Source organism: Sphingobacterium sp. B16(2022) (genome assembly GCF_012030425.1).
Lineage (GTDB): Bacteria > Bacteroidota > Bacteroidia > Sphingobacteriales > Sphingobacteriaceae > Sphingobacterium > Sphingobacterium anhuiense.
In genome coordinates this window covers 1,903,162-1,960,832 of record NZ_JAAUVN010000001.1, presented here as the reverse complement: position 1 = coordinate 1,960,832, position 57,671 = coordinate 1,903,162, and the positions used below count along the sequence as shown (strand labels likewise).

Annotated in this window: 54 protein-coding genes and 1 pseudogene (2 of these 55 only partly in view); 27 read left to right on the top strand and 28 right to left on the bottom strand. The window is 33.6% G+C overall.

Annotated features, from left to right (window positions below):
* The 3 genes from HCX49_RS08625 to HCX49_RS08615 all read right to left on the bottom strand — a co-directional run.
* Nucleotides 1-175: the 5' end (the start) of a hypothetical protein gene (locus HCX49_RS08625; protein ID WP_132768869.1), read on the bottom strand. 512 nt of this gene lie to the left of the window's left edge; the window shows 175 of its 687 coding nt (coding positions 1-175); it begins with the start codon at nt 173-175; its stop codon lies off the left edge, out of view.
* Between the two features lie 77 nt (nt 176-252).
* Complete coding sequence (locus HCX49_RS08620) at nt 253-1,368, bottom strand: helix-turn-helix domain-containing protein (protein ID WP_132768867.1); 1,116 nt, start codon at nt 1,366-1,368, stop codon at nt 253-255.
* A 54-nt stretch (nt 1,369-1,422) separates the two neighbouring features.
* Nucleotides 1,423-3,315 (bottom strand): serine hydrolase domain-containing protein, encoded by a 1,893-nt coding sequence (locus HCX49_RS08615; RefSeq protein WP_168126825.1) that lies wholly within the window; start codon nt 3,313-3,315, stop codon nt 1,423-1,425.
* Nucleotides 3,316-3,902: 587 nt separating this feature from the next.
* Between HCX49_RS08615 and HCX49_RS08610 the strand changes: the two genes are divergently transcribed.
* A complete protein-coding gene (locus HCX49_RS08610; RefSeq protein WP_168126824.1) occupies nt 3,903-4,976 on the top strand; it encodes a serine hydrolase domain-containing protein in 1,074 nt (357 codons plus the stop codon).
* Nucleotides 4,977-5,064: 88 nt separating this feature from the next.
* Here the strand turns inward: HCX49_RS08610 and HCX49_RS08605 are convergent, their stop codons facing one another.
* The gene (locus HCX49_RS08605; RefSeq protein ID WP_168126823.1) at nt 5,065-5,748 is read right to left on the bottom strand and encodes a prolyl oligopeptidase family serine peptidase; all 684 of its coding nucleotides are present in this window, start codon (nt 5,746-5,748) and stop codon (nt 5,065-5,067) included.
* Nucleotides 5,749-5,821: 73 nt separating this feature from the next.
* Complete coding sequence (locus HCX49_RS08600; protein ID WP_132768859.1) at nt 5,822-7,135, bottom strand: hypothetical protein; 1,314 nt, start codon at nt 7,133-7,135, stop codon at nt 5,822-5,824.
* Nucleotides 7,136-7,699: 564 nt separating this feature from the next.
* Here HCX49_RS08600 and HCX49_RS08595 point away from each other — a divergent pair.
* Together HCX49_RS08595 and HCX49_RS08590 are read left to right on the top strand one after the other, a co-directional pair.
* Nucleotides 7,700-8,149 carry a nuclear transport factor 2 family protein gene (locus HCX49_RS08595; RefSeq protein WP_132768857.1) on the top strand — a complete coding sequence of 150 codons (450 nt, stop codon included), beginning with the start codon at nt 7,700-7,702 and terminating at the stop codon, nt 8,147-8,149.
* A gap of 222 nt (nt 8,150-8,371) precedes the next feature.
* A pseudogene (locus tag HCX49_RS08590) lies at nt 8,372-8,959 on the top strand (Rpn family recombination-promoting nuclease/putative transposase); the annotation flags it as partial.
* Between the two features lie 25 nt (nt 8,960-8,984).
* Here HCX49_RS08590 and HCX49_RS25545 read toward each other — a convergent pair.
* The 8 genes from HCX49_RS25545 to HCX49_RS08555 all read right to left on the bottom strand — a co-directional run bounded on the left by HCX49_RS25545 (nt 8,985) and on the right by HCX49_RS08555 (nt 13,222).
* On the bottom strand, nt 8,985-9,338 hold the full coding sequence (locus HCX49_RS25545; RefSeq protein ID WP_410528499.1) for a transposase: 354 nt from the start codon (nt 9,336-9,338) through the stop codon (nt 8,985-8,987).
* 64 nt (nt 9,339-9,402) lie between these two features.
* Nucleotides 9,403-9,573, bottom strand: coding sequence for a hypothetical protein (locus tag HCX49_RS08585; RefSeq protein ID WP_168126821.1), 171 nt, complete (start codon nt 9,571-9,573; stop codon nt 9,403-9,405).
* A 92-nt stretch (nt 9,574-9,665) separates the two neighbouring features.
* Nucleotides 9,666-10,418: a DJ-1/PfpI family protein gene (locus HCX49_RS08580; protein WP_168126820.1), complete on the bottom strand. Its 753-nt coding sequence runs from the start codon at nt 10,416-10,418 to the stop codon at nt 9,666-9,668.
* A 34-nt stretch (nt 10,419-10,452) separates the two neighbouring features.
* The gene (locus tag HCX49_RS08575; RefSeq protein WP_168126819.1) at nt 10,453-11,142 is read right to left on the bottom strand and encodes a hypothetical protein; all 690 of its coding nucleotides are present in this window, start codon (nt 11,140-11,142) and stop codon (nt 10,453-10,455) included.
* 47 nt (nt 11,143-11,189) lie between these two features.
* The gene (locus HCX49_RS08570) at nt 11,190-11,639 is read right to left on the bottom strand and encodes a GNAT family N-acetyltransferase (protein ID WP_168126818.1); all 450 of its coding nucleotides are present in this window, start codon (nt 11,637-11,639) and stop codon (nt 11,190-11,192) included.
* Nucleotides 11,640-11,655: 16 nt separating this feature from the next.
* On the bottom strand, nt 11,656-12,276 hold the full coding sequence (locus HCX49_RS08565; RefSeq protein ID WP_168126817.1) for an FMN-dependent NADH-azoreductase: 621 nt from the start codon (nt 12,274-12,276) through the stop codon (nt 11,656-11,658).
* A gap of 20 nt (nt 12,277-12,296) precedes the next feature.
* Nucleotides 12,297-12,740 carry a carboxymuconolactone decarboxylase family protein gene (locus HCX49_RS08560; protein ID WP_168126816.1) on the bottom strand — a complete coding sequence of 148 codons (444 nt, stop codon included), beginning with the start codon at nt 12,738-12,740 and terminating at the stop codon, nt 12,297-12,299.
* 26 nt (nt 12,741-12,766) lie between these two features.
* Nucleotides 12,767-13,222 (bottom strand): DoxX family protein, encoded by a 456-nt coding sequence (locus tag HCX49_RS08555; protein WP_168126815.1) that lies wholly within the window; start codon nt 13,220-13,222, stop codon nt 12,767-12,769.
* A 152-nt stretch (nt 13,223-13,374) separates the two neighbouring features.
* Between HCX49_RS08555 and HCX49_RS08550 the strand changes: the two genes are divergently transcribed.
* Nucleotides 13,375-14,844 carry a PLP-dependent aminotransferase family protein gene (locus HCX49_RS08550; protein ID WP_168126814.1) on the top strand — a complete coding sequence of 490 codons (1,470 nt, stop codon included), beginning with the start codon at nt 13,375-13,377 and terminating at the stop codon, nt 14,842-14,844.
* A 69-nt stretch (nt 14,845-14,913) separates the two neighbouring features.
* Here HCX49_RS08550 and HCX49_RS08545 read toward each other — a convergent pair whose 3' ends face one another.
* The 3 genes from HCX49_RS08545 to HCX49_RS08535 all read right to left on the bottom strand — a co-directional run bounded on the left by HCX49_RS08545 (nt 14,914) and on the right by HCX49_RS08535 (nt 19,635).
* Nucleotides 14,914-16,140 carry an NAD(P)/FAD-dependent oxidoreductase gene (locus HCX49_RS08545; RefSeq protein ID WP_168126813.1) on the bottom strand — a complete coding sequence of 409 codons (1,227 nt, stop codon included), beginning with the start codon at nt 16,138-16,140 and terminating at the stop codon, nt 14,914-14,916.
* Nucleotides 16,141-16,307: 167 nt separating this feature from the next.
* A complete protein-coding gene (mobC, locus tag HCX49_RS08540) occupies nt 16,308-18,308 on the bottom strand; it encodes a conjugal transfer protein MobC (RefSeq protein ID WP_317166827.1) in 2,001 nt (666 codons plus the stop codon).
* A 154-nt stretch (nt 18,309-18,462) separates the two neighbouring features.
* Nucleotides 18,463-19,635: a metallophosphoesterase gene (locus HCX49_RS08535; protein ID WP_168126811.1), complete on the bottom strand. Its 1,173-nt coding sequence runs from the start codon at nt 19,633-19,635 to the stop codon at nt 18,463-18,465.
* Nucleotides 19,636-19,838: 203 nt separating this feature from the next.
* Here HCX49_RS08535 and HCX49_RS08530 point away from each other — a divergent pair, with 203 nt between their 5' ends.
* The 4 genes from HCX49_RS08530 to HCX49_RS25385 all read left to right on the top strand — a co-directional run bounded on the left by HCX49_RS08530 (nt 19,839) and on the right by HCX49_RS25385 (nt 22,093).
* A complete protein-coding gene (locus tag HCX49_RS08530; RefSeq protein WP_206368319.1) occupies nt 19,839-20,645 on the top strand; it encodes a sensor histidine kinase in 807 nt (268 codons plus the stop codon).
* Nucleotides 20,642-21,337: a LytR/AlgR family response regulator transcription factor gene (locus tag HCX49_RS08525; RefSeq protein ID WP_168126810.1), complete on the top strand. Its 696-nt coding sequence runs from the start codon at nt 20,642-20,644 to the stop codon at nt 21,335-21,337. Before HCX49_RS08530 ends, HCX49_RS08525 begins: the two co-directional genes overlap by 4 nt.
* A 377-nt stretch (nt 21,338-21,714) precedes the next feature.
* Nucleotides 21,715-21,948 carry a DsbA family protein gene (locus tag HCX49_RS25390; RefSeq protein WP_206368317.1) on the top strand — a complete coding sequence of 78 codons (234 nt, stop codon included), beginning with the start codon at nt 21,715-21,717 and terminating at the stop codon, nt 21,946-21,948.
* Nucleotides 21,932-22,093: a DsbA family protein gene (locus tag HCX49_RS25385; RefSeq protein WP_206368315.1), complete on the top strand. Its 162-nt coding sequence runs from the start codon at nt 21,932-21,934 to the stop codon at nt 22,091-22,093. The genes HCX49_RS25390 and HCX49_RS25385 overlap by 17 nt, the downstream gene beginning before the upstream one ends.
* 210 nt (nt 22,094-22,303) lie before the next feature.
* On the opposite strand, the gene HCX49_RS08515 is transcribed toward HCX49_RS25385, so the two are convergent.
* Nucleotides 22,304-22,642: a winged helix-turn-helix transcriptional regulator gene (locus HCX49_RS08515; RefSeq protein WP_168126809.1), complete on the bottom strand. Its 339-nt coding sequence runs from the start codon at nt 22,640-22,642 to the stop codon at nt 22,304-22,306.
* Between the two features lie 100 nt (nt 22,643-22,742).
* Here HCX49_RS08515 and HCX49_RS08510 point away from each other — a divergent pair, with 100 nt between their 5' ends.
* Nucleotides 22,743-23,489, top strand: a complete 747-nt coding sequence (locus HCX49_RS08510; RefSeq protein WP_168126808.1) for an SDR family oxidoreductase — start codon at nt 22,743-22,745, stop codon at nt 23,487-23,489.
* 138 nt (nt 23,490-23,627) lie between these two features.
* Here HCX49_RS08510 and HCX49_RS08505 read toward each other — a convergent pair whose 3' ends face one another.
* From HCX49_RS08505 to HCX49_RS08490, 4 genes are all read right to left on the bottom strand, one after another.
* A complete protein-coding gene (locus tag HCX49_RS08505) occupies nt 23,628-23,831 on the bottom strand; it encodes a hypothetical protein (RefSeq protein WP_168126807.1) in 204 nt (67 codons plus the stop codon).
* 658 nt (nt 23,832-24,489) lie between these two features.
* Complete coding sequence (locus HCX49_RS08500; RefSeq protein WP_168126806.1) at nt 24,490-25,242, bottom strand: SDR family oxidoreductase; 753 nt, start codon at nt 25,240-25,242, stop codon at nt 24,490-24,492.
* Nucleotides 25,243-25,271: 29 nt separating this feature from the next.
* A complete protein-coding gene (locus tag HCX49_RS08495; RefSeq protein ID WP_168126805.1) occupies nt 25,272-25,697 on the bottom strand; it encodes a YybH family protein in 426 nt (141 codons plus the stop codon).
* 153 nt (nt 25,698-25,850) lie between these two features.
* Complete coding sequence (locus tag HCX49_RS08490) at nt 25,851-26,717, bottom strand: AraC family transcriptional regulator (protein ID WP_168126804.1); 867 nt, start codon at nt 26,715-26,717, stop codon at nt 25,851-25,853.
* 834 nt (nt 26,718-27,551) lie between these two features.
* On the opposite strand from HCX49_RS08490, the gene HCX49_RS25380 reads away from it, so the two are divergent.
* The 3 genes from HCX49_RS25380 (at nt 27,552) to HCX49_RS25680 (ending at nt 28,350) form a co-directional block, all read left to right on the top strand.
* Nucleotides 27,552-27,953, top strand: a complete 402-nt coding sequence (locus HCX49_RS25380; RefSeq protein WP_206368313.1) for an SHOCT domain-containing protein — start codon at nt 27,552-27,554, stop codon at nt 27,951-27,953.
* A 21-nt stretch (nt 27,954-27,974) separates the two neighbouring features.
* Entirely contained in the window at nt 27,975-28,148 is a 174-nt protein-coding gene (locus HCX49_RS08480) for a hypothetical protein (RefSeq protein ID WP_168126803.1), read from the top strand.
* Between the two features lie 67 nt (nt 28,149-28,215).
* Nucleotides 28,216-28,350: a hypothetical protein gene (locus tag HCX49_RS25680; RefSeq protein ID WP_262507104.1), complete on the top strand. Its 135-nt coding sequence runs from the start codon at nt 28,216-28,218 to the stop codon at nt 28,348-28,350.
* Between the two features lie 74 nt (nt 28,351-28,424).
* Here the strand turns inward: HCX49_RS25680 and HCX49_RS08475 are convergent, their stop codons facing one another.
* The 3 genes from HCX49_RS08475 to HCX49_RS08465 form a co-directional block, all read right to left on the bottom strand.
* On the bottom strand, nt 28,425-29,702 hold the full coding sequence (locus HCX49_RS08475) for a LicD family protein (protein WP_168126802.1): 1,278 nt from the start codon (nt 29,700-29,702) through the stop codon (nt 28,425-28,427).
* Entirely contained in the window at nt 29,659-30,351 is a 693-nt protein-coding gene (locus HCX49_RS08470) for an NDP-sugar synthase (protein ID WP_168126801.1), read from the bottom strand. The genes HCX49_RS08475 and HCX49_RS08470 overlap by 44 nt, the downstream gene beginning before the upstream one ends.
* 435 nt (nt 30,352-30,786) lie before the next feature.
* Nucleotides 30,787-31,014, bottom strand: a complete 228-nt coding sequence (locus tag HCX49_RS08465) for a hypothetical protein (protein ID WP_168126800.1) — start codon at nt 31,012-31,014, stop codon at nt 30,787-30,789.
* Nucleotides 31,015-31,213: 199 nt separating this feature from the next.
* Between HCX49_RS08465 and HCX49_RS08460 the strand changes: the two genes are divergently transcribed.
* The 9 genes from HCX49_RS08460 (at nt 31,214) to HCX49_RS08420 (ending at nt 43,050) form a co-directional block, all read left to right on the top strand.
* Nucleotides 31,214-31,504 (top strand): HTH domain-containing protein, encoded by a 291-nt coding sequence (locus HCX49_RS08460; protein ID WP_168126799.1) that lies wholly within the window; start codon nt 31,214-31,216, stop codon nt 31,502-31,504.
* 154 nt (nt 31,505-31,658) lie between these two features.
* Nucleotides 31,659-32,741, top strand: coding sequence for an erythromycin esterase family protein (locus tag HCX49_RS08455; RefSeq protein ID WP_168126798.1), 1,083 nt, complete (start codon nt 31,659-31,661; stop codon nt 32,739-32,741).
* Nucleotides 32,741-33,601 carry an ABC transporter ATP-binding protein gene (locus HCX49_RS08450; protein WP_168126797.1) on the top strand — a complete coding sequence of 287 codons (861 nt, stop codon included), beginning with the start codon at nt 32,741-32,743 and terminating at the stop codon, nt 33,599-33,601. The genes HCX49_RS08455 and HCX49_RS08450 overlap by 1 nt, the downstream gene beginning before the upstream one ends.
* Nucleotides 33,598-34,365 (top strand): ABC transporter permease, encoded by a 768-nt coding sequence (locus HCX49_RS25810; RefSeq protein ID WP_168126796.1) that lies wholly within the window; start codon nt 33,598-33,600, stop codon nt 34,363-34,365. Before HCX49_RS08450 ends, HCX49_RS25810 begins: the two co-directional genes overlap by 4 nt.
* Complete coding sequence (locus HCX49_RS08440; protein WP_168126795.1) at nt 34,353-35,534, top strand: lanthionine synthetase LanC family protein; 1,182 nt, start codon at nt 34,353-34,355, stop codon at nt 35,532-35,534. Before HCX49_RS25810 ends, HCX49_RS08440 begins: the two co-directional genes overlap by 13 nt.
* Nucleotides 35,507-38,482, top strand: a complete 2,976-nt coding sequence (locus tag HCX49_RS08435; protein ID WP_168126794.1) for a lantibiotic dehydratase — start codon at nt 35,507-35,509, stop codon at nt 38,480-38,482. Before HCX49_RS08440 ends, HCX49_RS08435 begins: the two co-directional genes overlap by 28 nt.
* 1 nt (nt 38,483) lies before the next feature.
* Nucleotides 38,484-39,629, top strand: a complete 1,146-nt coding sequence (locus HCX49_RS08430) for a glycosyltransferase family 4 protein (protein ID WP_168126793.1) — start codon at nt 38,484-38,486, stop codon at nt 39,627-39,629.
* Nucleotides 39,626-41,776: a peptidase domain-containing ABC transporter gene (locus HCX49_RS08425; RefSeq protein WP_168126792.1), complete on the top strand. Its 2,151-nt coding sequence runs from the start codon at nt 39,626-39,628 to the stop codon at nt 41,774-41,776. Before HCX49_RS08430 ends, HCX49_RS08425 begins: the two co-directional genes overlap by 4 nt.
* A gap of 2 nt (nt 41,777-41,778) precedes the next feature.
* Nucleotides 41,779-43,050, top strand: coding sequence for an HlyD family secretion protein (locus tag HCX49_RS08420; protein ID WP_168126791.1), 1,272 nt, complete (start codon nt 41,779-41,781; stop codon nt 43,048-43,050).
* Nucleotides 43,051-43,425: 375 nt separating this feature from the next.
* Here HCX49_RS08420 and HCX49_RS08415 read toward each other — a convergent pair whose 3' ends face one another.
* Nucleotides 43,426-44,172 carry a hypothetical protein gene (locus HCX49_RS08415; protein ID WP_132768753.1) on the bottom strand — a complete coding sequence of 249 codons (747 nt, stop codon included), beginning with the start codon at nt 44,170-44,172 and terminating at the stop codon, nt 43,426-43,428.
* Between the two features lie 197 nt (nt 44,173-44,369).
* Here HCX49_RS08415 and HCX49_RS08410 point away from each other — a divergent pair, with 197 nt between their 5' ends.
* Nucleotides 44,370-44,723, top strand: coding sequence for a hypothetical protein (locus HCX49_RS08410; RefSeq protein ID WP_132768751.1), 354 nt, complete (start codon nt 44,370-44,372; stop codon nt 44,721-44,723).
* 165 nt (nt 44,724-44,888) lie between these two features.
* Here HCX49_RS08410 and HCX49_RS08405 read toward each other — a convergent pair whose 3' ends face one another.
* The 3 genes from HCX49_RS08405 to HCX49_RS08395 all read right to left on the bottom strand — a co-directional run bounded on the left by HCX49_RS08405 (nt 44,889) and on the right by HCX49_RS08395 (nt 48,163).
* The gene (locus HCX49_RS08405; protein ID WP_132768749.1) at nt 44,889-45,296 is read right to left on the bottom strand and encodes a hypothetical protein; all 408 of its coding nucleotides are present in this window, start codon (nt 45,294-45,296) and stop codon (nt 44,889-44,891) included.
* Nucleotides 45,281-45,961: a DUF6843 domain-containing protein gene (locus HCX49_RS08400; RefSeq protein WP_168126790.1), complete on the bottom strand. Its 681-nt coding sequence runs from the start codon at nt 45,959-45,961 to the stop codon at nt 45,281-45,283. The genes HCX49_RS08405 and HCX49_RS08400 overlap by 16 nt, the downstream gene beginning before the upstream one ends.
* A 1,206-nt stretch (nt 45,962-47,167) precedes the next feature.
* Complete coding sequence (locus HCX49_RS08395) at nt 47,168-48,163, bottom strand: hypothetical protein (protein ID WP_168126789.1); 996 nt, start codon at nt 48,161-48,163, stop codon at nt 47,168-47,170.
* Nucleotides 48,164-49,158: 995 nt separating this feature from the next.
* Between HCX49_RS08395 and HCX49_RS08390 the strand changes: the two genes are divergently transcribed.
* The 5 genes from HCX49_RS08390 to HCX49_RS08370 all read left to right on the top strand — a co-directional run.
* Nucleotides 49,159-52,275, top strand: coding sequence for an AAA domain-containing protein (locus tag HCX49_RS08390; RefSeq protein ID WP_168126788.1), 3,117 nt, complete (start codon nt 49,159-49,161; stop codon nt 52,273-52,275).
* Between the two features lie 82 nt (nt 52,276-52,357).
* Complete coding sequence (locus tag HCX49_RS08385; protein WP_168126787.1) at nt 52,358-54,283, top strand: DUF4365 domain-containing protein; 1,926 nt, start codon at nt 52,358-52,360, stop codon at nt 54,281-54,283.
* A 120-nt stretch (nt 54,284-54,403) separates the two neighbouring features.
* Complete coding sequence (locus tag HCX49_RS08380) at nt 54,404-55,234, top strand: hypothetical protein (protein ID WP_168126786.1); 831 nt, start codon at nt 54,404-54,406, stop codon at nt 55,232-55,234.
* Nucleotides 55,235-55,323: 89 nt separating this feature from the next.
* A complete protein-coding gene (locus tag HCX49_RS08375) occupies nt 55,324-56,163 on the top strand; it encodes a hypothetical protein (protein WP_168126785.1) in 840 nt (279 codons plus the stop codon).
* 664 nt (nt 56,164-56,827) lie between these two features.
* Nucleotides 56,828-57,671 carry the 5' portion of a hypothetical protein gene (locus tag HCX49_RS08370; protein ID WP_168126784.1) on the top strand. 296 nt of this gene lie beyond the right edge of the window, so only the first 844 of its 1,140 coding nucleotides appear in the window; its start codon is at nt 56,828-56,830; the stop codon falls past the right edge of the window.

Below are 57,671 nucleotides of genomic sequence, written 5' to 3'. Positions count from 1 at the left end.
CTAACAGCTGATCCAAGGGTACCGTTTTAGATTGTCGACTCTCTTCCTGTACAATACCACCTGAATGCTGCGCAAAACAGTGAGTTGAAAGGGATGTGCTTCCAAATAAGAGATTCGCTACAATTACACAGATTTTTGAGGTAGTTGCAGATTTGAATAATTTCATTGTTTTCATAATTGTTTTTTTTATGAAGCAATGATAATCCTTTGTTGTTCAGAAGCAGTTCGGATGGATACAGGTGAACATAATTGCTATCTGGAAGCGTCTGAATTTGCTTTAATGTACTCCTTTGGAGTGAGGCCAGTAGCTTTTTTAAAGGTGGTATAAAATGTCGTTTTGGAGTTAAATCCAGCTCTGATAGCAACACCGAACATATCCAAATGCTTGGTGTCTTCCGATAATAAAAGTGATTTTGCCTCTTCCGTCCGTAACTCATTTATAAACTGATAAAAATTCTTTCCAATCCCATTATTAAGAATATAGGAAAGTTCATGTGTGCTGATGCCTATTTTCCCTGAAAGCACTGAAAGTGTCAGGCTTGGATCGAGATATAGTTTTTCGCCGACTGTTTTTCGCATCACGATAGATTTGAGTTCTTCAACCTGCTCTATAGTAAGCCGTTCATTGCTTATTTTTTTTGGTATCATTTCCTCTTTTTCCGCAGGCTGATACGTTTCTAAAGCATAAATTGATTTTTGAGTAAGTGTTGCATATGCCAAAATGATTATACCCAAAAAATATAGTATCGGGGAATAATAAGTTACGTTAACGTTGGACATACTCACTATACGGATAAGAATCATGAAAAGCACGGAAAGCAACAGATAGCTCAGCCATTTCAGATCTATCTTATCGGTAAACGAAGCCAACATTTTTAAGTTCCTTTGATGACGACGGAGCAGAGAAAAACAAGCGATCCAATAATAAATCATCTGGACGAAGAAAAAATACCGGATGATAAACCCAATCCAAGGTGGTAATATAGGCAGATCATATTCCTGATTAAAGAGGTGTGGCATTAAGTAGACAAAAGAAAACAGAAGGAAAAGAAGGAAAGGAAGGAAATGAAGAAACCATTCCTTTTTATTTAAAGAAGGCGATACATAATGATGTACCGCCATATATAGACAGGGGAGCATAGCCCATCTAGGCAGTTCCATTAGATGAATAAGCAAGCTGCCTCCAATTCTAAACTCTTCAAGGAAAAGTTGGGTAAAATTGCATGCCAGGATACCATAAAATGCCCCGAGCCATCGGTTAGCTCGGATATTCACTTTATCAAACCCGATAAAAAGCAGGGATCCTAATAGCCATAATGCTCCAGCTGAAAAGGCATTGAAAGAAGATAAGGTATTTATTTCAGCCATCAGATTTTTTAGATTGTTTTCATAAATTTATGATATTTCCACGAAAATTAAAATCTACATGCTCCAGATCGGAATTCCAATCCAGCCATGTATTGAAAATAGTACCGCCAGATACAACAAGAATATGATGTTGAAAGCCAAGGTAAATTTTATCCATTTTCTACCTAGCTGTGACCAGCGTTTGTACAATAAGTATGCGCCAACCACAACACTGACTCCGAAAAAAAGCATACCAGCGAAAATGGATAAAGTTGTGCTATTTAGGGTCGTATAAAGTTCCTTGTGAATCGCATCAGTCACCCCCAATATACGATAGGAGATTAGGAAAGAGACTATGCCCAGGGATGGTAATAGCACCAAGCATAGATCTATGAATTTTATTTTTTTAAAAAATGCTAATGGAATTCCGATTATCGTATAGACTATGGAGAGCAAAGCAGCGATCAAGCCAAGGTAAATAGGGATCTTTTGCAATAAAATTGGTAAATAAGAAGCTTTACTATAAAACCTGTTACCATAACCTTGAAAGAACGGGTGTCCCTCATTATCATGGCCGATAACAAATGAGGGAATTATATCACCTTTCAAGTGAAAAAGACCATTCCCTATATGAAGCAAGGAGTCTACCTGTCCATTTCCTTTATCAATTATAAGTTTATCGTTATCAATGGCCAACAGGTTAATCCCTTCGAATATTCTTCTGTAGAACTCCCAGCGCTCATTTTTAGGGTTCATAAATTGATAATATCCCAGCATAGGTCCAATCTTCGACTGATCTATTTTTACAGTGTGTATTTTGGGAATCTCCATATTTTTAGTTAAAAAATCTTCAATCAGTTCCGATACAGGCCATAAATTTGTATTGCAATTGGTAGAAATAGTATATGCCAATCCGGCCTCTCTATTAAAAAATATCCAGGAGCTAAAACCTTCACCTTTACCATTATGCCCTCTAAAAGTTATTTTTTTATTATTCGGGAATAAATCATTACCCAGGGCATATCCTGTCTGTAATCCGTGTTGGCTTGCCAAGGTGCTGTGTACTTTTTCCATTTCGAGAAAATCATGTTCACGAAGTAGAACGTCAGCGTAACTCTTACCAGGATCCAGGAGGAACCGCATAAATCTGGTCATATCCGATGCGTTCGATACCAGTGCACTAGAAGCACCGTTGCTACTAGGTATATAAAGCGGAAGTAGTGTATACTTGCCATTCCTAAAATCATATCCCTTAGCATAGTGCTGTAGACTTTCGCCACTTAAATCAAACAAGGTACTATTCATTGCTAAAGGTTTAAGCAGTGTCTGTTGGATATATGCATTCCATGGAATATCGGAAACTTTCTCAATGATGTACCCCAAAACATTATAGCCTGGATTAGAATATGACATCCTTTCACCAGGTTTCCAGCGGGAAGTAAGCGAATTTTTTTGGTCCTGTACGGCATTGATTCCCTTTAACGGTTTTCCTGTCATATTGACCATCTTATTCAGCATAATATCTTCAAAACCTGCTGTGTGTTCCAGGAGATGTACAAGTCTTACAGGGTGAGTCGACTCCCATTTGTTCGAGTATGGGATTTCGGGAGCAATGGCCTGCAGTCGATCGCTAAGTTTCAGTTTACCCTCAGCTATTAGATTCTGGATCCCGATTGCAACAAAAAATTTTGTCACAGATGCAAGATGAAATCGTGTTGTGCTATCAACTTTTATTTTTTGCTCTAAATCGACATATCCCAATCCACCTGAAAATAATGTGCTGTCGTTTTTGATAATAGCAATCATCAAACCCGGCATATGTTCCTGTTGGAGTACACCTTCTATTTTTTTGAGCAATTGATCCATTGCAGGTGTTGGAACATCATGATGCTGCAGCTGTGCATTTACCACTTTAGATGATAATACCATACAAAGTAGGATTGAAAACAAAATTATAAGTTTATTCATCGGTATGTTTTTTCAGCAAATTACATCTGTCATTTGCTGTTTTAGTCCGATTCTATCCAAACGAACTAATCACCCCCCTTCATTTAACCAATTTGGGGCTACGAAGAAAAGAATAGATAAGTTAGTGCGTAAAAGTATTTCACCATTTTTCAAATGAATATTATAGTAGTCAGCTTCAGTACCTATTCGTACGCTGTTCGAGAAGGCTTCGGGAGATGTCTACTGTGCCTCTACTGTTTTTCTACTGGTTGTCTACCTTGCCTCTACAAAAACAGTATAGGCAAGGTATAGGCAGGGTAGAGAAACAGTAGAGGCGTTTCGAAAAAGTGGTGAAGCAGTCCCGAATAAAGACTGAATCCTTCTAGTGTAAATAGAAATGTCTTTTTATATAGTAAAGTAGCTTTGAAATAAATTGATAGATATATATCACTAATGTCCATTATCTGACATTAATCGTCCGATATCGGACATCACGAATCCTTGTAAGACATTCATTAAAAGTTGATTGAGTATTTGGCAAATCTATTGATATTTATCACGCGAAATATTAATTCGAAACAAGAATGAATGCTTTATATCCAATATACATGAAAACCAAAATGAAATATCTGATCATTTTTATTTTAACGATAATATTCCATTACAACTCAGTAGCACAACAAGACTCTCTGAAATCCTTTATTCAATCTTATGTAACGAAGAATGGTTTTGACGGAACTATACTAGTTCAACAGGATTCTGCTATAATCTACCATGAGAGCTTTGGTATAGCGGATCGAAGATTTGATTTTCCAATAAACAATGAAACTATCTACAATATTGCATCGATAACAAAGGCTTTTACAGCAGTCCTGATCCTTCAACTGGTAGAGCAGGGAAAGCTGGAGTTAAATAAACCTTTTAAGACTTATTTACCTGAATATCCAGATAAAGTAAGTTTAAAAGTTACCTTACATCAGCTGCTTAACCATAATTCGGGAGTTATGCTCATAGATACAGTTTCAAGTGTAGATAACGCGATGAAATATGGTTTGGGTATATTTCAGACTCCGCTTACTTCAGATCAGATTTTAAAAAGTTTTTGGGATAAACCTCTTGCAAATAAACCAGGCACTAAGTTCACTTACAATAATGCAGATTACATAATTTTAGGGAAAATCATTGAAAAGATCTATCGTAAAACTTATGAAGAGGTGTTGTATGAAAAGATATTAAGACCTTTGGACATGCATAATTCGGGCGTAATGCATGAGAAAGATATAATAAAAAATCTAGCAAGTACTTATTTTAAGGACAAAAATTCATCTATTTTCATTAATAGTTTACCTATGTTTATAGAAAACTGGTATGCCGCTGGTGCAATGTATTGTTCACCTTCAGATCTACTGAAATTCTCGAACGCTCTGTATGGACTAAAATTAATAAGTAAAAGAAGTCTTGATTCAATGCTTACTCCCGGACTTGATAATTATGGTTATGGGGTATGGATTAAAGGTCTGGAGGATGAAAGACGAATGGAAAGATATGGACAAATAATGGGTATTAACGTAGTGTGGATGAAATTTTTGAATAAAAAAACTACGATTATTATTCTGAGCAATACGAATGTTGCTAACCTTGGTGAACTGGCATTAAATATCGAGATGAATGTCCCTAAGTAACCCATCATATCCAGAAAGCTGATTACAAAAAGTAACAAATATACAGATATCCAACTTCGTCGGTGTACAGAGTTAGCAACTCCAATAGCTACTTTTTGTTCTTAAGCAACCATTCATATATTTCCGGTTTAGTTTCATATAAATCTTCAATCCCGTGTCCTCTGTCTTTTAATTTGGTAAATCTTATTTTTTCATTACATTTCCTCAAGCCATTGACAATTCGTTCTGTCTCATTGATAGAGATTTGATCGTCAGCAGTACCATGAAATGTCCAGATCGGTGTCTTACTAAGGTTGCATACTCTCATCGTATCACTATCGTTAATTCCACCACACAATGGTACAATAGCCGCAAAGGTATCGGGAAAATCCAGGGCAACTATATATGTCCCATAGCCACCCATGCTGATGCCAGTACAGTAAATCCTACTGGTGTCGATTCTATATTGAGACATTAGATCAGAGTAAAGAGGTTCAAACCAATTCTCTGATGACCAATATTTGTCAGCGGGACATTGTGGAGAAGCAATTATAAAATCAAAATCATGTCCCTTTTGTATTAGGTAGGGCATTCCGTACACTTTAAGCTTATTTATGTCATTTCCTCTTTGCGATCCTCCATGTAGATAAATTAAGAGCGGATATTTTTTTCCACTAGAACTATAATCCTTCGGTAAATACAAGTCATAGTTATACTTAGCTTTATCCTTTACTTGTCCATTTGAGTGCATAGAAAAAATAAGAAATAGGTGTGTTAAAATGTATGGTGTCATTTTAAATAATATAGACATAAACCAATTTCATTTGTATATAGCTTGCTTAATCGATGCAGAGGTGTAACAGCTCCTACAAGCGGGAGGTATTCTTATTTTTAACAAGGATATAATTACTGCTTGTTTCATCTTTTATAACAGTATAATTTTTATTTAATTGTAATGACCAACCGTCCCCCTCTATTAATTGATCATTTATTTTGGTAGGAATACTGATAGATATTTTATTCCAATTAGGGAACATTAAAGCACCATTATTCACTTCAAGAATCCCCCAGTTATCTGTTACTCTCATATTCGGATAAACTGTTCCTTTATCACCGATTGGAAGTATATTGCGTGGGTCAAAAGAAATATTCATATTTTCAAAACCTATTTCAAAATGTGGTTGCTCTATAAATTTAGAGTTATATTCTGCTATTCTTATTTTTATTTTTGCCTCTCTTATTTCTTCTTCCTGAATAATTTCTTCGCCGTTATATTCTTTAAAAATTTTCACAACAGTAGCTTTTAAATCAGTAGGTATCTTAATATTTAAATTTTCAATAAAAAAATCTGTTAGGTTATTATCAGCAGATATTTTTTGATTCCAATATTTATCCTTTTTACGTAGAAAATTACCATATATAGGAGTAGTATTATAAGCAAAAGACCGCACATAGGTAGGATTTTTGATAAAAGTATTTACACTATTGACAAAATGCTGTTTTGTAGCCTCTTTATTTCTATTGCTAATCATAAAACCTGTATATTCTGCAAGACCCTCGTTAAGTTCGAGTTGATTTTCAGTGTCATAAGATTCGGGGAAAATAGCATTTCTATACTTTCTAAAAATAAAGGCATTGGTTAAATGCTTGGTTTGCTCTTTCTGTGTATTAGAAAGGATCGCTTTCTTGAGAGCCTCCAATTCCAACCGTAAATATATTCTTCCATCTTTCAGCTCCAAATGGTTACTTTCTTTGTTATATTGGGTAAATCCCAAAGAAATCTGCACTGTATGAAAAAGCTCGTGAGCTAATAAGTTGATTCTGTCATATCTATCTTTAGACAGAGGAAGCATTATCATTGCCCAAGTTTTGCCATTCCATTGCATTGAGGTATTTGCAATATTAATGCTGTCGGGTAATGTACCAACATAAATATCTTTTTGTAGCTTTAAAGTATTCTTAATATCAGGCTCATTACTGTATAGTAGGCGATTTTCAGGATTAACTAATAAAATACTTCCATATAAATCCCTATTCCATAATTTTACTCCTTGTTTTGTTACATATTTAATTTCTTTGAAATAATTGGAGATACTGTCTATATTTTCAACTTTAGACTGTTGTGCAAATGCTATTGAAATATGGATTAAATATACAATGACCGTAAACACCTTTTTCATAATCTGGTTATAATTTTATAAGATAACTAAAACAAAATTAAACAAATATTTAAACCATTTATTAGATTGGTCTGAATTCTTACAATCATTTTTTGTTTATGTATTTCTTTTCAAGATCTGCTCCCAGAATGACTCTTCTTAACAAGAGTTCTTTCATTTCTATGCTATTTATTGGATAAAGCAGAGAAGCATTGTATCGAGAAAGGTGAGCGTCAAAAAGCTATTTTAATTGCATTAGAATTTAAGAGATGGGTTTACCTGTAGAGCAAATTGCTAAAGGTACCGGACTTTCCATCGAGGATATCGAAAAATTGAAATAGAACATCGTTCTAAATTATACTGAACCGTTTGGGATGACCAAGCGGTTTTTTTTGTGCCTTTGTTATTGACAAGTGGACGACAGCATAATAACCCCATTTCAGGTTCAACCACTTCACCTACCCATTTCCACCATTCACCGAGTTTTTAGTTGGTTTAGTCTAATTGCGATAGGGTAGGGACGATTTACACCCTACTTTTGAATCAACAAACAAATAGCAACTAACAATATAACATAAAGACATTATGAAAACTATAGCAAAAACATTCGCAGCAGCAGCCTTGATCGCAGTATCAACATTCACTATGGCAGCAGGCAAACCACTAGGAGACAACTCTAAAAAAGCGGTCGTCAATCTATCCACAGCAGATCTAGCCATTGATCATTACGTTGCGGTTATGACCGAAGGACAGTCGGCAGGAGTAGAGCAGTTGTTTACCTCAGATTTTAAACAGAAAGTACATGCCTCAACAGATAGGATCAACAGCCGTTCAGAAGTTATTTCATTCTTGAAAAAACAAAAAGGGGAGCAGCTGAACTGTAAAACAAGCACTACCATTGTTGAGCAATCCAGTGACTACATGGTGGCAAAAGTAACCCAACAATTTGAAGGGTTTACCAAGACCGATTTAATCACATTGGTCAATGACGGTGGTAACTGGAAAGTATCTCAATCTATCAACTCGTATAAGTAAGTTAAGTAAATTTCATATGTTTATTCAAAGCCACGTCGAGAGATGTGGCTTTTCTTTTTAGTATTCACAACTATTTTACCCAACAACAAACGTTTTTTCCTATTCTTTTAACAGTAAGTAGAGAACTATTTGATTTGATAAATAATTTAGTATTTTTGCTAAATTATTTGGTTTAAAAGGTTTTGTTTTTTATTTTTACTTGATAACCAGTAATATACCATTATGAGTGTAAAGATAAGTAACCTTTCGAAGTACATCGATATCTTAAGTGACTTCGGTTGGAAATTTTATTTCGGTCGAGAGGAGAATAAGGGTAACCTAATTAATTTTCTGAATAGTATTTTAGAAGGCGAACATGTTGTAGAGGATCTTACCTATAGCAATGTGGAGGAAGATGGCGATGAACCTAATGAGCGCAAAGTTATTTTTGATTTGCGATGTGTTGGTGTAGGTGGAGAAGTTTTTCTAGTAGAGATGCAATTGCAGAATCAGGATTTCTTTTTTGATCGTGCGGTGGGTTACACCTCTAGGACCATTAGTCGTCTAGCTAAAAAAGGAAAGAAAGGAGATAATTATGAGTTACCGCCAATTTATTTTATCGCTGTTTTAGGCTTTCGTTTGGATGTTGCCAATAGTGATAAGTACTTTTATAGTGGTAAGATTATTGACGAATTCGATCAGGAGGTGCTATATCCTAAGTTGAGTTACAAGATGCTTGTATTACCTAATTTTAATAAAGCTAAAGCCGATTTACCGACGATTCTGGATCAATGGATGTATCTTATGAAGCACTTGGATAAAATCGATAAGCTACCTAACTATTTGTATTTATCGGTTAATCCAGTAGATCCAAGCTTTTTTTTACGATATCATAGCGTAGCACCAGATCGGCAACCATTTCTTTCAACCTGGCGTTTTCTTTGCGTAAGTCTGCCACTTCATCTGATGTTGCCTCTCGCGTGACATCGCCTTCAAGTCTCTTTTTTCCAGCCTCTAAGAACTCTTTGTTCCATTTATAGAACTGAGACTCGTTAATACTGTGCTTACGACAAATCTCAGCAATTGAGTTTTCTGCACGTAATGCTTCCATAACGATCAGAATTTTCTGCTCTGCCGTAAAGATTCTTCGCGTACTACGTCGTAAATCCTTAATGAAGTTTTCGGGGGTTGTTTTTTTTGGTCTTCCCATGATGATTAAAGTTAAAGCTTTTTTAGGAAAACACTCGCTTAGTTTTCAATCAATTGTGTCCAAATTATGCTGACGATTTACAATGGTAACTTGCAGAGATAAATCCTGCACAGTCAGCAACAAATTGATCTGTACAAGAAACAAGTAGTTTTAGTAGATTTTCTTGATTTTCGGGTAAAACTTCAAAAACACTAATGAGGGTTAGTACGTTTTGTTCGTTGGAAATAGTTATCATATTAATTTTCTTTTAATTTTAAATGAATCGTTTATTTGTTTTTTGTGGAATACAGTGAATTGACGTAAAATGTATTTCCTTACTGTATTGGGCTAATCCACAAGACCATTTAGTTTTGCAAAAGGATCGTGAAGGGAATCTTCGTTCCATTCATACTCTGCGCCATTTGCTATTCTAATCGCCGTGTCGCGTCCAAAAATTTTTTGTATAAGTGCCAATGCCATATCTGTTCCTGCCGAAATACCTGAGGAAGTAAAAAATTTTCCGTCTTCTACCCAGCGGGCCTCTTTAACCCATGTTACTTTATCACTTTGGCTGGTAGCCCATTTAAATGCCCGTTTATTCGTAGTTGCTTTTAAACCATCTATTAAACCTGTTTTTGCTAGTATGGCAGCTCCTGTACAGATAGATGCGACATGCGGAGCACTCTCAGCTAATTTTTTGAAGGCATCTATCAAAGCTCCATTATTAACTTCTCTTCTGGTTCCGCCTCCGCCAGGTACCATCAGAATGTTTAAAGTTTTAACTTCATCAAAAGTACAATCAATAACCACCGATGGACCTGCACTGCTTTTAACCAGTCCGTGACGTTCTCCAATAATCAAAATTTCAACCTTATCTCTTAGCGAACCAAACATCTCCAATGGACCAAAAACATCGAGCAATTGAAAACCATCAAATACAACCATACCCAGGATAAGTTTATTTCCATTGCTCTTTAGTGCAGGCAATTCATCCTGTTTTGTCTGCGCCACTCCAACTAAGGGGCTCAAAGAAAGTAAAATAGTTCCAGCAGCTAATGACTGAATAAAGTTTCTTCTAGATTTTGAGGATTGTTTTTTCATTTCTGAATGTATTGAAAATTTACAATTAGGTAGTTTATAATCTCTTCCACGGATTTTTACCTTCCCGTTTTAGTTGTTTATAAATAGTCATTATATAGATGAGGTCTAACAGAAAAGTGAAGCCGATAATAATATTCATTAGATAGGCCTGTCCTTGATGGAGTATAAAAAGATAATAAATACCGACAGTCAGACCGGTACCAATACATTTAAAAACACCAATAGTTAGTGATTGTCCTTCAGAACTCTTACGCTCCCATATCATTAATAAGAAACAAACAGATATGATCAGGTTTTGTATGTAGGCAATGAAAATTGCTCCGTGAAAAATATCTGATTTAAAGTAGGTGGCAAATTGTCCAAAAAATGGACCTCCTGTAAACATAATACCAAAGGCTACCAAAAATGCTGCTACGGAATAAGTAAGCCATGATAACTTTGAAATCTCATAACGCTGATAAAAGTATTTGTAGCTATACACGAAATAGCAGGCAACAATACCTATATCACAAATCATCCAAATAGCATTGATTACAGTGCCGGCTAACCCTGTATCTGCTGGAGGATAAATTAAAGAAAAAACAAGTTCCCATGCGAAATTTAAGGCCAGAGGAACGAGTGGCATACCATACGTTTTGTCTTTTATGCCACGGTATATCAGTGCTATATAGACAACAGTCCAAGCCAGTCCGCTGGCGGATGTTGCGATTAATTCAGCATTCATAGTTATTTCATTTTTTATGTTAACATTAGTGCAAAAGTGCTAAGTGTTTAAAGAGACAATACCGTTGTTTTTGCAAAATGATTGCAGGCAAGTACATATCCTTTATTTAGGTAAAGCCTGTGAGCATCATAAAGCGTATATCCGCTGTCGAGATGTACCGACGCTATATCGGTTTTCGTGGCTTCTTCGTCTACATAATCAAGTAATGCTCTTGCATAACCTCTACCTCTATGCTCAGGATTGGTATAGAGGTCATCAATGTAAATCATTCGACCTGTTCTAAGTGTATTCATCACCCTATAACCTATAAATGCAGCAACCTTTGTGTTGTCTTCGTTAGGTATATACACCAGTTTGAAATTTTCATGAGCAATCATACGCTGTATCTGATCGATATAGGTCGCTTCATCAAGATTTGTTCTGAAGGCAAAGAGTACATTTTTACAAAAAATAATTTGATCTTTTGTTTTTGCTATTATGAAGTCTATAGTGCCCATAACATTATTTTTTAAACTAATTATTGATCAAAAACCTGACTCTTTCTGCAACAGACTCCAAATCCCGTGCTTGTGCATCTACACCATTTATGGCAAGGTGTTCCACATCATCTATACCCATGATCCTGAAAACTGTCTTTAAATAGTTTGTTTGAAAATCCATGTGTTCATAGAACTCTCCTGGCTCGTAACCAAAGTTGCCCCGAACCATCAACAGATATACTTTTTTGTTTTTCATCAGTCCTTTATATGGATTTAGGGGATCATCTTTGCTAATAAGAACAGTTTCCTGTACTCTTAGTACCTGATCTATGTATGCTTTCAGAGCACTAGGTACAGACCAATTGTACATGGGGGTGCCTAACACAATTATATCGGCATCTTTAAGTTCTGCAATCAATTTATCGCTTATTTTGAGAGCTTCTAAGTCTTCTGCAGTTCTCAGTTCAGATGGTTTAAAGGCTCCTGCTATCCATTTTTCACTCACATGGGGAATTTGTTCCTGTCCAACCTCTCGGTAAAAGATAACATCATTCTGATTTTTTACTTTCCAGGTTTCCACAAATATATTCGTCATATACCTGCTTAATGACCGCTCTTTACGAGCACTGGCATTAATGATTAAAATTTTCTTCATTTTATTTTTTTGTCTTAGTATTAACCAATTGGATGCAAGCTTTGGGATACCCCCATACGGTTCAACGCATTGATAGTTATCACAGCCATAATTAGTTTAGCTGTCATGTCTTCTCCGAAAAGTGAAACGGCTTCTTGATAAGTTTCATCGCACAGACCATTATCAGCTATTAATGTTATCTCTTCAGTAAGCTTTAAAATAACTTGATCTTCTGGGCTAAACCAATTTTTAGCCTCTCTCCAAGCACTTAAAACGTACAATCTTTTAGGATCTTCACCATGTTTCAGTGCCTCTCTGCTATGTATGCTCATACAAAAGGCACACCCGTTTATTTGTGAAGCCCGAATTTTGATCAGCTCCTGTTGTAATTTATCTATTCCGGTTTTTGATACAAACTCGGACAGTTGCATAATAATTTGATAGGTATCCGGAATAAGTTCTTTAATGTTTAATCTTTTTGACATGCTATTTGAAATTGATTTAATGAATATTATTGATGTGATTTGTTACGTTGATAGAAATAGTTATCTATACTCCATGAAAAATGAGGTAATGTGGACAAGAGCAAGCTTGAGAAACTTACAACAAATACTGAAAAATTGAATGGTGCTCGAAAATGGAGAAAAAACATCATGCTTATTGCGAATATGAATGTCAACCCGAAACTAGCCAGAGCTGCATACCTAACTTTGTAACCAACCAATAACAAAATACCACAGATAATCTCAATAGCAGTAGCCAAGAAGCCAAAAAAAGAAGCTGTTTTCAAATCAACATATGGCATTAATTGATGGGTATAAGCAACGAAACTGGTCCAGTTTCCCCATATAACATTCGTTTCGCCGGGAGCACCAAAATAGCCCAAGCGATCCATCACAGGCAATAGAAATCCGATCCCTACAGAATAGCGAAGCAATAATTGGATGATTGGATACGATTTTTTCATTTGTTCTAGTAATTAACTATGCAAAGTTATCTCACGTAAAAACCTATATGACGGACCAGAAAGATATAAATAGATAGTCCAGCTGTTTTTAATGAATTTTAGCTATATTTTGATTATTTTTGATATCATGTAATCTGATATCTATTTCCTGTATGCTTCCTTATAAAAATCTTCTCGTTATAGACAAAAAAAGCAACATAGCTGTTTTTAAACAGATAGCTATACAATTAATACGTCTTATACAAGAGGGAAAGCTTTTACCCGGTACAGAATTACCAAGCACCCGCTCATTAGCATTTGATTTAGACTTACACCGTAAAACAATTGTGGCTGCTTATGAAGCCTTGGTTTCTGAGGATTGGATTGATAATTTGCCCCGTAAAGGATTTATTGTATCACCCAATTTGCCTGTAGTTAGACCAAGGTCTTACAACAATGGACGGATAGCTACATACGAAGCTGATCCGGGATTTGGATTTGATGAATTTGCAGGCTTTACCTATCCTGTATCTCTATCCAGGAAAGCTGACATTGTAGTTGATGATGGTTTTCCGGATATATCTTTAATCCCTGCAAATGCAATGTTAGGAGAATATAGAAAGGCGTTGGATTATTCATCTCTTAAAAAATTAAATTCTGGCTGGGAACTTGAAGGTGCTGCAGAGTTTAGAAATGCCCTGTGCAATTTTTTAAATCAGACCAGAGGAATAGATATTAAGGTTGAAAATCTGCTTACTACAAGAGGAGCACAAATGGCAATATATGTAGCTGCATCATTAATTATAAAACCGGGAGATAAGGTCATTGTTAGTGATCCGAGCTATTTTTTTGCAAACATGCTTTTTGAAAGTCTTGGAGCAGAATTAATTCGGGTACCTGTTGACAGTCATGGTATGGATACCGAAAAGGTTGAAGAGATCCTTAAAAAACATGACATAAAATTAATTTACGTGATCCCACATCATCATCACCCTACTACTGTTACTATGAGTTTGGAGCGTAGAAATCATTTGCTAAAGTTAATAAAGGAGTATCGCTTTGCAGTTATTGAAGATGACTATGATTATGATTTTCAGTTTCAATATGAGCCTTACTTACCATTAGCCAGTGGCGATCATGAGGGAAACATTATTTATATCGGATCTCTTACTAAAGTTTTGGGAACACCTTTTCGATTAGGTTACCTCGTTGCCTCTGCAAAATTTGTACAAGCTGCTGCAAGGAAACGCATGCTTATTGATCTAAGAGGCGATGTTTTTACAGAAAAAGTAGTATCTGAATTAATAAAGAACGGTGAATTGACAAGGTTGATACAAAAAGCAAATAAGGTTTATCGTCAACGTTGCTACCTTTTGACAGATTTATTAAGTTCACAATTAAGTGAATCAATTAAATTTACACGACCTAACGGGGGGATGGCATTATGGCTGGAATTCAATAAAAATCTCGAATTAACTAAAATAATTGAAAAAGCTTCTTCCAAAGGCCTAAAAATTATGGGAAGCGTTTATAATCAAGGGAATAATTCAGATTACAATGCTGTCAGATTTGGTTTTGCATCACTCAATGAAGAAGAATTGATGAAAGCAGTGGATATACTTAAAAATTCTATTTATAAATAAAAAATACACATGTGTTCAGTAGTTGTTTTGAACACATGTGCATCATATTAAACTGCTTTATCTAATTTTCTAGAAGATGTCAGCAGCTAGTATTTTAGGGAAAGAAAGAGCTAATGTATCCTCAAGTGTTTCCGGAGGATATATACCTTGAGTAGTAATCATTGTTTTAACTTGTTTTGCTTGATTTCCTTTCATTAAAAGTTTCCTGTCAAAACCAGAAGTAAGAAGTCCATCTTCCTGCCCCAAATCTAAACAAGTTCCATAGTTGTTGTTTATATAGGGCTTTAAGGGATTAGAGAAAAGATCATTTACAGCATTATGCCCAGCCCATTTACCAAGATCCATTGAAAATTGGCATGCCATTATCGAACTTTTACCGTCACTGTTTATAGACAAGTTTGCTACGTCTCCTGACACAATAACGTTTGAATATTCGGTAAGTTTAAGATTATTATCCACATGTAGTCTGCCTTGTTCATCTCTTTTTCCTTCAAAAAAGTTTGTAAGCGAACTGGCTACCATTCCATTGCAAAATATAACCGTTCCAGATTTTATTGTAGTGCCATTATTAAAAAAAACAGTGTTATTTTCAATAGATGTAATATAAGTATCTGATACAATTTCTACATTTTTCTTTTCCAAAGTTTCCAGAATGTAAGACTGTGCTTCAGAAGAGTAGTAATCTGCTATTTCTTTATTTTTCTCTACAAGAATTACTCTAATTTTTTTCTGATCATCAGAAAATTCCGAATTCAACAATTGAACTTTTTCTTCTATAGTGGTAACCATTTCCAAACCAGTAAGTCCACTTCCTACAACTAAAAAGGTTGTTGCTCCTTCTTTGGAAAAACCGCTTTCTGCTAATGTAATTAGATGTTGTTCTAATTTTTGAGCATTTATATAGGTATCAACGTTAAAAGACTGCTCAATACCCGGAATATTAAGTGCTTTCAATGTACTTCCAGAGGCCAATATAAGGTAATCGTAATTCTTAACTCTCAAACCATTATCGGTAAAAACACTAACCTCTTTTTCTAATGGATTAATCACCTCTACTTTTCCTATAACTAGTTCAATTGCTAAAGGGTTAAAGTATTTTTCTAAATCAACCCTTAATCCTTTCAAGGAAGTTTCATAAAGTCTAGGTCTAACCGTTAGATATTTATCTCTATTAATCACTGTTATTTCCAGTTCGTCTTCCTTGCCAATATCTCTGATTTGACGAATTGCACTTATTGCACTCCAAAAGCCTGCAAAACCGGCTCCAATAATCACTAACTTTTTTTTCGCTTTCATAATAATATATTAATTGAAACATCTTCAATTGTCTATGAGATTAGGGCTAAAAATCTAATCGCAAGTTGATGCTCCAAAATTCTATACAAAAGTAATTTCTGGAAAGAACGGAATGACGGACCAGATATTTAACAATTGGTAGTCCAGAAGAAAGCAATATGCTTATATTAACTCTGCACCAAATGCTGTAAATTAGGATCGTTCTTGATGCGTTCCATTTCGTTCTCTACAATATGCAGAATATCAGATTTAATCTTACGATAATTACTTTCGATTTCCTGTTTCATATTATCAACTCCGTTTTCATCAACAAAGGTTAATATGTTCGGTATCTTCTGATACGATTTGGTTTCTCTCGCTACCTTTTCATTGTCCACGACAATTTCAGCGTGAAATATCTTTTGTTCAATACGCTCGTCAAAGTTATCAGAAATAGAACCCACAAACATACCCTGTGTAAGCGTTGAAATTTTGGATGCTGGAATAAGGCTATCCAATTGCGTAGAAATTGATGTTGATTTATCGTTACGATTAATCGTCATACTCTGGCGTTTCTGCAATACTTTACCGAAGCGTTCCGATAGGCTTTTGGCTGTTTCTCCTACAGCCTGACCAGAAAATATATTACCGACGGTATTCTGGATGACCTTGCTCTCTTTGTCGCCGTAATCCCTCGTTAATTGTGAAAAATCCTGAAACCCTAAACAAACTGCTACCTTATTACTTCTCGCCGTTGCGATTAGGTTATCCAGTCCCCTGAAATAAATTGTGGGCAACTCATCTATGATAACGGAACTCTTTAGCTGTCCCTTTTTATTAATTAGCTTTACAATCCTCGAATTGTACAAACCCAAAGCTGCCGAATAAATATTTTGCCTGTCGGGATTGTTGCCTACGCATAAAATCTTTGGCTCTTTCGGGTTATTGATATCCAATGAAAAATCGTCGCCTGTCATTACCCAATACAGTTGGGGGCTAATCATTCTTGATAGTGGAATTTTTGCCGATGCGATTTGACCTTGTAATTGGTCTTGTGCGCCACCTTGCCACGCATCCATAAACGGCGACAAATAATTTTCTAAATCAGGATACGAAGTTAAAATCGTGAATACATCTGAATACTTTTTATTCAACAATTCAATAGCGTGTGGGAACGTACAATACTTACCATCCTCATAGATTTTCAGATACCAAATTATGGCAGCCAATAGGATAATTGGGCTTTCCACAAAAAAATCTCCTTGCTTCTGTATCCACGTCCTGTTGAGGTTTAGCATTATCGTATAAGCCGCCTCGTAAGCATCAGAAATGTCCGTCATAAAGTCGGGTTTAAGCGGATTGCAACGGTGGCTCTTGCGTGGGTCGTCGAAATTTATAACATAAAATTTCGGCTGAACTTTGTACTTATCCCGATGCTTTAATAAATGGTTGTACGCAATAGTTGAAAGGTCGTCAAACTTGAAATCGTAGATGTACATACTAAAGCCTTTCTCAATTTGTTGCTTGATGTAATTATTTACGATTGCATAAGATTTTCCTGAACCCGGAGTACCGAGAACGATGGTTGCCCTGAAAGGATTTACAATGTTTATCCAACCGCTGTTCCATTTGCCTTTGTAGTAAAATTTGGTGGGCAGGTTTACGGAATATTCATTTTCCATTAGTTTAGTTTCCTGTTGGAAGCTCTCGTTTTCGTTGTTGAAAACATCGTCCATCAGGTTAGTGCGCAGCAATCGACTTATCCATACGCCCGCCATCAGCAAGACGATATAACCTAACGAGATAGTAAGGATATACAGGAAAGTGCCTGTTGCCGGAGATAGCTTCAACAATGGTGTGTTCAGAAAGAACAGCACAAAGCCCCCGCACAAAGCCACGTAAATTTTAGTCCCGGTTATCTTCTCATTCTTTACACCCTTTGTACCTAAGCAGCTTAAAGCAAGCAGCACCAAAGCAAAGGCTTTGGTATATAAGGTATGTGAAAACAAACCCGCCGTCCTGTTGAAATTCCCTAAGATTTTGTTGATTACTTCCAACGTCCAGCCACGTTCTAAAAAGAAACCGTAGCAGAACCAATAAAGGTGCATCAGCACCAATAAAATACTTACTGCCCGCATAAAAGCCATTATCTTGGCAAGCCCTCTTAAATCGTCTTCTCCCTGCATTATTTTAGTTTTAATGTTCGGGCGTGAATTTAAAGGCTCTTACATAGTCGCTATAAGAATGTGTCAGTCAAGGGCGGTTCCTGGAAGTATTTGGCTGAATGTATCTCGATATAATAATAGCGGAGGGAAACCTCCGCTATAACATTTGTTGGAATTTTTATATCTCTTTCTTTTCTCCATCATGCAAAATTCTGTAATACTGATTGTTTTCAATTAATAAGCTTTCTGATTTTTGGTTGGGAATGGATTTTGAATAATCCTTCGGATGTTTCACATCAATTCCTATCACTTTTCCGTTATGTTTTTTGTTGACTTTCGATTGAAGTGTATGTCCTACCACGATTGATTTTGCATTGAATTGCTTTAATCCTTGTTCTACATCTTCTTGGGTCAAATCATCTTTAAAATATCCTCTGTACCAAGCAATACCTTTGTGCGAAGAAATTAATAATTGTTCCAAGTTCTTTTCAGTATTAGGATAGTACGGTTTGTAGTAATTACTACGAATAGTCTGATTTACTTCATCTAAATTCGTTTTGTATTTCGCTAAATCTGGGTGTATTCCTCCGTGTGCAAAGAGAATTCCGTTAATTTTTTCGATTGAATTTTTACTCGACATCCATTTTCCAAGAAACGAATTAGTACCATACAAGTCGGTTTGTTGTTTCTTTAAGATAGATGAAACGTGATAATATTTCGGCGAAGTATTTTCAAAATTTCCTTGCATATTTTTCAACTCGTGATTTCCCAAAATGTAATGGACAGTTCCGTTTTTTTCTTTTGCTTCCTGTTCTAATTTATAAATAAACCAAAGTACTTGTGTAGTCGAAAAATCTCTATCTACGAAATCTCCGAGTAAAACCAAATGTCCGTTCCCAAATGTCCAATTTAATTTTTCGTCAATTACTTTATTGGTAATCAAAAAATCACGGAAAGTCTTAAAACCGCTTTCAACATCGGAAATCGCCAAAATTTTAGCGTTGTCGTTATAAGTAGTTGCCGGAATTTCAATTTTGCTATTGATGATAAATTCAAAACGGGTATCATCTAATGGAAAATAACAATAAGCCAGAATTTCTGAATTTGAAGCGAATTCTTTTTGGTCTAAATAAAAGCCTGTATTCTGATTTCCCCGGATATAATTAACCGTTAAGACACTGTCATTCTTACTAAATAGGTAAGGACCATCTTTATCCCAATTCATCATTTTAGGATTTTCTGCATATCGAAAAGTCGCCCCGTGATACAGCCCAAATGAGATTGCCAAAATTCCAAGTATTACAAATGTTATCATGATATGTTTTACATATCTAAAAATTCGTTTTTTCATATTATTTTGATTAATTTTCTGTAAACCTATAAATGCTTTTTCCGTTTCTAAAACAATTGTGGTAAACGACTTCTGTAATTAGACAAACAGTATTTTCATCATCTCAAAGTGGTTTCATCACTCATTTTTATTGTTTCAAAACTGTTTTACGATAGTTTGTCAACGTTCTTGCAGTGGGCAATTTATAGTTGTAATATTGCAGTATGTTATTAATAAAAAGAAATATAAAATGGATTGTCGTTGCTCTTTTGGCAATGGCAGTTGTTCCTCTATTGATTACCACTTATGAAGTGATTTCTACAGAGAACAGATCCGTACAATTTTTAGGAAATTATCATCCAAAGGTTGTGTTTCTTGTAATCACTTATTATTTTTTCTTGTTTGGTTTAGGTATTTTTTGGTTGGTTCGTCAGCTTGTATTTATGTCCAAACTAAAAAATGAAAAAATGAAAGCCGAACTGATGCTTTTAAAAAGCCAGGTTAGCCCGCATTTTTTTTTCAACACGCTCAATAATTTATATGGCTTGGTGGCAAAAGACCCACAAAAAGCACAAGAATTGATATTGAAACTTTCGGATATGATGCGTTACAGTATTTATGAAGGAGAAAAAAATACAGTCGGACTGCGAGAAGAAATTGATTTCTTGAAAAACTATATCGAACTCCACAGAATGCGTTACCACAAAGATATATCTGTTGATTTTATTTGTGCTGTTGATGGAAGCCGAAAAGGTGCTCCTTTACTATTTATCATTCTTTTAGAAAACGCTTTCAAACACGGAGTTGAAAATTTGAGGGAGAATGCTTATATAAAAATGAATTTGTCAACTTCTGAAAACGAAATCTGTTTTACAATTGAAAATAATTATGAGAAAGCCGAAAACCAATCCGGAATTGGCTTGAAAAATCTGAAAAGAAGATTAGAATTAATTTACCCAAATCAGCACGAATTGACTTTTTCAATCACAGAAAATATATATCAAGCTCAACTAATTTTGAAACAATTATGATAACATATTTAATCATTGACGATGAACATATTGCCCACGACATCATAAAAGGATATTGCGATTTACTGCCGAATATGCAATTAATGAAAAACTGTTACGATGCTTTGGAAGCCTTTGAATATCTGAATAAAAACGAGGTGGATTTAATTTTTTTGGATTTAAATATGCCTGTTTTAAAAGGTTTTGAATTTTTAAAAACGCTAAAAAATCCTCCAAAAGTAATCGTAACTACCGCTTATCAGGAATTTGCTTTAGAAGGATATGAACACAATATTTCTGATTATTTGCTAAAACCATTTGGTTTTGAACGCTTTTTAAAAGCCATCAATAAGGCGTTTGATAGTTCTGTTAATCACAAAATCGTTTCTTCTGAAAATAATGAGGTTTCAAAACGGATTTTTGTACAAAGCAACAAAAAGCACATTCAACTGGAAGTTGAAAGCATACTTTACATTGAAGCAACAGGAAATTACACCAAAATAGTAACCACGAGCGAAACTATTACAATTCGTGAAAAATTTTCTGCTTTTTTGGAACAATTAGCTCAAAATGATTTTGTACAAGTTCATAAATCTTTTGCAGTTGGCACAAAACACATTAATAGCATTGAAGGGAATATAATATTTGTTGCAAGCTGTAAGATACCTATTGGCAAAATTTATAAATTAAATATTATTCAGTTGTTGAAGTGAAGTTTATTATTATTGTCCTCTTTTACGTTTACGCTTCTTCTTCATTTTGTTGACAAAATCCTGTTCCTAGTAGTCTTCGAACTTGGCCATTTATACCCTGTTCGCCCAACTGCTTTTTAAAAGCCTGCTCATTACTTATCGTTTGCCTTTAGTTATCAGATAAATCCTTTCCATTGCTGATACAGTAGGACTAGAAGATGTTTTGATAAAAGCAGCACCACTATTATCCCAATTCTTAGAAGCTCTAGCAAAATAAAGCTCACAGTTAATGTACATGTCTTCACTTTCAGAGGGTATTGTTTTATCAAGACATCCTCCATATACCGTTTTTGTACTTGCGGTTGTTCTAAAGAAATTACTAAAAATTTAAAAGAGAAGTGAAATTTGTTTTTAGAAATTTCCCTCTTTCAGAAATGCACGAATATGCACTTTCAGCAGCGATTGGTGCCGAAGCTGCTTCTTTTCAGGATAAATTCTGGGAAATTTACGACGCCATTTACGAAAATCAGAGAAACCTTGGCGAACTGTATCTTTTTGAACTAGCAGAAAAAATAGGTTTGAATATGGAGAAATTTAAATCAGATATTCAAAAAAGTGGAGCTGACCGATAGAATAGATGCTGATTTTCAGGGTGGAGTGATGAGCGGGGTCAATGGAACACCTTCGTTTTATGTTAACGGCAAGAAGTTTAACGCTGGAGCTGAAGACCTTTTCAAGCTTTTCACTAATAAAAAAGGAGATCTATTGGAGCAGTAATTTTTTCTTACAAGTTTGATAATAAATATAACAATCAAAAAGCCAACAGGATCTGCCGCGATAATCTGACCCGATGGCACCTTTAGATTTGTTTAATTCATGACTTTACAGGATGACCTATCTCCTTTAAGAACTTTCAAAGCATTTATTTCATATGTACTACCATCAGCGGCTTTTTAGATGAACAATTGTAGCACAAATAATACGATTCTAAACCTTATCTTCCACAATCATTTTTCGATGTTCTCTACCCCAAATAATCATTTCCGAAATAATATTCCCGAAAGTCCTGCAATATTCAGTGGGTTCATATTCAATTAAAACAGGAGTATCCGGATAAACAGTTCGTTTAATCAACTTATTTAATTCCATATCTTTCAGTTCCTTTGAAAGCATTCTAGTAGTAATCCCGGGGATACTTCTTTCGATTTCGCGAAAACGTCGGTTGCCGTTGCAAAGCGAATTAATGACAGGAATTCTCCACTTTCCTCCAATGAAATAAAGGGTGTCCTGCAACGCTCTAAGTTCTTCTGTCTGATCTCTTGCCATGGTTGCAAAGTTAAATGATATAATGGATGATACTGATATACTTGGTTATACTGATAACAAAAGTATACCATTTCCCCTATAACTTTGTGAAAAAAAACAAATGAAAAAGTTTAATAACAAATTAGCCATCGTAACAGGTGGAAACAGCGGAATAGGATATGCAACCGCAAAAGAATTAATCGCAGAAGGAGCACAAGTAATTATTACCGGAAGACGAAGAGAAGCCATCGAAAAGGCTGCTGAAGAATTAGGAGCTATTTCTTTTGTGGCGGATCAGGGAAAATTGGATGACATTGATCATTTGAAAACCGAAGTTGAAAAGCAATTTGGAAAAGTTGACATCCTGTTTATTAATGCAGGAGTCACCGGAACTTTAGGTCCGATCGAAAATATGAGTGCCGAAAATTTTGACAATGTAATGGGTATTAATTTCAGAGGAGCTTATTTTACTTTAAGCAAATTTATTCCACTGTTGAACAATGGTGCTTCAGTGGTGTTCCTTTCATCCAACGTTGCGACCACCTCTAAAGCAAATAGTTCGATTTATCAGGCAAGCAAAGCAGCATTAAATTCCATTGCAAAAACCGCTGCTGCAGAATTAGCACCAAGAAAAATCAGAGTAAATTTAGTAAGTCCGGGGCCTACAAAAACGGAGATTATGACCAAAGCAGGATTGGACGAAAAAACATTGGAAGGTCTTGATGAATGGTTAATCAGCGGAATCCCCTTACAAAAAATGGGAACTGCGGAAGATGTTGCCAAAGCTGTTATTTATCTGTCAGATAACAATGTGGCAAGTTTCATGACCGGAACGGAAATCCTTATGGACGGTGGAATGGTTTTATAATTGGGTTTTTTTTTGGAATATGAGTGCTGGAAGGTTGAAATAATTCCAGCACTTTCTATTGATATACACCAACTACTGAAAGTATCGATCTTTAAGATATCCAGCTCAGCACAGGTCATCTGGAACATGAGGTTAAACTTACATAATTTCTGGAAGTTTAACCTCTCTATCATAAACAACATTAACTACATTTTTTATAAAATCTTCCTTTTTGATCCGTTCACCGTTGTTATTATAAGCAATTGAAATATCGGCTTCTTTATTATAAATTAGAAACGCATGGGATCCCAGGGTATCCTCACCATGTCCATAAAATATGGTCGTGATTTCAATAAGTGGCATCACTTACAATGAGGATGAAAGGGCTGTTGTCCAAAATTTTCTATTACAAATGTAAAATGTTTCAACTGTCTTCAATGGAATTGAAGTTCTCTCAAATCCTACAGCGTTGAGCTTGGTTGCCAATGAAAGGAGTTTTTCGTCACTACGCTGGCAGAATTGAAAACTGTGGTTTCAAAGTTTCATGAAACTGCATTTGTTGAATACACCCTTAGTGGACATGATGAAACTACAATTATGCTATTAAGAAATTCAACTCATTCATTTGCAATATATCTCCGAGTCAATGGCGATGCGGGTTTCGCTACGCATAATTCGAAAGGCACAACTAATGAAATGAAAGACTTGATCTTGACAAAAGGATGAATATTCTACGGCATTGCTTGTTGATAATAAAGAGGGTTTAGAAATACTGCAATTTTACTTATTAGCAGGAAAAATGTATCCCGGGATTGAATGGCGGGAAGAGTAATGATTATTGAAATAGATTTTGCAGGATGATCGAGTTTGCTAGTATTTAAAAGGAAACAACTTACTTGGGACAATATTCAAATGCTGATCCTCGATAGTGATCAACAATAAATGCAAGTCGACAACGACCTGCATTTAAGGATAAAAGAACTACGAAAGAGCATTTCGCGAAGTGATCATTTTTAACGTATTAACTTACCACAGTATTCACTGCCCATTCCTCAAAATGAATCTTGCCTGCATTATATTCTTCAGCAGGAACGAGCAGTGATCTAGGAACAACAAGATGCATATATTTGCTGTCGTCATCAGAAACAACCTTTATGGGCTTTCCGGCTATCTCGATATATTTCGCGACAAAATGATCCATATTTGCTTTTGTAGGGCCCGCAATCTCGACAGTCCCGTTTTTAGGCTCTTCGAGTGCAAACTGAACAATGTAATCTGTCACATCTTCCAGCGCAATGGGCTGGTAGTCGATTTTTGAAACAAATACCTCGTCACCCTGTCCCTGAACGGCAATGATCGCATCGGTATGCTCATAAAACTGTGTTGAACGAATTATTGTATATGGTATTCCGGAGTTTTTGATGTTGTCTTCCTGATATTTCTTTGCGCGAAGATATCCTATCTCCAGCGCATCGTCCGTTCCGACAATGGAAAGTACGAGGTGATGCCTGATGGCTGCTACGAGCTCCGCTTTTACCAGGTTCTTTCCTGCGGTCTGAAAAAAATGGATTGCATTTTCTTCTTCAGGAGAGGAGGAATTGGATAGATCGATTACTATTTCCGTATTTTCGAGTGCTTGCGAAAGACCTTCTCCTGTCATGATATCTACGCCATGTGAAGGCGAACCAATGATCACCTGATGACCAAGGTTTGCCAGTTTTTTTGTGACCAGCCTTCCGGTAAGACCTGTACCACCGATTACTAAGATTTTCATATATAAAATATTTAATTTTGTGAAATTGATTAAAATAAGCTGCGCACCTGTACTCCGAATGGATTTCCAAACCAGCACCGCCAATAACCGTCCTGTCCTTTTTTTGCGTAATCGCTTGAAGTTCCGGTAATATTTACTTTTTCGCCGTTATTTCCTGTCCCAGCGATTTTCCAATGCAGGACCAATGAGGCCAGATTATCGGTCGAATAAATATTCCTGACAACAATTTCTATCGGCAATCCAAATCCGAATGACTGCTGCAGCTCATGGGCGATCGCTATTTTTCCGCGTTTGGGCTCACCACTGGTACTGATAACGACTGCATCATCCTCATAGAAGCCGAGCATGGTTTCAATATCCCTGGAATTAAAATGATCCAAAAGAGAATCGACAATTCCTTCAGGGGTGGTTGATAATTTATAAGTCGGACTTGCTGCCCAATTATGACCTTCCATAACACCTAAGAATTAATATTATGCGATATACTGTACCGTACAGTGTATCTGCAGTACAAAATTGGTAAAAAAATGAATGCAGGAAAACTGACAAACAAAGGTAAAAGGTGGACAAAAAAAGAAACAGTGTTTGAGATTAATGGTACGGTTTGTCTAATCTAGGTCTGGATTGGGACTTAGTGTTTTTCTGTAATCGCTCGGTGATCGTCCAGCTTTTTTTGTGAAAAGCCTGATAAAGTACTTAGTGTCTATATAGCCTAGCTGTACCGCAATTTCCTTAATGCTCAATTGCGAATAATAGAGCAGGCGCTGTGCTTCGCTTAGTATTTCCTTCTGGATCAGTGCTGATGCGGATAAGCCCGTCACCTTTTTAACAACATCGTTTAGATGTGCCACGGAGATATTTAATTTTTGGGCATATTGTGAGGGGCGTTTAAGACTGCGGTAATCAGTTCTTACAAGATTTTTGAATTCGTTGGTTATACTGATAACCCGGCGGCTATGACTTATGGATTTAGCGGATAATTTGCGTTTGTGACAAATTACCGCCTGGGTTATAAAAGCTGACAGCAAGGGCTTCTGTACCTCCTTATTTGCGGTAGTGTTTATATTGTCCAAATTTTTCAGGGAGTCCAAAATTGACCTAAACCATTGGTGTTCGAGTTCTGAGAGCGATAATATAATCGTTTCATTTAAAAACGCATCAAGTATGTCCTTGGCTGATTTGGTCATATGATGGCCTTCAAAAGAAATGTAATAACCAGATGCCCCAACAGTCCCGGTAATCTGATGTACCTGGTGCGGTGGGCAGACAAAAAGTGTTCCAGCAGGCATGTTCAGCTGTTCAAAATCAAATAGGACTTCTAGCTGTCCAGCTTCAACAAGCATGCAGGTATAATGGTTATGCCGATGTGGATTTAGCGCTTTTACTATGCCAGGAGTTAAACCATCCCATATGCCAAAAGCAATACTGCTGCTGGAATCCATGCTGTTCAATAAAATAGAATCACTTTTTGGCATGTAGCTAAATTAGATATCCAAAATTAGAATATCTAATTTAAGAATTACTTTGGATGAAAGTTTATTATCCTGAATATATTTTTTGAGTACAAAAAATATGTGATTTTGGATCAGGAGAAATTTGGCCCAATATCTTTCAGACCATTTATAATAACGTTTTGAACATTGATTCTTTTAAGCCATGATTACGGATTTTTATCTTGAATTAATAGAAACATCATCCAATACGCTTGCTAAGGCACCTGTGTCGCAGCCTATATATAAAACGCTATACGAAATTACTAATCACATCATAACTCTCTGACCATGGATTATCATAGTCATAGAATTTCAACAATTTTCTGGAATATAGCTGAATATTATAGTAATCAGCTTCGCTACTTATTCGCACACTTTTCGGGAAGGCTTCGGGAAATGTCTATTGTGCCTCTACTGTTTGTATACTGTTTGTCTACCTTGCCTCTACAAAAAACATTATATGCAAGGTATAGGCAGGGTAGGGAAACAGTAGAGGCGTTCCGAAAAAGGGGCGAAGCAGTCCCGAAGCATAGTCAAACAATACTCGAAGTTTCTCTACTTTAAGGTTTACTTTTGTGTGCATCACTTTCGATATAAAGAAAGATTCAAAAATGAAATGAATATTATTCTTAATTTCATTTGACGACCACGTTAACAGCTCTAGTTATCATTGTCGTAATGTAATTCTCTATTTATAAACATAATAAAATGGTCTTTTTTCAAAAATATTTCATTGTAAGGTTTCCCGTATCATAGCAATTTAAACAAACGTTATTTTTGATCAAGATTAAATTTATTATCAATAAAAAATGAGTAATGGAAGTATTTTTAGGTTGGATTTTCTTTTCGATAATTGTAGGTGCTATAGGTACCAATAGAAATATTGGATTTGTAGGAGCATTCTTTCTCTCGATCTTACTTTCACCATTGATCGGCCTTATATTCACATTGGTTTCAAAATCCAATGAGCAAATCGAGTTTGAAAAGCAATTGCTGTCCCAGAACAAGAAGCAGACTGATGGAATATTAAATGCCAATCAAAAGTCCTTTACAGATGAGCTATACAAACTTAAGAAATTGCTGGACTCAGGTTTAATTACAAGTGAAGAGTTTGAGTCTGAAAAGGAGAATATAAGACGCAATATTCCGATTAAAAAAACAGTACTTTCTTTGTATTGTTCACAGACTCCTGGTCTTTCAGGAGAACTAAGGGTGTAGGTAGGAGATAAAGGAGATTTTGTGCCTTTACCCAGTAATAAGAATGATGCGTTAGATTTCGATGTACGTGCAGGCGAAGCGAAAGTGGTGATTAGTCCTAGTTCAGTATTTGCAAGTGAAAAGATCGTTTATCTTAAAACCATAGAAGATGACATCACTTTTTACGATATTTTCGAAATTTATACCAGAACCTGATTTTATACCAGTTCTGATAATTTCTTAGATGATAATTAATACAATTTATAACTTAAATTTTAATATTATGGCACTAAAAACAGGCCCAAAAAGAATTGCTGACTCAACAGGAAAACCAGACAGACGTCAACGGGATAATAAGGAAACTCCGGGCAATACTCCGTCGTTACTTCCGCCCAAAAAACAACAAGGAAAGAAGTAAAAAAACTTGTGTAATTAAAAATGCGGAGCTCAATATTGAAAAAAGCTCTGCATTACTTTCTATTCGCAACAAGTTTAAATGTTTTTTATTAACCTACCATATTCATTTACTTTGATATGAGCTTTTAAAATATAGTTTTCAGGCCGTTCATTTTTATGACTCCAACTATAAATTCTTATTGTATTTCGCCAATCTTTATATCTAGTATCAAGGCACTCTAAGGAATTATGTACAATCTGAAAAATAGAATTTTCAAATTGTACATCTTTTAATGTACTAGAAGCAGCGTTGGGACAGATTATGCCGTTCTCAAAAACAAAATCTTCTCCGATGATTTGATACATCCATAGATCTACAAATGGAAACTTATAAGGGTAGCCCTTTATCTCAATTCCTTTATCACTCCATATTTTATAATAAACCGAATCTGTTCTCCTTTCTACAAGGAGCTTTATCGATAGATCTTTTTCAATTAACTTTTCAATTAATTTTTCGACATATTTTTTTTCAATACCAATATCAATATCATCATCCCAGGGCATTTTTCCTCCGTGTCGAACATAACCTAAATGCGATCCTCCTTGGAGAATAAGAGGTATATTTAATTCTGATGCTGTAGTGGATATAATTTTCAAAACTTCATGTAATAATTTATTATCATCTTCGGTCCACACATTGTATGATAAAATTGTATCGAGAATTATTTCTTCTCTTTCTATATTGTTTTTTTTAGGATGATTTCTAATATTGAACCAAGATACTTCACTGTAATACATATTCAATCGGTCACCTGCTGTCAACGAAATCATTTCATCTTCAACGGTCTGCTTAATTACACTTGTTTCTAACAGCTTTTGTGCACCATTGAGGTTTATGAAATAAATTGAACTACCCCAATTGAAACTTAGTAGGTAAGCCTCTAATTCTCTTTTTTCCCGAACATTCTCATTCAATAATTCAACGTTTTTTAATTGGGACTCTTCTTCTGCAACTTGATACATATCATATGGAAAAAAGACATCCCAGTCATCAGGTAGATTTTCTAAGTCTCTAATAGCATCATTTAGGTCAAAATCAATTGAGATATTCTCTTCTATAATTAAATGAAACGCTGGTTTTTCCTCTGTAATACGTTTCCATGCCTCTCTATGAGTCATGAATGTCGTTATTTCCGTCCTTGATAATGGAAATCCATATTTATTGGAATGCCAATGCTCATCAATAGATATATCAAAACAAGATTGAATAGCAGTGATTGAAAAGATCTCTGCTACAGAAGAGTGGTCTATCTTACTGATCTTGTTTTTTTTATAAATGATCTTTGACGGTAAATCTAAGTGAAAGATTTTCATTCTGTACTTGAGTTTCGTTATAAATATTTAATTGTTCAACGGTATTAATTGAGTACCATTTTTCTGGATAGATGCTAGAACATGTGAGTCCTTGTATTGATATTAATTCATTCCAAACATCTGAAAAATCTTCGTTTTGTTTACAAAGATTATTGACTGTTTTTGGATTAACTACTTGAATTCCTGAGCAATAAATGGGTTGTTTTACATTTCTGGAAATCGCAGTTACAATTCCATTATTAGATGATATAAAATCTCCTTCAATCTCATGTTTAGGTGAAATAGGGACAACCATACAGGGGGGGGAACCCAGTTGCTGGTAATTATCATAAATAAAGGGTAAATTAAGATTGGTGATATTATCACAAGGTAAAACCAGAACCGGCTCATCAATCTCTCTAATTTCAGAGTTGAATAACCACCAGCAATTTCCTTTATATAATGTAGACAGTACTTTGGTACCGCCATTTTCAAGGACGTATATTACTAAATCTTCTGAATGTTCTCCTACTGTTACTACTATATTTTTAATTTTATTTTTGAGCTGAAGCAACGTTTTTGAAATAAGCGGTGCTCCGTCCACCGGTAACATAGCTTTCGGTCTTGTAGCTGTGAGTGGTGCTAAACGGGTTCCTTGACCAGCTGCCATAATCACACATATTTTAAACATATAGATTCATTTTTTGAAAAACTTTCATTTTGTTCAAGATTGTATCATGAATAACATAGCCTTTGTAATAATAAATTGTTATGAAACTGTTAATAAATCGATTTTCTTTATCATTCAGTCTTTTTTTATAATTTCTTAGCTGCACAATTGTATCAATATGGATTTTGCATATATATTAAAATATTTCTTTTATAATAAATATTTACACCTTTAAATTTTTTTATTAACTATGTTTATTTTATTGTAAAATTATTAGTACGCATGTTTTTAGTGAAAATATTATTCATGTAAATTTGTTGTTAAATATTTATTACTTTTTAAAAGTGACGTTTTAAAAAGGAGGATGTGGAATAAACTTGACATCCTCCTTTTACTGATTGAGTTAATTGCTAAGCAAGGAAACGCTTTTTTTTCCTACAAATAGCCTGTACATAAGTCTGTTGTGAAGCAGTTCCATTCTCCAGAACAGTCAGCTGTACAGCCCCCATTTGTACAATTTAAAGATGTTTCCAAGAAAGAAGGGCAACCATCTGAACAACCTCCTGTCCATGCTGCATTTCCACCTTTGATCTCTTTACTCTGATTCAAATTAAGTTCTGATAACTTGTCAAAACGTAATTTCTTTACATTCATTTTTTTCATGACATTAAATTATATACATATAACATATTAAAATACACTTTAAAGATAGGTAGTTAAAGTCTTTTATATGTGGACTCATATTTATTTCTGTAAAAATTTTTATTTCTCAAATTTACCTTATACCTTAGAGTGAAATATCTTAAATTAAATTGTAATTAATTTTTTGTGAAATATGAGCTTGTATAGTTATATAAGTAGAATGAGTAAAATACATTTTCTGATCAAGAAGAAAAGGACTGGGAACCCCGTAGAATTTGCAAAGAAAATGGATTTGTCTCGTAGTGCTCTTCTGAAAGACTTGTCAGAGATGAAAGAACTAGGTTTTCCGATTGAGTATGACAAATGTCGTCGTACCTATCGATATAACATCGATAAGATTAATTCAGATGAAGATGTAGAAGTTCCGTTTGAAGTTTTAAAGAAAATTTTGGGAGGTAAAGACCGGCAAGAAACACAAGATTTGATACAAAGGATTTTTTATGAGGTTTAGACATCTGTTGTGGATAATGGTTTTCTTTTTTTTAATAGTAGTTACGGTTTTCGGTATCATTACTTGGAGTTTGAATAAGTCTATAGAAAGCAAATCAACCGAGCAAAGGTTTATTGCAGATTCTTTACAAAATTACAAGATCGCATTCAATGATTTGGAAAATTTTAGTTTGATTAAAAACTTAAAGGAAAAAAAATTGGTATTACTTGGTGAGCAGCAACATGGTGATGGTGCTACCCAGGCTCTTAATTCAGAATTAGTCATATTCCTTAAAAAAAATGGCTTTAATGTTCTTTTTTTTGAGAGTAATTTTTATCCGACTTATCGATTAAATGAAAGCTTACGGAATGCTCAAAACATAGATTTCAGCGTGGCCTTAAATCCATTTTGGGCTAAATCAAAAGAAACAAAGGAATTAAGACAGCATATATATCAATCTGCTAAAACATCTGATCCATTTATTGTGCGAGGGATCGATTTTCAGATACCAACTATATTTACGCAGAAAAAGATTTATGAAGATTTGGTTCGTTATTTAAACACTATACCATCATTTGAGCAATATCACTATCGTCATTTTTGGCATTCATTGAAAAATGGTTATGGTCCAGTGCTTTATTTCAATTCAAAATCAAGTAAAATGGATAAGAACAGAGAGGCGTGTTTGCGGGAAATTAAACTACTTATCGATTTAATAAATTCCGATTTCACATCAACCAATGGGGAGCAACAACTTTATATAAGATACCTGCAGAATATTTATGATTTTTACTATGCAAAGATGTTTCTAAAAGGAGATAAATATAATGCTTACCGTGATTCTGTTATGTTTGAAAACACCATTTTTCAAATGGAACAATTTCCGGATGAAAAATTTGTCTTGTGGTCAGCAAACAAGCATATTCTAAATACCAATAAATTTGGTAAGAATCTTGGTTATTACCTTAAAAATAAATTTAAAGACGAAATGTTTACCATCATGACAACCTCTTATGACGGTTATTCAACTAATATTGCTACTAGTAATATTCAGCGAAATAATCCCGCGACTAGTACTACTGTTGAATATTTCTTGAAAAACAATCATCCTGATGCAAGTATTTTCTACACTAATGATGCTTTGAAAAATAAATCAAGTGTAATGCGATTTTTAGGATTTAACAACTTAGAAAATTTTTGGTTCAAAGAATTTGATGCTTTTATTTTCATTCCACACATGACTCCAACACATTATTGATGGGAAATATATATAACATTAGAGACTTGAGTTTTTCTTTTGGGAAAAACAATATATTAAATGACATAAGCTTCCATGTGGAAGAAGGTGATATTGTCGGTCTAATTGGCCAAAATGGTGCTGGAAAGTCAACATTGATCAATATCATGACAGGTGTTTATTCAAATTATTCAGGAAATGTTTTCTTTAAGTCGTATGACAATAAAGAGAATTTATTAGCATTGAAGTCGAATATAGCAGCTGTCTTGGATCGTTCTGCAACATATGGAACGCTAAGCGTAGTCGAGAACATTAATTATTACTGCAAATTGCTAAATGTGCCTATCCAATATGGCCTTGATCTCTTAGATGAGTTTGGTATGACTGAATATACAAAGTTTAAAGTAAGTCAGCTTTCTTCAGGATATCAACAGCGATTGCGTATTGTTATAGCCCTGCTTAATGATCCGTCAGTTTTATTTTTAGATGAACCATGGATTGCTCTTGATCCGATTAATAGTCAATTTTTGACCAGTAAAATTTTATCACTGAATAAACTAAAGGGGTTAACTATAATTATTTCGGGTCATGATCTCAACGAACTGGAAGTGCTCTGTACTAAGTTTTTAATGATCAAAAACGGTTCTTTGATTCTAGCTTTCTCAAAAGAGCAGTCAAACTCATTTTTAATAACTACAATAACAGATCATCCTAAGAACCTTCAATTAGTGAAGAGTGAAGCTTTTTATAGAAAAAAAGAAACCAATGAGATTAAAGTAATAAATATGAATAAGGACTTCTTTATATGTGAAGATATATTAGAAGAAAAAACCTATTCGTTAAAGGAATTGTATTTCGAAATTCAAAATTGTACCACATGATTAATCTGAAAAATATATTGGTCGCCGATTTTTATAAAATAACACGGAACAAGTTGTTATTAGTGAGTTTGTGGTTGCCCTTAGTGTTGGTTTTAGTTATTTTTTTCAATCAAAAAGAAGGTCTTTTGAAAGTAAGTGAAAGCGGCTATGATGTTTGGGTTATTCTTTGTAAAGATTCCATTGTGATGTTGTCATTTTTATTTTCTCTGTACGCGATCGTATTACCATTCGTAATATTTGATTCCGAGCACCGTTACAATGGTTTTAGAAGTCATATCATTCTACCTTTAAAAATCAGAAATTTCTATTTATCTAAACAATTGATACTTTGCATTTTTCTTTTTTTCTGCATTGTAACATCAACTGCACTATTATTGATTATTGGATACACTTTTGGAGCAATCTATGATATTCCCGAATTTATACTTTATAAACCAACATTTATCATATTCTTTGCAATAACCGCAATAGTTGTCAATTTCTTCATTTTAAGTATCCAAATATTAATTAACATCTTTTTTAATAATTTTTTAATTACGGTTTTACCATTTTTGATGCTATTGTTTTTTTCTTTTTTCCTGACAGCGTGGAAATATAGTTATTTAAATGTGTATTGTTATCCATTTCTAATTATGCAAGATGCATATGGAGAAGGAGTCCTCTTTTTAAAATCATACATTTTGGTATCATTCATTGGATTTATAAGTTTATGTGCAGTGATCTATTATCTAGTCCCCAAAATTAAGATGTTATGGATAAAATAATATCAGAATTAAGGAACATTGAAAAGAAATTACGATCTAGAAAGCAGGAATCTGCCTCCCCATTTTTATTTGGTGATATGGGAGGGAGCATACTTTTCTATTTTTATCTTGGTCGTCAGTTAAACCAAATCAAATTTGAAGATTATGGTAGAGGTATGTTAGAGCATTTATTGAAAAAATTAAGACATGTTTCTCTTAATGGTAGTTTATGTAGTGGAATGGCTGGAGTTGCTTGGTTACTAGATATTTGTCTACTCGAGGGTTTCATTGAAGAAGATCCAAATGATATAATTCCGGACATTGATTTTCAATTAGCAGCATGGGTAAATGAACGATTTATCGAAGGTAACTATGACTATTTACATGGAGGGACTGGAACTTATATTTATTTGTTACATCGTTATAGACAAAAAAAGCTGTGTAAATCCATTGTTGAGAAAATGACCGATAATTTGCTTGATGGAAATATTGATATCGACCAACATCTTACATATTTTCCATTTTATGAAGTAGCTAACAATAGAAGTAGACCCGATCAAATTAATTTGGGAATTTCTCATGGAAATGTGTCTATCATACATGCATTAATGTTAGCGAAAGAATCTGGTATTAGAGTCCAGAAAGTGACAGACACTTTAGCCAAATTGTTTAATTTAATTGAATTGATTACAAAACAATCGCACAATCATTTTTACTTTCCTTTTATTATAGAACGAGGCGATTTTTCCGAAAAAAAATCATCGAGAATTGCTTGGTGCTATGGAGATTTAGGAAATTCCATCATTCTATTAAATGCTGCTAAAATAATGAAGAACGATAATATAGAAGAAAGATGCACTGATATTTTAAATAATATCCCTCTAATACCTTTTGATAAACAAGGTATTATGGATAGCGGTCTCTGTCATGGGCTAATTGGAAATAGTCTCATGTATTCACATCTTTTAAATAAGTATTCCGAATCAAAATATAAACAACAAATGGAGTTTTATTTGAATATCTATTTAAAAAAATTTCCTTCTAGCGAAGAGTTTCAAAAAAACTATATATCCGGAATAGGCTATAGAGAAAATTATACACTATTAGAGGGGATTTCAGGGATTGGTTTGGGCTTACTTTCAATATTAAACAACGACATGCAATGGAAAAAAATTCTGCTTCTCGATTAAATATTACATTCGATAAAGTTCTTGTAAAAAGATCGCCACTATTAAAGAAAAATGGGGGGCATCAAGTAAACATCTTACAATTTTTTAATGAAAATGAAATCTTTAAAGAAGCTATTTATTTAGCTTCCAGGGATTTTTATTTTGAAGTTGTTAGGCATTTGGAAAATAACTTGAAACCCACTCAGAAGCTTCTTAACAGTTTGTATAAATACTATATTCGAATGCAGACTCGATGTACACCATTTGGTCTTTTTTCTACAATATCAACTGGTAATCATAGTAGAGAATCTGTAGGGATCCAACGAAATGTTAGATTGGATACAGTCTGTATTTCACAAATTATTAATTATATGAATTCTTTGGATGTTTTGAAGAAACGCGTACTTTTCCATAAGAATAATTCAGTTTATAATTCGTTAGGTGTAATAAAATATATAAATTATTCCAATCCAAATAATAATTATAAAAAATTCTCTCTGCTTTCAGTCAAAAGTAATTCTGTAATCCAAGAAATTATAAGTCAATGTTCGAATGAAGGTCGATCGATCAATTACTTAGTTGATTTTCTTGTCAACTTAGGATATGAGAAAGATGAAGCTATTGACTTTATCCATAATTTAATTCAAGAAGGATTTATCATTTCGGAATTTCAGATTAAATTAACAAGTAAAGAGGAGCAGTTAAATTATATAATTGAATTTTTGAAATCTAAATTTTTAGATAGAGATTTACCTGAGATTATTTCTAAACTCAGTGAAATAAGAGAAATTATTTTAAGAATCGAAAACACGAATAATCAAGGTCATATTAATTACATAGAGCTTTATGAAGATGTAAGGAAATGTCTTATTGAATTAACATTTATAGATGTCCCAAAAAATTTTATACAAATTGATACATATATTCCAGAAAATATTTTGGATTGGGATCAATTAAAGAGTATTCAAAATGTAATTTTTTTTCTTACCACTGTTGGACATAATGTATCTGGTAATTTGTATAATTTCAAAAATAAGTTTTTTGAAAAGTATGGAAATCGAACAATTTCTTTAAGTACAGTTATGGATCCAGACATTGGATTGGAGAGTAAATATCAGCCACTTCGTCCAAGTTTATCAAATATGTTAAATAGAAAGGTGAATACTACTTTAACTTTAAGCGATAAAGATACATTTTGGTTAAAAAAGATTGTTAACGCACTTGCAACACGGTCTGATATAGAGATTTCAGATACCGACTTGAGAAGATTTCCAGATCGAGCAATAAATTTACCAGCCTCTTTTTCCCTAATATTTTCTCATAAAATTGAAAATGGATCTTCTAAATATCTCTTAAAAGGTTTTAATGGTAAATCTGCTGCTAATGTTGTCGGCAGATTTGTACATTGCGATTCAAGTATCGAGAAACTGATAGAAAGAATATGCGATCATGAAGAAGATTATCACAGCGGGAAAAAAGTGGCTGAAGTTGTACATTTTCCAGGAATGGATAGGTTAGGAAATGTGATGTTAAGACAACATAGCCGTCAATTAGAGCTTCCCTATGTAGCTGTTGGAAATAGTGACATTAGTAATTTAAAATTTGATGACCTCTTTTTAAGATTCAGAAATGATGAAATTGAACTGTTATCTGCTCAACATAAAAAAGCACTCATACCTTATCATTCGTGCGCACATAATTATAATTTTGACAGCTTACCTGTTTATAAACTTTTATGCGATTTAAATAATCAGGGAAATACTTTTAACTTTGATTTTGGAAGTAATACTCAATTTTTTAAATATTTACCACGTGTTACTTATAAAGATATTATTCTAAGTCCCAGGAGCTGGAAGATAGATTTGGGTGAGATTGCTGATGATAAATTAATCGATGTTCTGAAAAGTGAGAATGTTCCCAACAAATTTATTATTTCCGAAGGTGATAATGAGCTTTTTATAGATTTAGAAAATAATAGTTTATTCGCCCTCTTAAAAGAGTTTCATAGTAAATCAAAATCTATCACCATCAAGGAATATTTTTTTGATGGTGATGAATCTGATATCAATGAATATGTGGCTACAGGATATAATAAAAATCTAAAGGATCCCAAACCCGTATCAAATAAGAAAAAAAACAATATTCAAAAAGACCAAATTCCCGGTGGTGATTGGTTATATTTTAAGATTTACCTAAATAGCGATCTTGCTAATATGGTTTTAAAAAAACACATATACCCAACATTAAGTAGAATTGCTAAAATTGTAGATGTGAAGAAATGTTTTTTTATTCGTTATTCTGATCCTAATTTTCATTTACGGTTACGAATACTGTCTAACGATAACAATTTGGTTCAATCTGAATTTTCCAAAATGTTCAGTTATTTGATTAATAAAGAAATCATATCGACTTTATCGATTGATACTTATGAACGGGAACTTGAGCGATATGGTTATGAAAATATGGAAGAAACCGAATCCTTATTTCATTTACATAGCAACTTTATTATAAAGATTTTAAGCACACCACACGAAGAGCAAGAGCTGTATCTAATCTGTATAACCTTTATACAGGACCTCCTTGATCTATTTAATTTTACACTCACTGAAAAGCTGCAATTCTCAAACATGTTTCGTGACAGTTTTCAAAGAGAACTTGAATTCCATAAAACAGGAAAAATATTCTTAGATAGATTGTATAAAGAATATATCAGGCCGAATATCATTGATATCGGAAAAGTACTTTCGAATAAGACGATTTCTTACTTGTCGGGTATTCGTAAAGGAACAAGAATATCTTTTATAGAACAAAATCTGAAGAAAGATAATTTATCAAAACAGGAGTATTGTAGTTCTATCATTCATATGTTCGTCAATAGAATATTCGAGACAAATAATAGAACACATGAGTTTATAATTTATTATCTGTATTCAAAATTTATCAAGGATTATAAATATTTGGTAAGATAGTATGAAAAGATTATTTCTGGTGAATTCCTCTGCCGTATCGAGATTATATGGCATAGGAAGTTATGTTAGTATTATTTTTCAATTGTTTAAAAAGGACAAAATTTTTAAACTTATTTTTGTTGACTTTATTCGATCAGAGAAGGAGGAATATATTGAAGTGAGTCAAATTTCAGGTGCTGAGGTCTTCTGCTGTCATTTCAATAATAGAAATTTATATAATTTACCTCATCATGATCTTTATAATTCTTTAAATGAAGAATATCATATAACAAAAAATGATGTTTTTCACTTTAATACCCCAAATCATTATCACCTAGCAGACATTATAAAAACAAAACATAATGTGCACTTGGTTTATACGATGCATTTTGATTCTTTTCAATTAGGTGAAGAACAAGAATTAACAGTACAACGAGAAACGTTATTACTTAAAATTTGTAATCGTATAATTTGTCTTTCAGAGCCCATACTTCAGCGCTGTTCAGACCACTTTAAATTAGAAACCTGTAATTTGTCATTATTAAAAACTGGTGTTTTTCTAAAAAGAAGATATTCTTCAGATAAAAAAAATGGTATAAGAAGTAGTTTCAATATTTTAGAAGGAGATTTTGTGATTTTGTTCAATAGTAGGATTCATGTCCAAAAGGGTATTTATGAATTATTGAAAGTTTTACCTATGTTATTGACAGAATTTCCAAATTTGAAATTAATTGTAGTGGGTGATGGCGAATTATCTTCAGCTCTTCAGTTATCATTAAAATGTTTAGGTAGTATTATTTTTACAGGATATATCCCTAGGGAAAATAAAATCATCATCGATAAATTGTATCAAATAGCCGACCTTTTTGTATTGCCATCCAACAATGAGCAGCTTAGTATTTCCTTCTTAGAGGCAGCAAGCTATGCTTTACCTATATTAGTTGCTGATATACCATCATTTGCATCATTCCCGGAAAACAGTGTATTTAAAGTGCCGTTGGACACTCATGGTAAAGTGAAAATAGAAACATTAAAAAAACGATTAACTGAGATTATAAAAGACAAGCCAACTAGAGATATCTACTCACATAATATTTTACACTTTATTAAAAAGCGGTATAGTGCAAAGAAATTCCACAAAGAATTACTAAACATTTATGTAAAATGAGAAACTATAGATTGATTAAACAGATCAATGAAATGGGATGTGGAAGAGCATGTTTAAAAATGATATGTTTGGCATTCGGAGTTGATAAATCTGTACAAGTAGACGAATCATTAGAATTATCAGAAGAAGGAAATTCTCTTTATGATCTTTCAGTAGCAAGTGACAAGCTTAATCTTGTATCAAAAGTAGTGAAATTGTCTATTGAGGAGCTACTTGAAGTGAATCACCCTTGTATTTTACATTGGAGTAATAATCATTTTGTTGTTCTCTATAAAATAAATAAAAGAAAAGCTGTTATAGCTGATCCTGCTCATCAGATAGAAACATTTAATTTAACAGATTTTTCTAAATATTGGCTCGATAAAGATCAAAGAGGATATGTTATTTTATTTCTCCCAAATAATAAATTTTTTGAAGAAATATCAGAAAAAACGGACAACCACATATTTCGAAATATCCTAGGGTATCTTAAAAATTTTAAATTTTTATTTTTTCAGCTTTTTATTGGGTTTGTGGTCGGAAGTGTAATACAATTAATATTCCCTTTTTTAATGCAAAATATTGTTGACAAGGGCATTTTACTGAGTGACATTTCCTTTATCAAGATAATCCTATTTAGTCAGTTAGCATTAATATTAGGAAAGGTTTCAATTGAGTTTATTCGATCTTGGATTCTAATGCACATAAGTATCCGAGTTAATATATTTATTCTCAATGATTTTTTTGCTAAGGTGTTCAAACTGCCTGTAAAATATTTTGAAACTAGAACTAAAGGAGATTTTTTGCAAAGACTAGATGATCAAAAAAGAATAGAATCTTTCTTTACAAATCAAGTAATTGGAATTATTTTTTCACTACTTAATCTTGTTATATACAGTATTTTGGTTCTGTATTATAATCAAGATATTTTTTTGGTTTTTTTAGGATTCACGGTTGTATATACACTATGGACATTATCTTTTCTACCTAAAAGAAAAAAGTTGGATACTTTAAGATTTCAATCTGGTTCAGAAATTCAATCTAATACTCTACAACTTATTGAGGGGCTTAAGGATATAAAGTTATATAATATTGAAAGAAAAAAAAGATGGGAATGGGAGGATTTAAGAGCAAATCTATTTCTTTTTAATATTAAAAATCTTAATTTAAATCAATGGCAGCAAGGCGGGGCTACTTTTATCAATGAATCTAAGAATATTATAATAACTTTTCTTTGCGCAAAACTAGTTATTGAAGGTACTATTAGTTTAGGTGTTTTATTGTCGATTCAATATATTCTAGGGCAGTTAAATAATCCTATTCAACAATTTATTTCATTTATACAAGCTTATCAAGATGCTAAACTAAGTATACAAAGGCTTAATGAAATGTATGATGTTCCAGATGAGGTGGATAATAATAAAAGATATGACCAGGGCTATAAGGATTTTAAAGAAATTAAATTTGAAAATGTTTCTTATAAAGTCGGAGGTAAAATAATTTTAGACAATGTTTCTTTTCGGGCTAAGCGTAATACAGTTACAGCGATTGTTGGAGAAAGTGGAGGAGGTAAAACCTCTATACTTAAATTGCTTTTAAATCATATTCAGCCGACTTTTGGGGAGATTAATATTGGCAATTCTGATTTGAAACAAATAAATATTGTTGATTGGAGAAAAAATTTAAGTGCAACAATGCAGGATAGCTATCTGTTTTCACAATCAATATTAGACAATATTTGTCTGACTGAAGAAGCTATTGACTATAAGAGATTTTACGAGGCATTGAAATTAGCAAAGCTAGATGAATTTGTCGCTTCACTTCCTAATAAAGAGGGGACAATTTTGGAAAATAATGGAACTAATGTAAGTCAAGGTCAGAAACAACGGATTTTAATAGCGAGAGCTATTTATAAAAATACACATATTATCATTTTTGATGAAGCAACAAATGCTCTAGATACCAATACAGAGTTTTTTATGTTAGAAAATTTAAAAACACTATTTCAAAATAAAACAGTATTCATTGTTGCACATCGTTTGAACACAATTAGAAATGCAGATAATATTATTGTTATAAAGAATGGGACTCTTGTAGAGCAAGGAAACCATCATGATTTAATTGCAAGTAAAAGAGATTATTATCAACTCGTGGAAAATCAATTATAATAATGGAACAGAGTCATAAGATTAGAAATATTCTATATAAGCAACCAAAAAAAGTGGTCAAATGGGGGAATTTTATTATTCTTATAATTGTTTTTTTACTATTGTTTTTTTCCTATTTCATGCAGGATCCGGATATTGTAAACGGTACTGGTTTTTTGAAGAAGATAACAAATATAGAAGAAGTTAGAAGTCGCACAGATGGAGATATAGCTAAAATTCTTTATAAAGAAAATGATATTATAAAACCGAATGCGACAATTGCGATAATAAGAAGTAATGCAGATTATTCTAGTGTTCTTCACTTACTTCAAAATCTTGACAGTACACTTCATTTTTTTAAGCAAAAAAATCATAGTGTTGATCAATTTGTTTTAGGAAGAAGCTATGGTGAGTTGGCTGAACTGCAAACAGGATATGCAGATTTTTTACATCAATATAGTTTATTTAAAAATAGTAGTAAAAATGGCATTAAAGATTATAAAAAGGGAATGAAAAGTAGACAGTACCAACTCATGACCGAAGAACAGCAGAAAATTAAAAAGCAATTATTAAATCTTGATGAAAAGATTAATTTGGAGCAAGAAAATTATAATTCTTATAAAATTCTATTTGAAAAGAAGATTATTTCATTAGCAGAATTCAGAAATAAAACGCAAGAATTTATTGACCTAAAAAATCAAAAAATTAACATTGAAATGAACTTAGTAAATAATTCTTATCAAGCAACTGATGATATGCTCAGAATAATTGAAATGGATACTGAAGCCAAAGATGAATTAAATTCTTTCTTTTATACTACGATGAGTTTTTATAATCAAGTTAAGATTTGGATCGATAGCCATTCCATTATATCTTCTAGAGGTGGGAAATTGATTTTCAATAAAGATATCAAAGAAGGAACCTTAGTTAAGAAAGGTGAATCGATATTTTATGTTGATCAATCTTACAAAAGCGATGACTTCATGGTAGAATTAAACTTAGGAACATCTGCTATAGGAAAAGTAAAAGAAGGACAAAGTGTTAAACTCTCGATTCCCGCTTATCCTTATCAGGAATTTGGTTACTTACGGGCGGAAATAAAATATTTACCTGAAATTGGAATGACAGATACTGTTTACCGCGCGACAGCTATATTGACTGATAAAAATATTTCATCGTTCAATAAACCATTCCATTTAAAACACGGACTGTTTGCCGAAGCGAAAATAATAACTCAAAGACGAAGTTTGTTAGAAAAGCTATTGGGCAATTTTAGAATTAACGATCGTTTTTAATATATAATCTTAAAATGTAAGCGTGTAAAATTATTTCATCTTCAACACTCTTGATAATTGCTAACGTATAGGATAATCCTACATAATTATAGATTCGTTGGCTCGATATGCTATTGCATTAAAATTTAAGAAAATTGGTCTGCCTATCGCAGAAATGGGATGTTTTCATAGAAAAATAAGAGTTTTTATTTTGCTCTATTGTTCACTTATGATTTATATCAATTACCCATTAGTATAGTTACCTATTATACCGCTCTTACTAACAGCAGAAAACATGGGTTAGAAAGACTTTATAAAGAAGCCTGGTCTGTATGCCTAATTGAAGCCATTTAACCCAGCTTTTGGCAACACCTTGTTAGCAATAGTAAATTTGCCTCAGAACTGAACTGGTAATTCAAAATCAACAGACTTTGTCCCATCTTCATATTCTATACCTTTTAAGCTCATATAAGTTTTACCATTTTTTTCAATTCGTCCTATTGTGAATTTGTACTGAATCACATTTAATGTGTTTCGGTTTTTAAAATCAGCCATGTCAAGATTTTTAGGAATTTCAAATTTCCAACTATATCCCTTCCATTTGCTCTTTAGTGCATTTTTGTCTGTTGTAACATTTATTGTGTCGGCCAATAACATTTTATATTGTCCATAATTTACAGTATTATTTTTTAAGTCAATAGTCAGTGAGTCTAATTTCGCAAGTTTGTTATGTGATTTAAAGCGAATTAAATCATCTTTAATTTCAATAAAGATATTCTCTTTTCCTGTCGAAACGACTTCAACATTATTCATCCAAGCCATTAGTTCTGTATATTCTTCTTTTGTCACACCCAACCTTTCATTATAAGGCATAGGTTCTCCATTTGGAACAGTTTTCATATACTCTAAAAACCACTCATAGTTTTCTGTAATTGCTGATTGAATTTTTTTTGTCAGTTCAACTTGCCTCGGACTTTGTAAAATATTGTCCATAATATCAGCTTGCACATTTTTATTTGGGAGTAGCTCCTTCAAGTCAGACTGAATATTTCCAGTCAAATTTTCTTGTGAATTTGTTGTTTGACTATTTCCACAATTTGTTGAAAAGATTAAAAGCATTAATATATAAAATGTCAGTTTCATTGAGGTTTGTTTTTATTAATGGCAATATTGTTCAGTGAGGCTAATATACAGAATCTTTCCCCAAATCGTCATTATAATACCGATGATTGTCCATCTTGTAATCGCTCATTCAGCATGATTAGAAGTATAGTTCTTGATAGAAGGTAACTGGACATCATCTTACTGGAGATCGCGCTTCAGGAGCCTCTAATCGACGGATGGAGAAGGATTGTAAGACTTATGGCCTAACAGATCCTATTTGGAAAGAAGATGGTGATCATCTTATACTTGAGTTTCCTGGACTTGGAATAGGTGAGGGTGTACGTGAGGGTGTACGTGAGGGTGTAAATGATATTGTTGTAGAAGGTGTACGTGAGGGTGTAAATGATAGTCTTAATAGACTTATTACCCTTATAAATACTACTCCTGGTATGAATGCTAAACAACTTGCTATTGCTATCGGTAAAGGTCATTCTACTGTTGAACGTTATCTTAAGCTACTCCGCGAAAACATGTTGATAGAATTTCGAGGTGCACCAAAAGATGGAGGATATTTTGCTTTGGATAAATAGGCTTTGTTAAATTTTCTAACTAGCTCATGTTAAATCATTTCGTAAACAAAATATATGCTTTACAATTACAAGTGTAAAAATTCATTAAAATGATATCCTCTTTATTGTCATCAAGTATTCACAAGTAAAAGTACCAAAGAAGCCAAAAGCAATATGCAAAATTCACTATGCATTTATTCTACTGCTCTGCTTGTGAATGGATTTATTAAGGTCAAAAAGTTTATCAATAAGAATTTTATTTGTTACCCAAAGTAGTCCGCCAAGAATGTATACGCCAAGTTTTCCGTTCTCTCCATTGTAAATAATGGAGTCGTGAAAAGTCTTCTCAATAGTTACTTGCTCAAATGTCCAGAGTATATAGTTCAAAATAAAACTCAAAACCGTCCAGCCAAATTCGAAGTTTGTTGTCAAGTAGTAAAAGGTGATTTGCAAAGTAAATACCGTAATATACATAACAGTAAAAAAATACCAACCAATGTTCGGAAGTACCGCAAGCGCCCCTTCAACTATTGGAATTGTCAAAAGTGCAAGTCCTACACCAATTAAATATTGTATGGTTATTTTTTCCTGCATTGGAATAATAAGCTGTCGATTAATTTGTCCGGAATACCTCCATCGTCTTGAACTCTAAAATTGTCCCAGGAAGTGACTGCCATCATATGAAACTCATAATTCTCATTCATTGCAGTAGATCCACTAGCTGTCCCAAGTAAAAATATACCGACCTTATTTCTTGGAGGCTCATTTTTGTTCTTTTCAAGTGTGTAGTCTTCGTTAAAGTCTTGCTGTATAAGTTCTGGTATTTTTTCTATTTTGTTCCAGTTTTTATCAACAAAATAATACTCTTGGTCTATGATACCAGTCTCAAATTTGTTTGTGAGTATCATAACTCCATTATCTGGAATTTTGTAAATCAGTCTTCCATCTACTTTTGGAACAGTCTGTCCACAAGGCTCATTATAAATTAGCGTGATTTGACCTCTAAAGTCTTTAGGAATTAGAAAGGTCTCTGGTGTCATATGCTTTGAGACTAAAAAGACGAATGCAAGCATTCCAGGATACCAAAGTAGCAGTGGTAAAAAGGTCGTTAGTAATTTTGTCTTTAGCTTGATTTTAGAGAGCCATACTATCAAAAGTCCGATTATAAAAACTGGTCCTCCAAATATTATCCAATAAGGATTTAAGCAAGCAATCCAACTTAAAATAATCAGAATAATTCCCGTTTTATAAACTCTCATTTTGTATTTGTCGTATTTGTAAAATTATAGATGGTTTGTGGTTTGGCGAAAATGGCAGACTGAATTTTAAATTTGTATCACGGTTAGCATAAGAAATATAGTATTTGCTAATATACTATAAAAGGAAATAAAAAAGACTTTTATCAGCGATGAATGTAATTGATTTTGAATTAATATAAAAGGTGTAATAATCATTTTGGTTCCTGAAACGAATTGAAAGACAAAGGCGCAATTGCAATCGGTAGTATAAATTATGCAGGGTCTGTTAAGCATACGCGATAAAGCCGAATGTATTCCTCCATTTTCTCCTTTACGGTTTCCCGTATACAGGGTAAAATAAGATTACTTATCATTGCGCGCAATTGAAGAATACAAAACTATTTTGCTTTTTATTTTTTAATCCTTGATTTTCAGTTCATATTGTAAATGATTTCTAAACGGCCATATTGTTTTTAAGAAATCCTATCTAAATTAAGAAAAGGGTCTAGTACCTACTGCTGTTAGTGTTAATATCGGCGTTCACTAACAATTACTGCTTCATGTATATGGTTGTGAATCCACCCATAATGGCGATTTAGTTCGAAACCCTTTTTCAATATTTTAATTAAAATATACTTAAAAATTGCTTAACATGGAAATGGATTTTTTTTGTAGAAAGATATTGCTGAAAATATCTGCTTAGTCTAATCCAATAGAAAAAAAAACATCAGTTGCAGTGGATCTCTAGTAATAATATTAAATCATGATATGAATAATAAAAGCAGTTGAAAATATCGTAAACGGATTTTTAGGAAACGGTTATCTACCGATGAAATATATTGTACTCCGAGATGAAGAGCTTTTAGATTTGAAAGTGATTGGGGTATTTAAAAGAGTTTTAAACCATTTTTGTGAAGAAAATTGCTTGACGAATCTTGTACAAGGTTATGGTTACTTTTATTTAAAAACGTATTTACCACTTGTTTAGCATCTTTGTTAGAATCCATATCTGCTCCTTTATGAGTAATTTCTAAAAAGAATACGATAGCAGTCAGTAGCGGGTGATGTATTTTGCGATTAGCAAATTGTCTTAGGAAGCATGCCACTATATTTACGGTAAAGACAAGGGTTAATTTTCAGCCCTATCGGACTAGAAATTAACCTTTGACACAATTCTATTTATAATTCCAGTCAATTTTTACGGACATGGTCGTTATTGTTCTGGATCTATAAATCTTTATTGATTATACTATTATTGTAATCCTTAATAATGTCAACTTTAATAGAAGCAGATCCTGATGGATTATCTATTGATCCAAATAAATCGCCAGACAATCTAGTGATGTGTCCTTCTTTAAAAATAACATCTTTAACAGCTCTTCTACCTAGTATCTTATTTTCTTTATCGAAATATTGAATTTCAAAGTTTTCAGGCTTTGAAACTTTATCAGTCGAATAGGCTCTTGGATAGAAAATTGATGATAATATTTTTTCTTGTTGATTTCGTATATCATTGACATTCAATCTCAGATATCCGGTCGTAGAACCTGTATTTATCGTTGTTGGACTGTGTAATAAGACATCTTTAGAATGTGGGCCTTGTAACAAGATATAATCGACATGGTTAGGAATTATACCAGTTACTTTAAATTCAATTTTTGAATTGAACCTTGATAATTGAATATTAGCAGTAACTGGAGTTTCACCAACCTCAAAAGCAACTAATTTATTAGGGTTTCGGAATATAGAGCAATAATTAATGACATGAGTACTTGCGCCCTGTACTGTATGATTAAAATTGAAATAGAAATTTTCTACTGTTGTATCTTCCCAATAAAAATCACCAAAATAACCGTTATAAGCTAAAGCATAAACACTATATTTTCCAGTAGGTAGTTCTAATTTAATTTGATCTGCACCAGTTATAGGTGTACCATTTACATTGTAAAAAGAACTATGAATTTGTTTAACCAATCCATCTTTCCCATAAATCAAAAAATCAATACCAGTAGGATTATCTGGGTTTTCAATATCTGACATACTTTTTGCAGTGTTAGCTGAGCTTGTCTTTAGGTTTAGAGGTCTTATTGATTGCTCTAGTCCAGAGGTTTTTAGCGTGACCTGATATAATTTTTCTTTAGGATCAGTTTCAGTTGATTCCCCCTTCTTACATCCATAAAATAGGAATGGCACAATCGCCAATAATGTTAGTACACTTTTCATATAAAATATAGCTTAATAAAAAATCGAAGATAATTAAATTATTTACAAAAATGATTTAATTAAGTGGTTTTTTAAATTATTTTCCCTGGTAGAGATAATATTTTAAAAAACAAGGGTTAAACATGTGTGAGGCTGTTTTCTAAAAAATATTTGTAAATATAATTAACTCAACAAGTCTTTAAGTGTAAAATAGGGTATAGTTGAAGACTTTTAATCATATATAAAAATACGATACGCCTAAAGCAGTTAAAAAGTGAAATCATCGCGAAAAACATTTGCACAAGTCTGAGGGGGCAGTAACTTTATCATTGGTTTCTCTCTAAAAGTTTCTATTTAGCTTGAGCCTATCACAAAATTTAAAATATTGTTGTGGTAGGCTTAAGCCCCAATTGTGCATTGCCATAGTCGATTTCTTTGATATATCATTTATGATCAAGTTCATCAATTTCATAAGTGCTTGTTATGAGTATGCTGGCATCATTACTCTGAAATACCAATTTATCATAATAGTGTTCACAAATAACTATCAGCATAATAATTTAGTCCCAACATGTAAAGATTAATATCTGTGTAAATGATAACTGGACAGATCGTTAGTTTGTTTATGGACGGTTTGATATTTTAAGCAGTTCGTGATTTGATGAAAAATGATTAATAGCTTTAACAAATTGAGAAATTCCTTTTGACCTTTTACAAAGTTTTTTTTAGAATATTTTTAGCTTTTCAAAATTCTGCTCAACAATGAAATTGTGATGATTTATTCGAATAATATCATTGTTGATCAACTTATAGTATAGCGGCCATCTGGTATGAAGGTTTCGGTGGTCTGATCCAGCGCAAGTTTATTAAACTTTCTTGTCACATATCCATTCTTTATTGTATAGCAAGAAGGAATTACTATTTTTGATAATGGCGAACGGATAATAAAAATTTCCAGATATTTCTCTGTAGTGTTTTTTAGTATTAAGTCCGAAGATGAGCTTTTAAAGCATATTATGAAAGAAAAAGAACACTTGCAATCAATTATAAAGTATTGGAGATCGATCGAGGTTTTTAATTTACCGGATTTTAAGTTAGAGCAATCAGAAAATAACAGCTATTCCAGAATAGGCTTTACGGAAGATGAACCGTGGCTTAGAGGAAATGTTTCAACAAAAGAGAACCACGAATTGCTTTACACGCTTGTTTTAGGGACAGTTGACAAGAAGAAGGTGTTTAAGACTATCGATAGTTATTTTTCAGTAGATGAAAGGTTGAAAGACGAAGACTATGATTTCGTTAATGGTCGTACGCTATTGTGTAGCATTAGTATTTCGCAGGAAGGGACAGTAAAGGATTTTGGCTACCTTTTGCCATCCTATATATTCGGAATCAAGCTACTCCATGATCATAAATCACTCGACCAGGTCAATAAACTCATCAAAGAGCAAAATGATGATTTTATTGATCGGGATAAGATTATTAAAGAACATGCTATTTTAGCAGGTGAAAGCGAAGTTGTTTCCAGACCATTTTCTTATGCTCGATTAAAAGAGGAGATCGATGAGTTGAAAAAACTGATATCTTTTTGGTTCCAAGATGAAATAGTAGTCTACCTCAATGTCAGAGAAGTAAGAAAAGACAGGGATATCGATCCTCCGTTTTTAAATAGTTTTTATTTAGATGATCTTAACAAAGTATTACAGCTAAAGGAAGATAAAGTAAATACAACTGTATCGAAGTTATTGTTAAGAACAATAAATGAATCACAGCGTGTTGATATACTAAACAATCGCGGATCATTTTTAGATTCGATTAATCCCAAATATCTAAGTGAGGGAAGATGGCCTAATTCGTTAAATTACAACTTATATCATGCCCAACAGGGAGCTGTACAAAATATACTTCATGAGCTAGAAGAAGGAGGTGTTTTTAGTGTTAATGGACCGCCGGGAACTGGAAAAACTACCCTATTAAAGGAGATCATTGCCAATGTCATCGTCAAGCGGGCAGATTTAATTTTAGAGGTAGGTGTTTCGCAAATATTTCAACCAAGGGCAAATAGCATCGGATCGAAATCATCCTCTTTTGTCAATTATTATCATGAATTAGATAGCCGTTTTCTAGGTGAATATGGAATTGTTGTGACCAGTAATAATAATACTGCTGTCGAGAACATATCTAAGGAACTGCCCAAGCGTGACACAGATTCCTATGCAGAGGCTCTTAACGTCGGGTATTTTTCCGAAGTTGCAGATCGTTTAGTACCTGGACAGAAAAACTGGGGGATACTTGCTGCGGTGTTGGGTAATGCCAAAAACCGTTACCAATTCATTGATAACTTTTGGTACGATGACAAAAAAGATAGTCAAAAGACTGGTTTTTCATCATTTTTGAGAGATGTCATTCGTAAAAAAACCAAAGTTGATGAGTTTCATTATTTAAGACTCTTTAAAGACGAAGAAGAAAAGTATAGCGTACTGAAATCAGAGTTTATAACTTTTAAGAATGCATCAGAATCATATTTTGTTTTATTACAACAATATGGTGTCAATCACAGATTATTGCATGCCTTAAAAGTAAAGGAGGCTGAGGTCGAAAGAAAACTAACCAACAGCGAATTAGCTCGTCATCAAAAAAGTAAAAACCTGGACGATCTACGTGCCAATCAGGTTCGGGTACAGAAAACATTGGATTACTTAAAGATCAACCAGCCGTCACCCTATTTTATACATAAATGGTTTAGAACTAAGTCCTATAAAAGCTGGAATGAACAGTATCAAGTACCATTAAATGAACTGTTAACAATAAGCCAGGCTATCAGTGTGGATCAAGCAGAGGTAAGGCGCATCAATCAAGAAATTGCGGCATTAAAGGGTGAAAAACAGGCGATAGAGCAACAGAAATCAAAACCCCAACAGTATTTTTCTGACTTCAAAGAGAAACAGGATGTATTGTTAAACAGGTATGGTATTGAAATCAATAATTTGCCGAATGAGACTAATGTTGATCAATCCATAAAGGACTTACACCTCAGTATGCCTTTCTATTCTCTGAAGCTCGCAAAGATTCAATCTGATATTTTTTTAAGTGCACTTCGCATCCATGAGTTAACGATCAAAGTCAATGAAGGTATCATTTCAAAGAATATGCGAACCTTCATGATGTATTTAGCATCAGGACCGGATCAAGACACAAAGATGATGCAACATTTATGGGATAGTTTCTTCTTGTGCGTACCCGTTGTATCGACGACATTAGCCTCTATCTCAAAACAATTTCCATTCGATTTAAAAATAGGGTGGACGTTGATCGATGAAGCAGGACAAGCGGTACCACAATCCGCTATAGGTATTCTGCAGCGTTCAAAAAGAGCAGTCGTAATCGGTGATCCACTGCAAATAGAACCAGTGGTTACGATCCCCCCTAGTTTGGTCGAGAAGCTACGAGCAGAATATCAAGTTGACCTGCTTTGGTCACCTTACGTTAGTTCGTTACAACAATTGGCAGACCGAACCAACTATAAGGGTACAACAATAGTAGATTACAGAGACACATCCGTATGGACAGGATTCCCATTGCGGGTTCATCGACGTTGCAAGGAGCCTATGTTCTCCATATCCAACAAAATCGCTTACAATAACCAGATGGTACTGTTCCCTGGTTTAGAGAGCACTAGTTCAGATATTGTCACAGCAATTAAAACCCAGTGGATAGATGTTAGAACAGAACAATCGGCCTTAAATAAGCATATTATTTTAGAAGAAATCGCCGCTATTGAAGATTTTTTAGATAAAAATTCAAAGGTAATTGGAAGAGATGATGTATATATTATAAGTCCTTTTAAGAACATAGCAGATCATTGTACAAAACACTTTAATAGCTTGAAATATCCTCACGTAAAATGTGGTACAGTACATACTTTTCAAGGGAAGGAGGCAAAAACGGTTATTTTTATTTTGGGTACTGATCAAAATAGTGGTGGGGCCCGCAAATGGGCATCGCAAAAGCCTAATCTTGTTAATGTGGCAGTGACTAGAGCGAAGAAAAATTTCATTATAGTTGGAAATAGAGAGTTGTGGCGAAATCAGCCCTATTTTAACACACTGTCTAGTGAATTGGATTTAAGGTAAAAGTTTTTATAAGATATGCTGTTTAACTCACTATTTTTTTGTTTCAAATTTTGTAAAGTTTAAAATAATGCCGATTAGACCAATGCAACATAGACTCGAAGATCTTTCGATAGCAAAGTTCCAACTAATTTTACCTCAAAGATGGGTTTTTAGAACTAAAAACAAAGATTATGGGATAGATGGGGAGGTAGAGTTGTTTGACGAAGATGATAAAGCTCAAGGATTGATTTTTTACGTTCAATTAAAGGCTACGGGATCAAAAAACGATTCTATCATAATGAATGTTGATTTAGATATTGATGTTTTGAGGTATTATAGCATGCTTGATATTCCAGTTCTATTAGTTAGATATTCTGAGTTTAGGGATAGTTTTTATGTAAAGTGGATTTATAATGTAGACCTCTCGTTTAGTAAGAAAGGTGCTAAAAAATTTAGAATAAAGATTTTTGAAAATGATTTGTGGGATTCTAGCTCGGGGGATCAGATTGAAAGAAGGATTGATAACTTAAGGCTCATTAAATCGGGGAAATTTACCTTCCCCATTCAATGCTCACTTATTATAGATGGAGAATTTCAAGGCGAGAGAAAAGTTTTTTTAGATACACAAATAAAGAAAGAGCTGAATTTCTATTCCGACTCTATACGCTTAGTTAACAGTTCTAAATCCATCATTGAAATAACTTTAGATACTTCAGAGTTAAGAATAAATTTTTGCGGGTTGAGAGCTTGTTCGTTTCATAGTGTAGAGGATCGGGATGTTGAGAAATTTGCTCAAGAAATTGCTCAAGATATTTTAATTGGTTGCGCAATATGCATGGTTCAAATAGGTCAAATTGATTATTGTGGCCGGATTATCTACGATAATAACTTAGAGGGACGATTAATTGATAAACAGGAGTCTTTGATTTATTTGCTTTCACCACTTTTTAAGAGCTCTTATTTTAATAAAACTTTAGATTTAATAGGAGGTGTTCTTGATATTAATTCTTCACTGGAAATACAGCTGATTACTCAGCTTAATATTTTGAAAAGTTCTGAGCTAAATAATAAATCAAAAATTAGTGCAATTGAGGCTTTTTTTGTAAATCGTCTTAAAAAAGCGAAAAGTTATAATGATAAAACACAAATCGGAATTGCTCACTATAATTTAGCAAATCACTACAGAGGACAGCAAATGTATTATGAATCTGTTGTAAATTTCGTATCAGCGAAAAGATTTGAGCCTAGGTATGAAGAACAGGATTATTATTATGCTGAGTTGGCTGGGATCATGTTTATTCTTGAGAAGTATCAAAGATCCGCTCGGTTCTATAAAAGAGCAATTGATTTGGGTGCAACAGGGTTAACAATAGGATTGTACGCTGATGCATTGATGTTTTCTGGAGACTACCAAGAAGCTGTGAAGGTATTTGAGGTATACCTAAATAATACTAAGGAGTATACCAATGAATTTTTTCTTAAGTTTTCGTGTTTGAAATCTTTAACAGAAAAAAAGAAAATTTTATCTCAAAAAAGAGATTTAGTTAAGGCGTCGTTATTCGCCGACTTATCAAGATTAGAAAAGGGTAGTACCCCTGAAGAATTTCTTGAACAAGCGTTGGATACTGATTTATTATGTGGTTTGGCTTGGTATAATTATGGACTCGTCTATAATGCTGATTCGAGATATGAAGAGGCTATGTTTTCGTTTACAATGGCAGGTCTTGTCCAAAATAATGATATTGAAGCTTGGATCAATGCAACGAAGTGTTGCTTAAATATTAAATCCGATGTCGAAAACTTTATTTTAATTATATCTGTAGCATATCTCTATAATGGAGAAGATTATTTAGAAAATCTTTACAAAAGCCTTATGATAAATATTGATAGTGCTGGTGTTGTTAAGATTAAGAAAGCAATAGAATTAGTCTTGTCTGAACAAAATATTAGATCCAGACATCCCATAATTAGAGTAATGAACGAGAATGGGAAATTTATAAATATTTTCGAAAATCAGGAGGAGAATTAAATAGTTTGCAAATAGAATCGATTAAAAATAAAGTAAATAATAATCGGAACCTTACTTCATTACCCTAAATTGAAATTGTATCTTTAGAATCATTGTTACGTCAACTTTAACCTATGTTATATGATGAGAAGAAAATACTATTCAGCTAGAGCAGGTAATCTTGAAAAAAATGCGCTCAGTCTTGATGTGTTGAAAAAATTATTTTTGGTTGTTTATCGTAAACTTGATTTGGATGGATATTTTCAAAAATATTTTGGTGTTGATTGCACAGATGGTTATGTTCCTGGCGAGTTGGGACATGATATTGGGGGTGTAATACTTTTGTATCTCAGAAAGGACGATCTTTATCCAATCATTCAAATGATGCAAAATTATTCTGAAGAAGATTTTTTTGATATCATCGAATTTCTTTACGATCATTGTGCTCAAGGTATAGATGGGGATTATCATAGTTGGAATGACTGTGGGTATCATTTTCAGAAGTTTGATGTTGCTGCTGGACAAAAATACTTTAGGGAATTAGTAAACCCTCTACTTCGAGATTACAGAGATGGATATGAAATCTCTGATGAAGGAGAGATACTTCATTTAACTGACGAAGGACTTTCTTTTTTACATGATGCTTTAATTCCTTCAAATGACCAAGATAATATATCTAATAGAATAAGTTCAGCAATTTTAAAATTTAGACTGCAGAAATCTTCTCTTGATCAAAGAAAAGAAGCCATTAGAGAACTTGCCGATGTTTTAGAGTTTATTCGTCCACAAATCAGAAAACATCTAAATAAAAAAGATGAAGATGACCTTTTTAATATTGCTAATAATTTTGGAATAAGGCATCATAATAAAAATCAGCAAGTGGAATACGATAAAGCAATTTGGTACAGCTGGATTTTTTATTATTACCTCGCGACCATACATGCAGTAATTAGGATGGCTAATAAGAAGTAGTTTGATACAAACATTGAGTTTTAAGCCACAAATATTAATTTTTTAACTTAAATAACCAGACTATTTGGTATTAACTTTATAGAGTACGGATGTGTATATTTTTTAATTGGATATTACTTTCTGGGCATTCTTGCTATGATTTGCTTAAAGATTTTTTTGTCCCAATTATTGGTTCTGCATTGGGTGTACTTGGAGCATTCTTCGTTCTAAAGCATCAATTGAAGAAACAAAGGGAAGCAGATGATGAAAAGTCGGAAATTCAGTCTGCATCAATTCGAATCTTGTATAGAAGTAATGTTGAATCACTAATCTTTGAATTGGATAAAATCTATGAATCTATAGGGGTAGAGTATGATCGAGTGATTGAAGAGGGGTGTGATTTTATGCCATCTATAAGCAGTTGTCGACCTCAATCTTTGAGCTTACTATTAAGCTTGAACTATGAGAGTCATTTTAAGGCTTATCTTGAGACAGGGCAAAATCAGGTGGAGTATTTTAATTTATCCTACAAATCTCTTATTAGACTTAAAGATCTGATTGATCATATCAATATTGGATTAGAACGGTACAATAAAGAGTTTTCAAAAGTATTACAGGAAAATCGTCAGCTTATAAATAGTTTTTTAGGCAAGAAGGCCGCCATCTATATAGATATTAAAAAGCTTATAAGAAGTCAATACAATAAATTGGGTAATGGGCCAGAAGCAGTTACTTTCCAACGAGAAATATTCAAGGCTGCTTTAAAAAGTAAAGATTTGCACAATCCACATATTGATTCTGATATTATTGAACCTTTTATTGACGAGTGTAATTCTAGCTTACATAAAATCATGTTATTATCTGTCGAATCGGATAGACTAAAAAGCACTTTTGGAGACTTTATTAAAGAATATCTTAAGCTGAAAAGAAATTTAGAAACTATAATGTGATCAGTGTCAAAGGATAAATAGAGTGTGTAACTATTTTGGGACTGTTTGCTCTGACTTTTTTTCATAGTAAACAAACTTCGTTTTATAACATTGATCGATGTTTTCTCAATGCTATAGTGGGAGAGTTATTTAAACGCTCTTTCAGTTTAGCAAGCATTTATTGTCAAATCCAAGCTGGTCTGATCTTCATTCAGTATAAGAGTTGTGTAAATGTTAAAAGAATTTCACCAATTCTCCGGAATATAGCTGAATATTATCGTAGTCAGCTTCGGGACTTATTCGCACGCTGTTGGGGAAGGCTTCGGGAAATGTCTATTGTGCCTCTACTGTTTGTAAACTGTTTGTCTACTTTGCCTCTACAAAAACAGTATAGGCAAGGTATAGGCAGGGTAGGTAAACAGTATAGGCGTTCCGAAAAAGGGGCGAAGCAGCCCCGACGCGCAGTAAAACAAAAGCCGAATGTATTCCTCTTTTCCCCCTTTACGGTTTCCCTTATAATAAGTAAAATAGGATTACTTATTATTGCGCGCAATTGCAGAATACAACATCTATTTTGCTTTTTATTTTTTAATCCTTGATTTTCAGTTTATATTGTAAATGATTTCATACTGCCATATTTCAGATACAAATTCGATCAATTTAAAAACAAAAGTTATTTCTGTAAATGTATTTTTTAACAGCACAAGATCCAAATTATATCGTTAAAGGTTCTAGAGATCCACTTGGTTTCCAAGTGCTCTGGCAGAGCGTAGGTCGACAACTCATTCCCAATTTGTCGACTGTTTCGTCTAGTATTATCGATTTTCAAATCATGTGTATAGCCAGTTACTATAAACACACCTACAATTTAGAAGAATCTCGATACCGTCTCCTATTTAGTCGCTTGGAAATACTGATGGCTTTTGCACGATTTGCTAAAGATTCTACTTTAGGGTTTAATGGAGTCGATAAAATTCGAAAACTTTATCAAGAATCGAATAAAGAGCTGATAATTGCCGATGACATGCAGATTTTATCTAACCAAAGGGCATATGGTATTTGGGGTAAGTATAATAGACCTTTTCAAGATTGTGGTATTCTTGAATACAAAGGTTTGTATGCTTTAATTGAGGATAAAATTAAAACTGTACCTCAGTTCAAAAATACGATGGAACGACTGCTAAACCATACTGAAGGAAAAAATATACATTTGACTAAAGAACAGTTATTTAATATTTCTAATATTATTGAAAAGCCACAGGAGGAGGAGCATGATTTATTTGTAAATACTCTTCTTAAGGACAACTGTGATAATGCTCTTCAGTCTGAACTCGCACGCAATAAAGAGCTTACAAAAGAACATCTGTTTGGTTTTATCAATGAAATGCAGCAAAATAGTTCACATGATTCTCTAAAAGCCATGCTTGATAAAATTAAGCGTACCGAACAGATATTATGCCCTTTAAACCGAGTGTTCCGACATTTACAGACTAAGGTTGAATGGAAAAAGACTGATCTTGTTTCCGATA

What these genes read in the sequence shown, in the direction of transcription:
- HCX49_RS08620 (WP_132768867.1), bottom strand. Translation starts at nt 1,368, where the DNA reads ATGGCTGAAATAAATACCTTATCTTCTTTCAATGCCTTTTCAGCTGGA.
- HCX49_RS08615 (WP_168126825.1), bottom strand. Translation starts at nt 3,315, where the DNA reads ATGAATAAACTTATAATTTTGTTTTCAATCCTACTTTGTATGGTATTA.
- HCX49_RS08610 (WP_168126824.1), top strand. Translation starts at nt 3,903, where the DNA reads ATGAAAACCAAAATGAAATATCTGATCATTTTTATTTTAACGATAATA.
- HCX49_RS08605 (WP_168126823.1), bottom strand. Translation starts at nt 5,748, where the DNA reads ATGACACCATACATTTTAACACACCTATTTCTTATTTTTTCTATGCAC.
- HCX49_RS08600 (WP_132768859.1), bottom strand. Translation starts at nt 7,135, where the DNA reads ATGAAAAAGGTGTTTACGGTCATTGTATATTTAATCCATATTTCAATA.
- HCX49_RS08595 (WP_132768857.1), top strand. Translation starts at nt 7,700, where the DNA reads ATGAAAACTATAGCAAAAACATTCGCAGCAGCAGCCTTGATCGCAGTA.
- HCX49_RS25545 (WP_410528499.1), bottom strand. Translation starts at nt 9,338, where the DNA reads ATGGGAAGACCAAAAAAAACAACCCCCGAAAACTTCATTAAGGATTTA.
- HCX49_RS08585 (WP_168126821.1), bottom strand. Translation starts at nt 9,573, where the DNA reads ATGATAACTATTTCCAACGAACAAAACGTACTAACCCTCATTAGTGTT.
- HCX49_RS08580 (WP_168126820.1), bottom strand. Translation starts at nt 10,418, where the DNA reads ATGAAAAAACAATCCTCAAAATCTAGAAGAAACTTTATTCAGTCATTA.
- HCX49_RS08575 (WP_168126819.1), bottom strand. Translation starts at nt 11,142, where the DNA reads ATGAATGCTGAATTAATCGCAACATCCGCCAGCGGACTGGCTTGGACT.
- HCX49_RS08570 (WP_168126818.1), bottom strand. Translation starts at nt 11,639, where the DNA reads ATGGGCACTATAGACTTCATAATAGCAAAAACAAAAGATCAAATTATT.
- HCX49_RS08565 (WP_168126817.1), bottom strand. Translation starts at nt 12,276, where the DNA reads ATGAAGAAAATTTTAATCATTAATGCCAGTGCTCGTAAAGAGCGGTCA.
- HCX49_RS08560 (WP_168126816.1), bottom strand. Translation starts at nt 12,740, where the DNA reads ATGTCAAAAAGATTAAACATTAAAGAACTTATTCCGGATACCTATCAA.
- HCX49_RS08555 (WP_168126815.1), bottom strand. Translation starts at nt 13,222, where the DNA reads ATGAAAAAATCGTATCCAATCATCCAATTATTGCTTCGCTATTCTGTA.
- HCX49_RS08550 (WP_168126814.1), top strand. Translation starts at nt 13,375, where the DNA reads ATGCTTCCTTATAAAAATCTTCTCGTTATAGACAAAAAAAGCAACATA.
- HCX49_RS08545 (WP_168126813.1), bottom strand. Translation starts at nt 16,140, where the DNA reads ATGAAAGCGAAAAAAAAGTTAGTGATTATTGGAGCCGGTTTTGCAGGC.
- HCX49_RS08535 (WP_168126811.1), bottom strand. Translation starts at nt 19,635, where the DNA reads ATGAAAAAACGAATTTTTAGATATGTAAAACATATCATGATAACATTT.
- HCX49_RS08530 (WP_206368319.1), top strand. Translation starts at nt 19,839, where the DNA reads ATGTTATTAATAAAAAGAAATATAAAATGGATTGTCGTTGCTCTTTTG.
- HCX49_RS08525 (WP_168126810.1), top strand. Translation starts at nt 20,642, where the DNA reads ATGATAACATATTTAATCATTGACGATGAACATATTGCCCACGACATC.
- HCX49_RS08515 (WP_168126809.1), bottom strand. Translation starts at nt 22,642, where the DNA reads ATGGCAAGAGATCAGACAGAAGAACTTAGAGCGTTGCAGGACACCCTT.
- HCX49_RS08510 (WP_168126808.1), top strand. Translation starts at nt 22,743, where the DNA reads ATGAAAAAGTTTAATAACAAATTAGCCATCGTAACAGGTGGAAACAGC.
- HCX49_RS08505 (WP_168126807.1), bottom strand. Translation starts at nt 23,831, where the DNA reads ATGCCACTTATTGAAATCACGACCATATTTTATGGACATGGTGAGGAT.
- HCX49_RS08500 (WP_168126806.1), bottom strand. Translation starts at nt 25,242, where the DNA reads ATGAAAATCTTAGTAATCGGTGGTACAGGTCTTACCGGAAGGCTGGTC.
- HCX49_RS08495 (WP_168126805.1), bottom strand. Translation starts at nt 25,697, where the DNA reads ATGGAAGGTCATAATTGGGCAGCAAGTCCGACTTATAAATTATCAACC.
- HCX49_RS08490 (WP_168126804.1), bottom strand. Translation starts at nt 26,717, where the DNA reads ATGCCAAAAAGTGATTCTATTTTATTGAACAGCATGGATTCCAGCAGC.
- HCX49_RS25380 (WP_206368313.1), top strand. Translation starts at nt 27,552, where the DNA reads ATGGAAGTATTTTTAGGTTGGATTTTCTTTTCGATAATTGTAGGTGCT.
- HCX49_RS25680 (WP_262507104.1), top strand. Translation starts at nt 28,216, where the DNA reads ATGGCACTAAAAACAGGCCCAAAAAGAATTGCTGACTCAACAGGAAAA.
- HCX49_RS08475 (WP_168126802.1), bottom strand. Translation starts at nt 29,702, where the DNA reads ATGAAAATCTTTCACTTAGATTTACCGTCAAAGATCATTTATAAAAAA.
- HCX49_RS08470 (WP_168126801.1), bottom strand. Translation starts at nt 30,351, where the DNA reads ATGGCAGCTGGTCAAGGAACCCGTTTAGCACCACTCACAGCTACAAGA.
- HCX49_RS08465 (WP_168126800.1), bottom strand. Translation starts at nt 31,014, where the DNA reads ATGAAAAAAATGAATGTAAAGAAATTACGTTTTGACAAGTTATCAGAA.
- HCX49_RS08460 (WP_168126799.1), top strand. Translation starts at nt 31,214, where the DNA reads ATGAGTAAAATACATTTTCTGATCAAGAAGAAAAGGACTGGGAACCCC.
- HCX49_RS08450 (WP_168126797.1), top strand. Translation starts at nt 32,741, where the DNA reads ATGGGAAATATATATAACATTAGAGACTTGAGTTTTTCTTTTGGGAAA.
- HCX49_RS25810 (WP_168126796.1), top strand. Translation starts at nt 33,598, where the DNA reads ATGATTAATCTGAAAAATATATTGGTCGCCGATTTTTATAAAATAACA.
- HCX49_RS08440 (WP_168126795.1), top strand. Translation starts at nt 34,353, where the DNA reads ATGGATAAAATAATATCAGAATTAAGGAACATTGAAAAGAAATTACGA.
- HCX49_RS08435 (WP_168126794.1), top strand. Translation starts at nt 35,507, where the DNA reads ATGGAAAAAAATTCTGCTTCTCGATTAAATATTACATTCGATAAAGTT.
- HCX49_RS08430 (WP_168126793.1), top strand. Translation starts at nt 38,484, where the DNA reads ATGAAAAGATTATTTCTGGTGAATTCCTCTGCCGTATCGAGATTATAT.
- HCX49_RS08425 (WP_168126792.1), top strand. Translation starts at nt 39,626, where the DNA reads ATGAGAAACTATAGATTGATTAAACAGATCAATGAAATGGGATGTGGA.
- HCX49_RS08420 (WP_168126791.1), top strand. Translation starts at nt 41,779, where the DNA reads ATGGAACAGAGTCATAAGATTAGAAATATTCTATATAAGCAACCAAAA.
- HCX49_RS08415 (WP_132768753.1), bottom strand. Translation starts at nt 44,172, where the DNA reads ATGAAACTGACATTTTATATATTAATGCTTTTAATCTTTTCAACAAAT.
- HCX49_RS08410 (WP_132768751.1), top strand. Translation starts at nt 44,370, where the DNA reads ATGGAGAAGGATTGTAAGACTTATGGCCTAACAGATCCTATTTGGAAA.
- HCX49_RS08405 (WP_132768749.1), bottom strand. Translation starts at nt 45,296, where the DNA reads ATGCAGGAAAAAATAACCATACAATATTTAATTGGTGTAGGACTTGCA.
- HCX49_RS08400 (WP_168126790.1), bottom strand. Translation starts at nt 45,961, where the DNA reads ATGAGAGTTTATAAAACGGGAATTATTCTGATTATTTTAAGTTGGATT.
- HCX49_RS08395 (WP_168126789.1), bottom strand. Translation starts at nt 48,163, where the DNA reads ATGAAAAGTGTACTAACATTATTGGCGATTGTGCCATTCCTATTTTAT.
- HCX49_RS08390 (WP_168126788.1), top strand. Translation starts at nt 49,159, where the DNA reads ATGAAAGAAAAAGAACACTTGCAATCAATTATAAAGTATTGGAGATCG.
- HCX49_RS08385 (WP_168126787.1), top strand. Translation starts at nt 52,358, where the DNA reads ATGCAACATAGACTCGAAGATCTTTCGATAGCAAAGTTCCAACTAATT.
- HCX49_RS08380 (WP_168126786.1), top strand. Translation starts at nt 54,404, where the DNA reads ATGATGAGAAGAAAATACTATTCAGCTAGAGCAGGTAATCTTGAAAAA.
- HCX49_RS08375 (WP_168126785.1), top strand. Translation starts at nt 55,324, where the DNA reads ATGTGTATATTTTTTAATTGGATATTACTTTCTGGGCATTCTTGCTAT.